General features: G+C 70.4%; 53 protein-coding genes (2 of these 53 cut by a window edge). 27 read left to right on the plus strand and 26 right to left on the minus strand.

The window, feature by feature from the left end; genetic code table 11:
• Together ACZ7IB_RS05275 and ACZ7IB_RS05280 are read right to left on the minus strand one after the other, a co-directional pair.
• Positions 1-190 carry the 5' end (the start) of an ABC transporter permease gene (locus ACZ7IB_RS05275; RefSeq protein WP_470909294.1) on the minus strand. 560 nt of this gene lie to the left of the window's left edge, so the window shows 190 of its 750 coding nt (coding positions 1-190); it begins with the start codon at positions 188-190; the stop codon falls past the left edge of the window.
• A 13-nt stretch (positions 191-203) separates the two neighbouring features.
• Positions 204-986 carry an ABC transporter ATP-binding protein gene (locus ACZ7IB_RS05280; protein WP_470909295.1) on the minus strand — a complete coding sequence of 261 codons (783 nt, stop codon included), beginning with the start codon at positions 984-986 and terminating at the stop codon, positions 204-206.
• A gap of 90 nt (positions 987-1076) precedes the next feature.
• Here ACZ7IB_RS05280 and ACZ7IB_RS05285 point away from each other — a divergent pair, with 90 nt between their 5' ends.
• From ACZ7IB_RS05285 to ACZ7IB_RS05300, 4 genes are all read left to right on the plus strand, one after another.
• Positions 1077-1718, plus strand: a complete 642-nt coding sequence (locus ACZ7IB_RS05285; protein WP_470909297.1) for a TetR/AcrR family transcriptional regulator — start codon at positions 1077-1079, stop codon at positions 1716-1718.
• Positions 1719-1903: 185 nt separating this feature from the next.
• Positions 1904-2752: a 3-hydroxyacyl-CoA dehydrogenase family protein gene (locus ACZ7IB_RS05290; protein WP_470909298.1), complete on the plus strand. Its 849-nt coding sequence runs from the start codon at positions 1904-1906 to the stop codon at positions 2750-2752.
• Positions 2753-2987: 235 nt separating this feature from the next.
• A complete protein-coding gene (locus ACZ7IB_RS05295) occupies positions 2988-3311 on the plus strand; it encodes an STAS domain-containing protein (RefSeq protein WP_266357903.1) in 324 nt (107 codons plus the stop codon).
• 249 nt (positions 3312-3560) lie between these two features.
• On the plus strand, positions 3561-6068 hold the full coding sequence (locus ACZ7IB_RS05300; protein WP_470909299.1) for an ATP-binding protein: 2508 nt from the start codon (positions 3561-3563) through the stop codon (positions 6066-6068).
• A gap of 54 nt (positions 6069-6122) precedes the next feature.
• Here ACZ7IB_RS05300 and nucS read toward each other — a convergent pair whose 3' ends face one another.
• The gene (gene nucS, locus ACZ7IB_RS05305) at positions 6123-6794 is read right to left on the minus strand and encodes an endonuclease NucS (protein ID WP_093898543.1); all 672 of its coding nucleotides are present in this window, start codon (positions 6792-6794) and stop codon (positions 6123-6125) included.
• 262 nt (positions 6795-7056) lie between these two features.
• Here nucS and ACZ7IB_RS05310 point away from each other — a divergent pair, with 262 nt between their 5' ends.
• The gene (locus ACZ7IB_RS05310) at positions 7057-7449 is read left to right on the plus strand and encodes an SCO5389 family protein (RefSeq protein WP_030971516.1); all 393 of its coding nucleotides are present in this window, start codon (positions 7057-7059) and stop codon (positions 7447-7449) included.
• Positions 7450-7526: 77 nt separating this feature from the next.
• Here ACZ7IB_RS05310 and ACZ7IB_RS05315 read toward each other — a convergent pair whose 3' ends face one another.
• The gene (locus ACZ7IB_RS05315; protein ID WP_470909300.1) at positions 7527-8570 is read right to left on the minus strand and encodes an LLM class flavin-dependent oxidoreductase; all 1044 of its coding nucleotides are present in this window, start codon (positions 8568-8570) and stop codon (positions 7527-7529) included.
• Positions 8571-8780: 210 nt separating this feature from the next.
• On the opposite strand from ACZ7IB_RS05315, the gene ACZ7IB_RS05320 reads away from it, so the two are divergent.
• Positions 8781-9110 carry an ATP/GTP-binding protein gene (locus ACZ7IB_RS05320; RefSeq protein ID WP_470909301.1) on the plus strand — a complete coding sequence of 110 codons (330 nt, stop codon included), beginning with the start codon at positions 8781-8783 and terminating at the stop codon, positions 9108-9110.
• Positions 9111-9152: 42 nt separating this feature from the next.
• Here ACZ7IB_RS05320 and ACZ7IB_RS05325 read toward each other — a convergent pair whose 3' ends face one another.
• From ACZ7IB_RS05325 to mce, 7 genes are all read right to left on the minus strand, one after another.
• The gene (locus ACZ7IB_RS05325) at positions 9153-10025 is read right to left on the minus strand and encodes an ABC transporter permease (protein ID WP_470909303.1); all 873 of its coding nucleotides are present in this window, start codon (positions 10023-10025) and stop codon (positions 9153-9155) included.
• Positions 10022-11194 carry an ABC transporter ATP-binding protein gene (locus ACZ7IB_RS05330; protein ID WP_470909305.1) on the minus strand — a complete coding sequence of 391 codons (1173 nt, stop codon included), beginning with the start codon at positions 11192-11194 and terminating at the stop codon, positions 10022-10024. The genes ACZ7IB_RS05325 and ACZ7IB_RS05330 overlap by 4 nt, the downstream gene beginning before the upstream one ends.
• Before the next feature lie 203 nt (positions 11195-11397).
• Complete coding sequence (locus ACZ7IB_RS05335; RefSeq protein ID WP_470909307.1) at positions 11398-12177, minus strand: ABC transporter permease; 780 nt, start codon at positions 12175-12177, stop codon at positions 11398-11400.
• A gap of 5 nt (positions 12178-12182) precedes the next feature.
• Entirely contained in the window at positions 12183-13217 is a 1035-nt protein-coding gene (locus ACZ7IB_RS05340; RefSeq protein ID WP_470909309.1) for an ATP-binding cassette domain-containing protein, read from the minus strand.
• Positions 13218-13314: 97 nt separating this feature from the next.
• Complete coding sequence (locus tag ACZ7IB_RS05345) at positions 13315-14253, minus strand: cellulose-binding protein (RefSeq protein ID WP_470909311.1); 939 nt, start codon at positions 14251-14253, stop codon at positions 13315-13317.
• 184 nt (positions 14254-14437) lie between these two features.
• Positions 14438-18301: a polarized growth protein Scy gene (gene scy, locus ACZ7IB_RS05350; protein WP_470909313.1), complete on the minus strand. Its 3864-nt coding sequence runs from the start codon at positions 18299-18301 to the stop codon at positions 14438-14440.
• A gap of 163 nt (positions 18302-18464) precedes the next feature.
• Positions 18465-18893, minus strand: a complete 429-nt coding sequence (gene mce, locus ACZ7IB_RS05355) for a methylmalonyl-CoA epimerase (RefSeq protein WP_470909314.1) — start codon at positions 18891-18893, stop codon at positions 18465-18467.
• A gap of 135 nt (positions 18894-19028) precedes the next feature.
• On the opposite strand from mce, the gene ACZ7IB_RS05360 reads away from it, so the two are divergent.
• From ACZ7IB_RS05360 to ACZ7IB_RS05375, 4 genes are all read left to right on the plus strand, one after another.
• On the plus strand, positions 19029-20228 hold the full coding sequence (locus tag ACZ7IB_RS05360) for an acetyl-CoA C-acetyltransferase (protein ID WP_470909315.1): 1200 nt from the start codon (positions 19029-19031) through the stop codon (positions 20226-20228).
• A 62-nt stretch (positions 20229-20290) separates the two neighbouring features.
• Positions 20291-21247, plus strand: a complete 957-nt coding sequence (gene meaB / locus ACZ7IB_RS05365) for a methylmalonyl Co-A mutase-associated GTPase MeaB (protein ID WP_470909317.1) — start codon at positions 20291-20293, stop codon at positions 21245-21247.
• Between the two features lie 230 nt (positions 21248-21477).
• Positions 21478-21957 carry a serine/threonine-protein kinase gene (locus ACZ7IB_RS05370; protein ID WP_470909319.1) on the plus strand — a complete coding sequence of 160 codons (480 nt, stop codon included), beginning with the start codon at positions 21478-21480 and terminating at the stop codon, positions 21955-21957.
• Positions 21945-22409: a hypothetical protein gene (locus ACZ7IB_RS05375; RefSeq protein ID WP_470909321.1), complete on the plus strand. Its 465-nt coding sequence runs from the start codon at positions 21945-21947 to the stop codon at positions 22407-22409. The genes ACZ7IB_RS05370 and ACZ7IB_RS05375 overlap by 13 nt, the downstream gene beginning before the upstream one ends.
• Positions 22410-22429: 20 nt before the next feature.
• On the opposite strand, the gene ACZ7IB_RS05380 is transcribed toward ACZ7IB_RS05375, so the two are convergent.
• A complete protein-coding gene (locus tag ACZ7IB_RS05380; protein WP_470909322.1) occupies positions 22430-23053 on the minus strand; it encodes a PepSY domain-containing protein in 624 nt (207 codons plus the stop codon).
• 119 nt (positions 23054-23172) lie between these two features.
• Here ACZ7IB_RS05380 and ACZ7IB_RS05385 point away from each other — a divergent pair, with 119 nt between their 5' ends.
• Together ACZ7IB_RS05385 and ACZ7IB_RS05390 are read left to right on the plus strand one after the other, a co-directional pair.
• On the plus strand, positions 23173-23835 hold the full coding sequence (locus ACZ7IB_RS05385; protein ID WP_470909324.1) for a response regulator transcription factor: 663 nt from the start codon (positions 23173-23175) through the stop codon (positions 23833-23835).
• Complete coding sequence (locus ACZ7IB_RS05390; protein ID WP_470909326.1) at positions 23832-25298, plus strand: sensor histidine kinase; 1467 nt, start codon at positions 23832-23834, stop codon at positions 25296-25298. Before ACZ7IB_RS05385 ends, ACZ7IB_RS05390 begins: the two co-directional genes overlap by 4 nt.
• Positions 25299-25320: 22 nt before the next feature.
• Here ACZ7IB_RS05390 and ACZ7IB_RS05395 read toward each other — a convergent pair whose 3' ends face one another.
• From ACZ7IB_RS05395 to ACZ7IB_RS05410, 4 genes are all read right to left on the minus strand, one after another.
• Positions 25321-25797: a MarR family winged helix-turn-helix transcriptional regulator gene (locus tag ACZ7IB_RS05395; protein ID WP_329836699.1), complete on the minus strand. Its 477-nt coding sequence runs from the start codon at positions 25795-25797 to the stop codon at positions 25321-25323.
• Between the two features lie 125 nt (positions 25798-25922).
• Entirely contained in the window at positions 25923-26687 is a 765-nt protein-coding gene (locus ACZ7IB_RS05400) for an AIM24 family protein (protein WP_470909328.1), read from the minus strand.
• Positions 26684-27334: an AIM24 family protein gene (locus tag ACZ7IB_RS05405; RefSeq protein ID WP_030916049.1), complete on the minus strand. Its 651-nt coding sequence runs from the start codon at positions 27332-27334 to the stop codon at positions 26684-26686. Before ACZ7IB_RS05405 ends, ACZ7IB_RS05400 begins: the two co-directional genes overlap by 4 nt.
• On the minus strand, positions 27334-27966 hold the full coding sequence (locus ACZ7IB_RS05410; protein ID WP_470909533.1) for an AIM24 family protein: 633 nt from the start codon (positions 27964-27966) through the stop codon (positions 27334-27336). Before ACZ7IB_RS05410 ends, ACZ7IB_RS05405 begins: the two co-directional genes overlap by 1 nt.
• A gap of 279 nt (positions 27967-28245) precedes the next feature.
• Between ACZ7IB_RS05410 and ACZ7IB_RS05415 the strand changes: the two genes are divergently transcribed.
• Both ACZ7IB_RS05415 and ACZ7IB_RS05420 read left to right on the plus strand, forming a co-directional pair.
• Positions 28246-28596 (plus strand): DUF3817 domain-containing protein, encoded by a 351-nt coding sequence (locus ACZ7IB_RS05415; RefSeq protein WP_470909330.1) that lies wholly within the window; start codon positions 28246-28248, stop codon positions 28594-28596.
• Complete coding sequence (locus ACZ7IB_RS05420; RefSeq protein ID WP_030916057.1) at positions 28593-28886, plus strand: MTH1187 family thiamine-binding protein; 294 nt, start codon at positions 28593-28595, stop codon at positions 28884-28886. The genes ACZ7IB_RS05415 and ACZ7IB_RS05420 overlap by 4 nt, the downstream gene beginning before the upstream one ends.
• A 53-nt stretch (positions 28887-28939) precedes the next feature.
• Here the strand turns inward: ACZ7IB_RS05420 and ACZ7IB_RS05425 are convergent, their stop codons facing one another.
• Positions 28940-29938 carry an ArsR/SmtB family transcription factor gene (locus ACZ7IB_RS05425; RefSeq protein WP_470909332.1) on the minus strand — a complete coding sequence of 333 codons (999 nt, stop codon included), beginning with the start codon at positions 29936-29938 and terminating at the stop codon, positions 28940-28942.
• 74 nt (positions 29939-30012) lie between these two features.
• Between ACZ7IB_RS05425 and ACZ7IB_RS05430 the strand changes: the two genes are divergently transcribed.
• The 4 genes from ACZ7IB_RS05430 to ACZ7IB_RS05445 all read left to right on the plus strand — a co-directional run bounded on the left by ACZ7IB_RS05430 (position 30013) and on the right by ACZ7IB_RS05445 (position 34196).
• The gene (locus tag ACZ7IB_RS05430) at positions 30013-31470 is read left to right on the plus strand and encodes an MFS transporter (RefSeq protein WP_470909334.1); all 1458 of its coding nucleotides are present in this window, start codon (positions 30013-30015) and stop codon (positions 31468-31470) included.
• A gap of 10 nt (positions 31471-31480) precedes the next feature.
• Positions 31481-31990, plus strand: a complete 510-nt coding sequence (locus ACZ7IB_RS05435) for a MarR family winged helix-turn-helix transcriptional regulator (RefSeq protein WP_470909336.1) — start codon at positions 31481-31483, stop codon at positions 31988-31990.
• A 64-nt stretch (positions 31991-32054) separates the two neighbouring features.
• Positions 32055-32387 (plus strand): DUF3817 domain-containing protein, encoded by a 333-nt coding sequence (locus ACZ7IB_RS05440; protein ID WP_470909338.1) that lies wholly within the window; start codon positions 32055-32057, stop codon positions 32385-32387.
• A gap of 108 nt (positions 32388-32495) precedes the next feature.
• Positions 32496-34196, plus strand: coding sequence for an acyl-CoA mutase large subunit family protein (locus ACZ7IB_RS05445; protein ID WP_470909340.1), 1701 nt, complete (start codon positions 32496-32498; stop codon positions 34194-34196).
• Here the strand turns inward: ACZ7IB_RS05445 and ACZ7IB_RS05450 are convergent.
• Together ACZ7IB_RS05450 and ACZ7IB_RS05455 are read right to left on the minus strand one after the other, a co-directional pair.
• On the minus strand, positions 34172-35626 hold the full coding sequence (locus ACZ7IB_RS05450) for a sensor histidine kinase (protein ID WP_470909341.1): 1455 nt from the start codon (positions 35624-35626) through the stop codon (positions 34172-34174). The genes ACZ7IB_RS05445 and ACZ7IB_RS05450 overlap by 25 nt on opposite strands.
• The gene (locus ACZ7IB_RS05455) at positions 35623-36303 is read right to left on the minus strand and encodes a response regulator transcription factor (protein ID WP_470909343.1); all 681 of its coding nucleotides are present in this window, start codon (positions 36301-36303) and stop codon (positions 35623-35625) included. The genes ACZ7IB_RS05450 and ACZ7IB_RS05455 overlap by 4 nt, the downstream gene beginning before the upstream one ends.
• A gap of 64 nt (positions 36304-36367) precedes the next feature.
• Between ACZ7IB_RS05455 and ACZ7IB_RS05460 the strand changes: the two genes are divergently transcribed.
• Positions 36368-37495: a UDP-N-acetylglucosamine--N-acetylmuramyl-(pentapeptide) pyrophosphoryl-undecaprenol N-acetylglucosamine transferase gene (locus ACZ7IB_RS05460; RefSeq protein WP_266426637.1), complete on the plus strand. Its 1128-nt coding sequence runs from the start codon at positions 36368-36370 to the stop codon at positions 37493-37495.
• A 28-nt stretch (positions 37496-37523) separates the two neighbouring features.
• Positions 37524-38543: a GDP-mannose 4,6-dehydratase gene (locus tag ACZ7IB_RS05465; protein ID WP_470909345.1), complete on the plus strand. Its 1020-nt coding sequence runs from the start codon at positions 37524-37526 to the stop codon at positions 38541-38543.
• Here the strand turns inward: ACZ7IB_RS05465 and ACZ7IB_RS05470 are convergent.
• A complete protein-coding gene (locus tag ACZ7IB_RS05470) occupies positions 38534-39160 on the minus strand; it encodes a TetR/AcrR family transcriptional regulator (RefSeq protein WP_470909347.1) in 627 nt (208 codons plus the stop codon). The genes ACZ7IB_RS05465 and ACZ7IB_RS05470 overlap by 10 nt on opposite strands.
• A gap of 394 nt (positions 39161-39554) precedes the next feature.
• Here ACZ7IB_RS05470 and ACZ7IB_RS05475 point away from each other — a divergent pair, with 394 nt between their 5' ends.
• From ACZ7IB_RS05475 to ACZ7IB_RS05490, 4 genes are all read left to right on the plus strand, one after another.
• Positions 39555-40535, plus strand: coding sequence for a tetratricopeptide repeat protein (locus ACZ7IB_RS05475; RefSeq protein WP_470909349.1), 981 nt, complete (start codon positions 39555-39557; stop codon positions 40533-40535).
• 600 nt (positions 40536-41135) lie between these two features.
• Positions 41136-41795: a DUF6230 family protein gene (locus tag ACZ7IB_RS05480; RefSeq protein WP_470909351.1), complete on the plus strand. Its 660-nt coding sequence runs from the start codon at positions 41136-41138 to the stop codon at positions 41793-41795.
• 94 nt (positions 41796-41889) lie between these two features.
• On the plus strand, positions 41890-42465 hold the full coding sequence (locus ACZ7IB_RS05485; RefSeq protein ID WP_470909352.1) for a DUF6114 domain-containing protein: 576 nt from the start codon (positions 41890-41892) through the stop codon (positions 42463-42465).
• Positions 42455-43714 (plus strand): hypothetical protein, encoded by a 1260-nt coding sequence (locus ACZ7IB_RS05490; protein WP_470909354.1) that lies wholly within the window; start codon positions 42455-42457, stop codon positions 43712-43714. Before ACZ7IB_RS05485 ends, ACZ7IB_RS05490 begins: the two co-directional genes overlap by 11 nt.
• Before the next feature lie 95 nt (positions 43715-43809).
• On the opposite strand, the gene pyk is transcribed toward ACZ7IB_RS05490, so the two are convergent.
• From pyk to pta, 3 genes are all read right to left on the minus strand, one after another.
• Entirely contained in the window at positions 43810-45240 is a 1431-nt protein-coding gene (pyk, locus tag ACZ7IB_RS05495) for a pyruvate kinase (RefSeq protein WP_470909356.1), read from the minus strand.
• A 74-nt stretch (positions 45241-45314) separates the two neighbouring features.
• The gene (locus tag ACZ7IB_RS05500; RefSeq protein WP_470909358.1) at positions 45315-46565 is read right to left on the minus strand and encodes an acetate kinase; all 1251 of its coding nucleotides are present in this window, start codon (positions 46563-46565) and stop codon (positions 45315-45317) included.
• A complete protein-coding gene (gene pta / locus ACZ7IB_RS05505) occupies positions 46562-48643 on the minus strand; it encodes a phosphate acetyltransferase (RefSeq protein ID WP_470909360.1) in 2082 nt (693 codons plus the stop codon). Before pta ends, ACZ7IB_RS05500 begins: the two co-directional genes overlap by 4 nt.
• A gap of 306 nt (positions 48644-48949) precedes the next feature.
• Between pta and ACZ7IB_RS05510 the strand changes: the two genes are divergently transcribed.
• Positions 48950-49975, plus strand: coding sequence for an ATP-dependent 6-phosphofructokinase (locus tag ACZ7IB_RS05510; protein WP_093897439.1), 1026 nt, complete (start codon positions 48950-48952; stop codon positions 49973-49975).
• A gap of 183 nt (positions 49976-50158) precedes the next feature.
• Here ACZ7IB_RS05510 and ACZ7IB_RS05515 read toward each other — a convergent pair whose 3' ends face one another.
• Entirely contained in the window at positions 50159-50797 is a 639-nt protein-coding gene (locus ACZ7IB_RS05515; RefSeq protein WP_470909535.1) for an XRE family transcriptional regulator, read from the minus strand.
• Positions 50798-51044: 247 nt separating this feature from the next.
• On the opposite strand from ACZ7IB_RS05515, the gene ACZ7IB_RS05520 reads away from it, so the two are divergent.
• On the plus strand, positions 51045-51389 hold the full coding sequence (locus ACZ7IB_RS05520; protein WP_470909362.1) for a hypothetical protein: 345 nt from the start codon (positions 51045-51047) through the stop codon (positions 51387-51389).
• Positions 51390-52103: 714 nt separating this feature from the next.
• Here the strand turns inward: ACZ7IB_RS05520 and ACZ7IB_RS05525 are convergent.
• Positions 52104-52778, minus strand: a complete 675-nt coding sequence (locus tag ACZ7IB_RS05525; RefSeq protein ID WP_470909364.1) for a response regulator — start codon at positions 52776-52778, stop codon at positions 52104-52106.
• A complete protein-coding gene (locus ACZ7IB_RS05530; protein WP_470909366.1) occupies positions 52775-54466 on the minus strand; it encodes a sensor histidine kinase in 1692 nt (563 codons plus the stop codon). Before ACZ7IB_RS05530 ends, ACZ7IB_RS05525 begins: the two co-directional genes overlap by 4 nt.
• Positions 54467-54598: 132 nt before the next feature.
• Between ACZ7IB_RS05530 and ACZ7IB_RS05535 the strand changes: the two genes are divergently transcribed.
• A protein-coding gene (locus ACZ7IB_RS05535) for a cation:dicarboxylate symporter family transporter (RefSeq protein ID WP_470909367.1) crosses the window boundary here: on the plus strand, positions 54599-55294 show its 5' portion. 672 nt of this gene lie beyond the right edge of the window; only the first 696 of its 1368 coding nucleotides appear in the window; its start codon is at positions 54599-54601; the stop codon falls past the right edge of the window.

The following is a 55294-nucleotide window of genomic DNA, read 5'->3' on the forward strand; positions in this document are numbered from 1 at the left end:
GAAGCAACAGTCCAGGCACGAGTACCTGCCAGGAACTGCCGCGCGACCCCAGGGGCAGGTTGGTCAGGAGCGGTCCGAACAGCAGGAGGTAGAGCAGCGGCATCAGCATGCCGAAGAGGATCTGGAATTTGGAGCGCAGGGTCTGGCGGGCGTAGCGCCCGAAGATCAGCGCGGTGTCCTGCAAGAGCATGTCTCTCAACGTCCTATACGGCTACGGGGGTGGAGTCGGCCGGCGCCGGGCCGCGGCCGGTGATGGCGAGGAACGTGTCCTGGAGGGTCGCGTCGATCGAGCCGCCGTGCGCCAGCTTCAGCGCGCTCGGCGTGCCCTCGGCCACCACGACGCCCTTGTCGACGATCACGAGCCGGTCGGAGAGCGCGTCCGCCTCGTCGAGGTAGTGCGTGGTCAGGAAGACCGTGGTGCCGTGCTCGTCGCGCAGTCGGCGGACCAGGTCCCAGAGGTCCGCGCGGCTCGCCGGGTCCAGACCCGTCGTCGGCTCGTCGAGGAACAGGACCCGGGGGCGGTGCGTGAGCCCCATGGCGATGTCGAGGCGGCGCCGCTGCCCGCCGGAGAGCGCCGCGGTCCTGCGGTCCAGCAGGTCCACCAGATCCAGGTCGCGTGCCAACTCCTCGGCACGCTCGATTGCTTGGGGCTTCGGCAGGCGGTAGAGCCGCCCTTGGGTGACCAGTTCCTCCCGCACGGTCACATTCGGATCGACGCCGCCGGACTGTGCCACGTAGCCGACGGCTCGACGCACTCCGACGGGGTCGGCGGCCAGATCGCAGCCGGCCACGGTGGCCGCGCCGCCGGTGGGCGGCAGCAGGGTCGTGAGCATGCGCAGGGTCGTGGTCTTTCCGGCCCCGTTCGGGCCGAGGAAGCCGAGGATCTCGCCCGGCGTGACGGTCAGGTCGATGCCGCGCACCGCCTCGACCGGGCCGCGTTTCGTCTGGAAGGTACGGGCCAGACCGGCCGTACTGATGATGGTCATGAGCCCAGAAAAACAGAGTAACTGAAATTTTGCAATGACACCAAAAATTCAGTGAGCCCAAAACAAGCCTGTGCCGCCTACGATGTGGCCATGGCAGAGGGGCTCAGGGAGCGAAAGAAGCGGCAGGCCAGACAGCACATCTCGGATGTGGCCACGGGGCTGTTCCTGGAGCGCGGGTTCGACGCGGTGACGATCGCCGAGGTCGCCGAGGCGGCCGATGTCTCCGTCAACACGGTCTACAACTACTTCCAGGCCAAGGAGGACCTCTTCCTCGACCGGGCCAAGGGCAGCGTCGCCCGCCTCTCGCGCTTCGTGCGCGCCCGCGACAAGCGCGAATCCGCGGCCGTCGCGGTGCTGCGCGAGCTGCGGGGCGAGGTGGAGGCGGTGTCGCCCCAGGTGGGCCTCATCGACGGCTACGACCGCTTCATGAAGGTCGTGGAGGGGGCGTCCGGGCTCCGGGCCCGCCTGGGGCACATGCAGCAGGAGAGCCTGGTGCTCCTTGAGGAGGCCCTGCGCGAGGAGACCGGCGCGCGGCCGGACGACCCGCTGCCGTCGCTGATGGCCGGGCAGATCAACTGGGTGCACACCACCCTTCTGGCGTTCATCGGGCGCGAGATGGTGGCCGGTCGTCCCCTCGGCGAGGTCTCCCGCGAAGCCCTCGGTCTACTCGACGACATGGAGGACCTCTTGAGTGAGAAGGTCCTCAACTACGCCGTGCGCGGCGACGGGTGAGTTGTACGGGTACGCGAGTGCTGCCGGCGGTGTGATGTCCGTCATGTGAGACGTGACGCGCATCTCTTCACGGTCACAGGGCCCCTCACGGGTACTAATCTCCGCCGGAGAGCATGTGAACAACCGTTAGGACCGGCCGTGCAGGGACCAGCTGCAGAGGCGAACAGAAACCAAGGGGTGCAGACGTGGCCAGGAAGCTCGCCGTCATCGGAGCCGGACTCATGGGATCCGGCATTGCGCAGGTCTCCGCCCAGGCGGGCTGGGACGTCGTGCTGCGTGATGTCACCGACGAGGCCCTGACCCGTGGTCGTGACGGCATCAAGGCCTCGTACGACAAGTTCGTCTCCAAGGGGAAGCTGGAGGCGGCCGAGGCCGATGCCGCGCTGGCCCGCATCACCACCACCACCGACCTCGACGCGGTCGCCGACGCGGATGTCGTCGTCGAGGCCGTCTTCGAGAAGCTCGAGGTCAAGCACGACATCTTCCGGGCCCTCGACAAGATCGTCCGGGCTGACGCCGTCCTCGCCTCCAACACCTCCGCGATCCCGATCACCAAGATCGCGGCCGTGACGGAGCGCCCCGAGCGCGTCGTCGGTGTGCACTTCTTCTCGCCGGTTCCGATGATGCAGCTCTGCGAACTCGTACGCGGCTACAAGACCAGCGACGAAACCCTCGCCACCGCGCGGGAGTTCGCCGAGTCCGTCGGCAAGACCTGCATCGTCGTCAACCGTGACGTGGCCGGCTTCGTCACCACCCGGCTGATCTCGGCGCTCGTCGTCGAGGCCGCCAAGCTGTACGAGTCGGGCGTCGCCACGGCCGAGGACATCGACATCGCCTGCAAGCTGGGCTTCGGCCACGCCATGGGCCCCCTGGCCACGGCGGACCTGACCGGCGTCGACATCCTGCTGCACGCCACGAGCAACATCTACACCGAGTCCCAGGACGAGAAGTTCGCCGCGCCGGAGCTGATGCGCCGGATGGTGGATGCAGGTGACATCGGCCGCAAGAGCGGGCAGGGCTTCTACACGTACTGATCGTTTTCGGTTCTCCGATTGCCTGATCTGCCGTCGGTCAGGCCCGGAGGTCCGGGGGCGTCTCCCGGAATCGGTGGATCCGCGTGGGGCCTTGCCGGGCCTTGGTCACTCCGCGGGGTGAATTCGGTATCGGTTCGCTTACAGACGGCAACTTCCCTGTCGCTGGCGCAGTCAGTTGTGACAGAGACAGAACAGACAGACGAACCTTGCTACGGGGCAATTCCGGGGAGCGCATATGCACATCAGGGGCGACCACGCCGAGCTGGTCGTCGGGGGCCGCCTCGACGTCCGAAGCGCGGCGGACGCCCGTACGGCCCTGCACTCGGCCCTCGACAACGGAGTCGGCGACCTGGTGCTCGACCTGACCGAGCTGGATTCCTGGGACGCCACCGGGCTCGGCGTCATCATGGGCGCACACCGCCGGGCCGGTCGGGCCGGACGACGGCTGGTGCTCCGTGGCGTGCCGCCGCAGATGCAGCGCCTGCTGGTGGCGACCCGGCTGCACCGCATTCTGGCCATCGAGGGCGGAATCGCCGCAGACTCACTGCCGCGCGTGTAGGGCCTGTCCGGCCCCGACCCGGTGGACGGGCCCTGACCGTGCGGCGCGGCCGAAGGTGCACAATCCGCACGAGAAAGTGCGCTTCGGACGGCGTGGCCCCCCGACTGTGCGCGGACACTGTGCGACGGTCTAGGGTTCGGCCGTCCGCCGATTGACGAACCCACCAGGCGGACACCGGACCAGAAGCGACAGCGGGGCGTGCGAGGCCGGGAGGGGCAATCGTGCGCGACGCGTCTGGGGGCTTTGGCGATGGACCCGACACACCGAGGGCCGCAAGAGTACGGCCGGGACAACGACAGTTTCGGTGAGGGAACCGGCCGGCGACGGCCGTCCAGCGATCCATCCCCGAGCTCTCAGCTCCGTTCGAGCAGAGGAGGCCCCATTGCTCCGGAGTTCGGTCAGCAAACGCCACAACAGGCGCGCGTCGTCCGGCTCATATCGGGTGACTACCTCCTCACCGTCAACCCGGTCGACGGCAGCGAGGTCGAGCTGTGCCCGCCGGGAGAACAGCCCGATCCGCCGGTCCGGCGCACCGCGGTCGAGCGCGCCGACCGCGAACGCGCCACCGCACCGCCCGTGCCGCCGGGGCCGCCCGCCCCCCGGCTGCCCCTCCTGGAGCGTGCGGAAGAGCGCGAACGGCTGGCACGCCTGCTGGCCCGCGGCCGCTCGGTGCGGCTCACCGGACCGGCCGGATCCGGCCGTACGGCACTGCTGAACGCCGTCGCCGCCGACTGCGCGGACCTCGCACCGGACGGAGTCGTACGGCTCTCCGGCTACAAGCGGACCGTCACCGACCTGCTGTACGGGCTCTTCGAGGCCGTCCATGACGCGCAGCTGCACCGGCCCGACCGCGCCGGTCTCCTCGAAAAGGTCCGGAGCATCGGCGCCGTCGTCGTACTCGACGACCTGGAATTCGGCGGGGCCGCCCTGGAGGAGCTGCTCGACGCCACTCCGGAGTGCGCCTTCCTGTTCGCGACGACTCCGGATGTCGCCGCGCCCACCCCGGACTCGCACCTCGAAGAGGTCTTCCTCGCGGGCCTCGGCCGCAGCTCCTCGGTCGACTTGCTGGAGCGGGTCGTCGAGCGTCCGCTGACCGAGGAGGAGGCGAACTGGGCGGGAGATCTCTGGTTCGAGTCCGAAGGGCTGCCGCTGCGCTTCGTCCAGGCGGGCGCCCTGCTGCGCCAGCGCGACATGCTGCGCACCGACCCCGACGCGTACGGCGGCCTCGACGGCAGGTCCCTCGACGCACCCTTCGGGCACGACGAGGAAGTCGACGGCGTCCACATACCGCTGCCCAGTCTCGGCGAGGGCGCGGCGCCCGCCGCACTGCTCGCCTCACGGCTGAGCGGGCCCGCCCGCGACACGCTGCGCTTCGCGGTCGCACTCGGCGGCGAGGTGCCGCACCAGGCGCATCTGCCGGCGCTCGTCGGGGACACCCACGCCGACGCCGCGCTCGGTGAACTGGCCGGTTGCGGACTGCTCTCCCCGGCCGGTCCCCGCTACCGGCTGGCCGCCGGAGTCCTCGCCCAGCTGGAGGCCGCCGGATACGGCGAGGACAGCGTCGACCGGGCCCGGACAGCGGCCCAGCACTACGCATGGTGGGCCGGGCACCCCTCGGTCACCCCCACACGGGTGACCGCCGAGGCCGACGCGGTCGTCGCGGCGATGGCACAGCTCGTCCCCGGCGACGGGGCGGGGCAGACCAGCGTGGCCGTGCTGCTGGCCCGCAGCGCCTCCCCGGCCTTCGCGGCAGGACTGCACTGGGGCGTCTGGGAGAAGACCCTGCGGATCGGCCAGGAGGCGGCCAGGATCGCCGGAGAGGTCGCCGAAGAGGCTTACTTCCACCATGAGTTGGGCGTCCTCGCACTCTGCACCGGCAATCCGGACCGGGCCAGGGCTGAGCTGGAGACCTCGATCAGCATGCGCGGGGCGCTCGCCGACAAGTCGGGCGCGGTGGCCGGACGACGCGCGCTCGCCCTGGTCGAGGACCGATCCGGCGGGCCGCTGCCCGGCGGACCCGTCCCGGTGGGCGATGACGTGCCGGCCCCGCGGTACGAGGAGCCGGTGCCGCTGCCCGTCGGTCCGACGGCAGCCGTGACGCAGACGCTGTCACGGCCGTACGAGGACGCCACCGCGGTGATATCCCGGCAGAGCGCCCCCGCAGCCGCCTCAGGCGCGCGGGGAGGCCGTTTCGGAGCGCTGGGCGGGGCCCGGCGCAATCTGGTCGCGGCGGGCGCGGGCGTCCTCCTGGCCGGTGTGCTCGGCACGATGGTGGTGCTGGGGATGCCGTCCGGGGACGGCGATACCCAGGGGAATCCGGGTGTCACGACCGAGGAGTCGGCGGGCCGGGACGACAGCGGGGACGGTGTCCCGGCCGACGGGCCGACGGACGGCTCGCCCCCCGGAGACACCGCATCCAGCGGCAGCGCGGTTACGCCGGGTCCGTCGGGCAGCCAGGCCACGCCTGGCGTGAGCGGTTCGCCGTCCACGGACTCGACGGGGCCGAGCGGCACCCCGTCGTCGGACACACCGTCCAGCGGCAAGCCGACCAAGTCGTCCAGCCCGACGAAGTCGTCCACGCCGACGAAGTCGAGCAGCCCGAGCCCGACTCCGACGGAGACCGATTCCCCGGACCCGACGGACTCGGCAACCGAGACCCCGCCGACGTCGCCGAACACCTCCGACTCGGCGAGCGGGCCTTCCCCTTCTTCGTCGTCAGCTGCGGCCAGTGCGGACAACGGTCCGACCGTGGCCTGAGCCGAGCTCGGCGGACGCCGGACGTGGCATGGCCCGTCCGGCGTCCGCCGAACGTCAGAACAGGCGCAGCTTGTCGTCCTCGATGCCGCGCAGCGCGTCATAGTCGAGCACCACACAGCCGATGCCGCGGTCCGTCGCCAGCACCCGCGCCTGCGGCTTGATCTCCTGCGCCGCGAAAATGCCCTTCACCGGGGCGAGGTGGGGATCGCGGTTGAGCAGCTCCAGATAGCGGGTCAGCTGCTCCACGCCGTCGATGTCGCCGCGCCGCTTCAGCTCCACGGCCACGGTCTGGCCGTCGGCGTCCCGGCACAGGATGTCGACCGGTCCGATGGCGGTGAAGTACTCACGGCGGATCAGGGTGTAGCCCTCGCCGAGTGTCTCGATCCGGTCAGCGAGGAGTTCCTGCAGATGTGCTTCGACGCCGTCCTTGATGAGGCCCGGGTCGACACCCAGCTCATGGGAGGAGTCATGGAGGATTTCCTCCATCGTGATGATCAGTTTCTCGCCCGCTTTGTTGACCACGGTCCAGACGCCCGCGGTGTCGTCGGCGCCCTCCTTGAGGGTGCAGGGCGGTGACATCCAGTTGAGGGGTTTGTACGCCCTGTCGTCGGCGTGGATCGAGACGCTCCCGTCCGCCTTCACCAGGATCAGACGGGGAGCGGAGGGCAGGTGGGCAGTGAGCCGGCCGGCGTAGTCCACGGAGCAGCGGGCGATGACGAGACGCATGGTCGGCAACGCTACTCGACGACGGGTGCTCCACGCGATTCTCCCTCCGCCGCCCCTCTGCGCCCCGGACCGGGGCCCCAGGGGCTTGCCCCTCTTTGCTCCCCTTCGTTATTGGCCGGTTGTGTTCCCAATCTCCTGGTGCGGCCAGGACTGCACCCTTACCGTGGAAGCAGGAGGTCGCCGTCTGTGCACGCTGCGTCGCCGTCCTCCTTCCCTGCCCGTAAGGCCCCGGCCCGGCGTCGGGGTCGCGAGAGGAGAACCCATGTCGCTCGACGTCTCACCGGCGCTGTTGGAACAGGCCGAGCGAGGCGAGGTCGACGAAGCCGACTTCGTCGACTGCGTCCGGACCTCCCTGCCCTACGCATGGGAGATGATCAGCTCTCTGGTGGCTCAGCTGAAGGTCGACGGCGGAGAGTTCGCCGACAACCAGACGCCCCCGCCGGACGAGCAGGCACGTGGTCAACTGCTGCGCGCGCTCGCGAGTGATGCGATACGTGGCGCTCTGCAGCGGCACTTCGGGGTGCGTCTGGCATTCCAGAACTGCCACCGCGTCGCGGTGTTCCCGCTGGACGCCTCGGTCGACGAGCGCCTGGCCCGCTTCACCTCGGTGAGGGGCCAGTTGCTCAATCAGTCGCCCGAACTACGGGACTGCTAAACGCTTCTGCTGCCGTTCCGGGCCGCGGGAGGTGCAACTGGCTCCGGGGCGGCAGCCCCCGTACCTCTTACGACTGCTTATGAGAGCAGCGGCAGTACTTCAGTGCCCAGCCGCGCTACGTTCTCCTCCGTGGCCGCCAGATCTCCCGAACCCTCCACCAGGAGCGCGAAGCGGGTGATGCCTGTCCGCTCGGCGGTGGCGGCGAGCCGGTCGGCCGCCAGCCGGGGCGGGCCCACCGGATGAAGGCCGCACAGCAGCTCCGTATAGGCGACCGGGTCGCGCATCACCCGGTGCCGGCCGTCGACCGTCACATGGGCGTCCAGGCCCTGCCGCAGCCAGCCCGGCATCGCCTTCACGAGCGTCTCCACGGCGTCCTCGGCACGGTCGGCGATCTGGGCCACCCCTGCGGACACATGTCCGGCCTCCCGGACGCTCTCGGGCGAGCGGCCCGCGGCGAGGGCGGCGGAGCGCCACAGGGCGACCATCTCGGCCTTCTCCTCATCCCCGCAGTGCATGCCGAGCAGCATCGGCAGACCGTTCTCCGCGGCGAGCTTCACCGTCTTCGGCGAGGTGCACGCGACGATCACCTCGGGACCGACGGGGCTTTCGCCGCCGTCCACGCCGAGCAGCTCGTCGGCCCGGGGGACCACCGCCACCTCGCGGAAGCCGTACCGCTCCCCGCTCCCCGCCACGCGAGGTTTGCCCAGCCAGTCGAGCAGCAGTTCCAGGGACTCCGGGAAGCCCTTCTCGTACGCCTCCAGGCCCCCTCCGAACACCTCCAGATCCACCCAGGGGCCGCCCCGGCCGACACCGAGCGTGAACCTGCCACCGCTGGTGAGATGGAGCAGCGCGGCCTGTTCGCCCAGCGCGACCGGGTGCTGGGTCGGCAGCACGCTCACAGCCGTACCCACCCGGATTCTCCGGGTGCGGCCGAGCAGCAGCGCGGCCAGGGTGACGGCGGACGGGCAGACCCCGTACGGCACGAAATGATGTTCTGCCAGCCAGACCGAGTCGAGCCCGGATTCCTCCGCGACCTCGGTGGACCGGATCGCGCGATGCAGCGCTTCCCCCGGCCCCTGTCCCGGAAACTGGGCTGCCAGTACGAACGTTCCCACACGCATCGCCAATTACCTCCTTGCGGCCGACGCGGCTCTCCCCTATTGGCAACAACGTCTGACACGTGCCAAAGGCACGGTCCGGAGGCATGTTGTTGCGATTTTCCGGTAACTCACCCCGTCCCGGGCGCCGTCCTGTGCGGTGCGGGACGCCTCGCTCGGCCAAATGGCCCTACGCTTGACGGGAACTGCCCAGCCTGCCCCGTGAGGTGTCACGTGTCCCCGCGCCGCAACCGCCCCCGAGGCGGCGAGATTCCCCACGACAGCACAGCGGAGCCGGGGGCCCGGTACGGCGGCGGCGGACGCACCGAACAGTGGCATGGCGAGGAGTGGTCGGTCCGCCCGGTGAGCGGCGCGAGCGCGGCCGGCAAGCGGTACCGCTGCCCCGGCTGCGACCAGGAGATCCCGTCCGGCGTTCCGCACCTGGTGACCTGGTCCGAGTACGGCGGCATCGACGACCGCAGGCACTGGCACAAGGCCTGCTGGAACGCGAAGGACCGCCGCACCACGCAGGTGCAGCGGTCCAGGAACGCGCCTCGCTACTGATCTCCGACGGCCGGTGAACGGTGGCCGACGGCCGATGGCTGGTCAGACGTCGCGCTTCTCCAGCGACGCATAGGCACCGGCCAGGGCCACGGCCGCGACGCCGAGCATGATCCACAGCGGATCCCAGCCGGACGGCCCGGACCCGGTGACCGAGGTGTCGTAGAACGCGCTGAGCTGGCTGGGGATCGAGTACTCGAACAGTGTCTGCCGCAGGTCGCCGAGCGACTCCGCGAACATGAACATGGCCAGCACGAGCGGCAGCAGCACCACCCCGATCATGATCGTGATCGCACCCGCGGAGTGCCGGATGAGAGCGCCGATCGCGAGCGAGAGCAGGCCCAGCGTCGCGATGTAGAGGCCGACGCCGACAGTGGCGCGCAACCAGGCGTCACCGGTGGGTGCCTCGCCGTCGAGCATGGCCGTCTGCAACGCGCCGACCAGCGCGGTCGTCACGGTCGTGATGACGAAGGTGAGCAGGAAGAAGACGATCGCCTTCGCGGTCAGCACCCGCGCACGGTCGGGGCAGGCCGTCAGCGTCGTACGGATCATGCCGGTGCCGTACTCGGAGGAGATGGTCATCACGCCGAGCGTGATCACACAGATCGAACCGAGCAGTACCCCGAAGAAGCCGAAGCTGAGCACCGGGGTGTCGCCGATGTTGGCGTCGGCGGTACTGACCGCGATCGCGGCGAGCAGCCCGAGGCCGAGGAGCAACACGATCATGACGCCGAGCGTCCACATGGTGGAGCGCACCGAACGGATCTTGGTCCACTCGGAGGCGAGCGCGTCGCGCAGGGTGGCGCGGCGCACCGGGATCGGTGAGGCGTAGAGCCCGGCCGGTGCGTCCTGCCGGTTCTGCTGCGGGACCGGGGCCTGCTGCTGGTACGGCGCCTGCGGGGTCGGCGGTGTGGTCATCGGGCGTCCTCGCTGGTCTCGCGCTTGGTCAGGTCTGCAGGGGCCGCGGCGGGCGCAGCCGGGGCTGCAGGGGCTGCAGGGGCCGCGGCGGCGGGTGTCGCCGGAGCTCCCGCGTACGGGTTCTGTCCGGGCGGCGGCGGGGCGTACCAGCCCTGCTGCGGCATCTCCGGCACCGGCGGCTGCGGTGCCCCGTAACCGGGCTGCTGTCCGTACCCGCCGTGCACCGGCTGCTGCAGCCCGGCCTTCTGGTCCACCGTCGAGCGGTAGTCCACGGCGCCCTGCGTCATCCGCATGTATGCCTCCTCGAGCGAGGCCTGGTGCGGCGAGAGCTCCCACAGCCGGACGTCCGACTCGTGTGCCAGATCGCTGATCCGCGGCAGCCGCAGACCGGTGATCCGCAGGGCCCCGTCCGGCTCCGACATGACCTGGCCGCCCGCCTCGGTGAGCGAGGCGGTCAGCTTCTCCCGCTGCTCCTGCGCCCCGTCCGCGACCCGCACCCGGGCGAAGTCGGCCGAATTGGCGGAGATGAAGTCCTTGACGCTCATGTCGGAGAGCAGCTGCCCGCGGCCGATCACGATCAGATGGTCCGCGGTGAGTGCCATTTCGCTCATCAGATGGCTGGACACGAAGACCGTACGGCCCTCCGACGCCAGCATCTTCATCAGATTGCGGACCCAGAGGATGCCCTCGGGGTCGAGACCGTTGACCGGCTCGTCGAAGAGCAGCACCTGCGGGTCGCCGAGCAGCGCCGCCGCGATGCCGAGCCGCTGGCCCATACCGAGCGAGAAGCCCTTGGACCGCTTCCGTGCGACGTCGTGGAGACCGACGACACCGAGCACCTCGTCGACCCGGGCGGCCGGGATGCCGGCGAGCTGGGCGAGCGAGAGGAGGTGGTTACGGGCGCTGCGCCCGCCGTGCACCGCCTTCGCGTCGAGCAGTGCACCCACTTGCCGCGGAGCGTTCGGCAGACTGCGGAAGGGGTGGCCGCCGATGGTGACATGGCCGGAAGTCGGTCGGTCCAGGCCCAGCATCATGCGCATGGTGGTGGACTTGCCCGACCCATTGGGACCGAGGAATCCGGTGACGGCCCCCGGCCGCACCTGGAAGGAAAGGTTGTACACGGCCGTCTTCGCGCCATAGCGCTTGGTCAGGCCGACTGCCTCGATCATGCTCCAGCCCCATCGACTTCGTCTGTCGTCGGGGCCCAGGCTGTCAGGCCGCACGCCCCCGTAAGAGTTAAGAGGATATCCAGGCCTTGACGGTTCCGACCAAGTCGTTACGCGAGCGCGTCGCCTCCCGGCAGAGCGGACGGAGTGCTTCCGGGCCGGTCAGGTCTTGCGTCCGCCCACCGGCCACGGGTCCCGCCCACCGGTCATGCGTCCCGCTTCTTCAGCACGAGATAGCCGCCTGCCAGCGCGGCCGCCACCCAGGCGACCAGAATGCCGAGCCCGCCCCACGGCCCGTACGGAGCAGGGTTGCTGTGCATGGCGTCCGGAACAACCTGCATGATCTTGGATCCGGCCTGGTCGGGGAAGTAGCGGGCGACCTTCTTCGCGCCCGGGACCGCCGACAGGATCTGGGAGACCAGGAAGAAGAACGGCATCAGGATGCCGAGCGACAGCATGGAGCTGCGCAGCATCGCCGCCACGCCCATGGAGAAGATCCCGATCAGGCCCATGTAGATGCCGCCGCCGACCACCGCGCGCAGGACATTGTCCGCACCGATGTCCGTGTGATGGTCGCCGAGGAGGGCCTGCCCGAGGAAGAACGAGACGAAGCTGGTGGCGATGCCGACCACCAGGGCCAGTACACCGGCCACCGCGACCTTGCTGAAGAGGAACGAACCGCGCTGGGGCACGGCCGCCAGCGAGGTGCGGATCATGCCCGAGCTGTACTCCGTACCGACCACCAGCACACCGAAGACGACCATGGCCAGCTGACCGAGGACCATGCCGGAGAAGCTGATGAGGGTCGGGTCGAAGGTGGCCCTCTCGGCCACGGGGAGTTCGTCGAACTGGGCGTTCATCAGGGCACAGAGCGCCGCGCTCATCGCGACGGTGACGACGAACGCGGAGATCAGGGTCCAGACGGTCGACGAAACCGTACGGATCTTGGTCCACTCGGAGGTCAGGACCGCGGGTACCGATGCCATCGTCGTCACGCCCCCTTGCCGGTGCCGGAGGTGCCGGGTACGCCCGGCGTGCCGTTCCCGGCCGTGCCGACGGCGGTCTGCCGGTTCCACTCGTCACCCCAGTGCGGGCCCACGGGCGGCGGTGCCTCAGCGAGCTCCGAGTGTGCGTGGTACTCCACGGAGTCCGCCGTCATCTGCATGAACGCTTCCTCCAGGGAGGCCCGCTGGGAGCTCAGTTCGTGCAGCACGATCTGGTGCCGGGCGGCGAGCTCTCCCAGTGCCTCGGTGGTGGCACCGTCGATCTCCAGCGTGCCGCTGCCCGTTTCGACCACGATCAGGCCCTCCTCGTGCAGCACATCGCGCAGCCGCTCCTGTTGCGGGGAGCGCAGACGTACATAACTGCGGGAGTTCTGGTGGATGAAGTCGGCCATCGAGGTGTCGGCGAGCAGCCGGCCCTGGCCGATCACGATCAGATGGTCCGCGGTGAGGGCCATCTCGCTCATCAGATGCGAGGAGACGAAGATCGTCCGGCCTTCCGCGGCGAGCGCCTTCATCAGATTGCGGATCCAGTGAATTCCCTCGGGGTCGAGACCGTTGACGGGCTCGTCGAAGAGCAGCACCTGCGGGTCGCCGAGCAGCGCCGCCGCGATGCCGAGCCGCTGGCCCATACCGAGGGAGAAGCCCTTCGACTTCTTCCTCGCCACCGCGCTCAGACCGACGGTGTCCAGCACCTCCGCGACCCGGCTCTCCGGGATGCGATTGCTCTGCGCGAGACAGAGCAGATTGTTGTACGCGCTGCGCCCGCCGTGCATCGACTTCGCGTCGAGCAGCGCCCCGATGTACTTGAGGGGTTCTTCCAGGTCGCGGTAGTGCTTGCCGTCGATGCGCACCGAACCGCTGGTCGGGTTGTCGAGATCCAGCATCATCCGCATCGTCGTGGATTTGCCCGCACCGTTGGGGCCCAGAAAGCCCGTCACCATTCCAGGTCTGACGCGGCACGAAAGCCGGTCGACGGCAACCTTGTGGCCGAAGCGCTTGGTGAGACCATCGAGCTCGATCATGCGTTCACGCTAGAACGGCCGCGCGCCCGGCGCCACCACAAGGGCGGAACCGGGCGCGCAAGGAGGGTGCTGAAGGTACGACTGCGGTACTGCGGGGTCAGCGGGTCTGCTGAGCCGGGACGCCGCGGGTGACCGGCTCGTCGTCGGCGGGGGAGCCGGCGGCGGCCACCGCGGCACCGGTCAGCGTCGCCAGCATCTCGCGGACGTTGGTCAGCTGAGCGTTGATCGAGTCGCGGCGGTTGGTGAGCGCCGCCAGCTCGCGCTCCGACTCGCTGCGGATCCGGTCGGCCTTCGCGTTCGCGTCGGCCACGATGTCCTCGGACTGGCGCTGCGCGGTCTCCACCGTCTGACGGGCCCGGCGCTCGGCGTCCGTACGGAGCTTCTCGGCCTCCAGGCGGAGCTGCTCGGCGCGGTGCTCGATCTCGGCGAGGCGCTTCTCGGCCTTGGCCTGACGGGACGCGAGGTCGCGCTCCGACTGGTCGCGGCGCTTGGCCAGGTTGGTCTCGAAGTCCGCGGCGGCCTGGGCGGCCTTGGCGCGGGTCTCCTCGAAGAGGGCGTCCGCCTCCTCGCGCTTCTGCGCCGCGTCCTTCTGGGCCTCGGTGCGCAGCGAGGTGGCCTCACCCTTGGCCTTCTCGACGATACGAACGCCCTCGTCCTCGGCCTTCGCCTTGCGCTCGGCGGCGAACGACTCGGCGTCGTTGCGCACCTGCTGGGCGGCCGACTCGGCGAGCTCACGGTGCTGCTCGGCGGCGCGACGGGCCTCCTCGCGCAGGTCCTTCGCCTCCTCCTCGGCCAGGCGGAGAATCTTCTCCACACGAGCGCCGAGACCGGCGTACGACGGCTCCGCGTCGTTCACCTGGGCCTGGGCGTTCTGCGTCTCGAGGTGGAGCTCCTCGATGCGCTTTTCCAGAGACGTGATGCGGGCGAGAGCACTATCACGGTCGGCGACGAGCTTGGTAATGCGGTCATCCACCTGACCGCGGTCGTATCCACGTCGCACGAGCTCGAAGCCGAAGGGGGAGGAAGGGTCGCTCATGAGGTTCCTGTCGAATGAGACCGGTGAGGTGTTAGAGGGAATCCTAGGGGCCCGGGCGGCGTGTCATCGAGTGGATGCCCGTTTGATCTGGAGAATGACACCCCTTTTGAGTGGCTGACCCCCGCAACTCTTGCCACTCGGAGGGTTGAACGTCCTTGACGAAGCACGGGAGATGACAGTGCGACTACCCCTCGGACGACTTGCCACTCGATCGAGTGCCCGCTGAGGCACCGGCTTTGACGCCGGCGGCGGAGCCGCCACCCGCGCCCTTGCCGCCGCCCGTCGGCGTCTCGAACGACTCCAGTGCCTCCAGCACGTCCTGGACACGGGAGATTTCGGTGTTGATGTCCTCGCGCCGACGCACCAGCAGATCGAGTTCGCGCTTGCCCTCGTCCACCGTACGCTTCGCCTCGACCTCGGCGTCGGCCCGCAGCTTCTCGGCCTCACGGACCAGTGTGGCCTTCTTCTGCTCGGCCTCCTTCAGCAGCGCCTCGGCCCGCTTCACCGCCGCGATCCGGACCTTGCTCGCCTCCGAATTGGCGTCCGCCAGCAGCTCCTTGGCCTTGGCCGCCGCGTCGTCGCGCTGCTCGGTCGCCGCCTTCATCAGGTTGTCGACGCGCTCGCCCGCCGTCTTCATCTGCTCGGAGGTCTCCCGCCGGGCCCGGTCGTGCAGCTCCTCGATCTCGCTCTCGATCCGGGTCCTGAGCTCCTCGGCACGCTCCCGGATGGCCGTGGCGTCCCGGCGCGCGCCGACCAGCAGCTCGTCCGCGTCCGTACGGGCGCGTTCCACCAGGGAGTTGCCCTCGACGGTCGCCTCCGAGGTGATCCGCACTGCCTCCTTGCGGGCCACGCCGACCATCGTGTCGGCCTGCTCCTCGGCCTCGGTGGCGGCGCGCAGCGCCTCCTCCTGGGCCTTGTTGATGAGCTGGTCCGCCTGCTCGGCGGCATCGGCACGGCGCTTCGCCGCGGCCTCCCGCGCCTCGTCGAGCAGCCGGTCGGCCTCCTGACGGGCCTCGGCACGCATCTGCTCGGCCGCCGCCTCCGCGTCGGCGCGTACCCGCTCGGACTCCTCGCGGGTGCGGGCCGCGTGCTCCTGTGCGGAGCCGACGGTGGCCGCCGCCTCCGCACGCAGCCGCTCGGCCTCGTCCGTGGCCTCGTCCGCCACCCGGGCCGCCTGCTGCGTCGCCTCGTCGACCAGCCGGGTTGCCTGCTGTGTCGCCTCCTCGACGAGCTGGGTGGCCTGTTGCGCCGACTCCGTGCGGATCCGCTCGGCCTCGCTCGTCGCCTCGCCCACCAGCCGGTCGGCCTGGGTCGCGGCATCGGAACGCATCCGGTTGGCGTCCTCGCGGGCCTCGGCCCGGCTGCGGGCCGCGTCCTGCTCGGCCGAGGCCAGCGCGTCGGAGGCCTCGGTACGCATCCGCTGGCTGTACTCCGCGGTGTCCGCGCGCAGCCGCTCCGACTCGGTGATCGCATCGGAGACGGTCCGCTCGGCCATCGCCTTCGCGGCCTCGGACTCCTCCTGCGCCTCCCGGCGGATCCGGGTCGCGTCCTCGCCGGCCCGCTCCCGCTCCGCGTGCGCATCGGAGCGGACCCGGTCCGCCTCCTCCTGCGCCTCGGACTTCGTCCGTTCCGCGACGTGCTCGGCGGCGGAGCGCAGCCCGGCGATCTCCGCCTCGGCCTGCTCCTGCAGCCCGTTGACCGAATCCCGTACCTGCTGGGCTGTCTGCTCGGCCGCGGAGACCAGCTCGGTCGCCCGGCTGTCCGCCTCCTCGACCAGACGCTGCGCCTCGGCCTGCGCCTGCTCGACCCGCTTGCGGGCGGATGCGAGAAGCTCCTCGCTCTGCTCGCGGGCCCGCTCGCGCTCCTGGTTCGCCTCGGTGCGCGCCGCGTCGAGGGTCTCCTCGGCCTCCCGGCGGCGCCGGTTCGCCTCTTCCTGCGCCGCGGCCAGCGCCTCGGCGGCCTCCGTGCCCACCCGCTCCGCGGCGGCAGCGGCCTCGGAACGCACCCGGTCGGCGCTCTCCTGCGCCTCGGACTTGAGCCGCTCCGCCTCGGCGGCCGCCTCGCTGCGCAGCCGTACGGCTGCGGACTCGCCCTCCGCACGCGAGCGCGACGCATCCGCCGCGGCCTCGTCGCGCAGCCGCTCCGCCTCGGTCTCCGCCTGCTCCTGCAGCGTCCGCAGCCGCTCGGCGGCCTCCGCGCGCAGCCGCTCGGACTCCTCGTTCGTCTCACGCCGGATGCGCTCCGCCTCGGCGCGCGCGTCCGTGAGCGCCTGCTCGGCGGTGGTGACCCTGGTCTCGGCCTCGGTGTGCAGCCGGGTCAGCTCGTCGCCCGCCTCCGCCTGCCGGGCCGCGACCGCACGCTCGGTCCCCTCGCGCAGCTCCGCCGCCGCCTGCTCGGCCGCGGTGGTGGTGGACCGGGCCTGCTCCTCGGACTCGGTACGCAGCTGCTCGGCCTCGGCGCGGGCGCGCTCCAGGGCCTCCTCGGCCTGCTTGCGCAGCGCGGTGGCGCGCTCGGCCGCTTCGGTACGGACCCGCTCGCTCTCCGTGCCCGCGGTGGTGCGCAGCTCCTCCGCGTCCGACTTCGCCTTGGACAGCAGCTCCTCGGCGGTCTTCGCGCCTTCCTCGATCTGCTGGACGGCCTCGCGGCGGGCCTCGCCACGGATCCGCTCGCCCTCGGCGACGGCCTCGGAGCGCAGCTGCTCGGCCTCGCCGCGCAGCCTGCGTGCCTCCTCCTGCAGCTCGACCGTCTTGGCCCGGTACTCCTTGGTGTCGTCCTTGGCCGCGCCCTTGAGCTGATCGGCCTGCTCGGCGGCCTCGCCGCGCAGCCGGTCCGCCTCGGCCTCCGCCTCGCGGCGGATCCGGTCGGCCTCCTCGCCCGCCGCCCTGGTGGTGGACTTCGCGTCCTCGGATGCCTTGGTCAGCACCTCCTCGGCGGCCCTGGCGGCCTTGGCGAGCTGGGCAGCGGCGTCCTCGGCGGCCGCCGTGCGGGCCTTCTCTGCCGCCTCGGACCTCAGCCGGTCCGCCTCGGCGCGGGCATCGGCGAGCGCCTGCTCGGCCTCCGCCTTGAGCGACTCGGCGTCCTTGGTGGCCTCGCCGACCAGCCGGGCGATCTCCGACTTGGCCGTACGGGTGCGCTGCTCGTTCTGCGACTCGGCGGCGGCCAGCCGCTTGACGGCGGCCTCCTTCGCCTCGCTGGTGACCTTCTCGGCCGCCAGGCGGGCCTCGCGCAGCTGGGTCTCGGCCTCCTGAATGCGCTGCTCGGCGGCCCGGTTCAGCTCGGCGGTCTGCTGCCGGGTCTGCTCGGTCTCGGCCGTCGTCGACGTACGCAGCCGCTCGGCGTGGCTGGTGGCCTCCTGCGCCTGGCTGGAGGCGGCGTTCAGCAGCCGCTCGGCGTCCTTGCGGGCGCGCAGCAGGATCGCCTCGGCCTCGGTACGGGCAGACTCCGCCTCGGAGCCGAGCCGCTGCCGGGTCTCGTCCGCCAGCCGGCCCGCCTCGGCGCGCGCGGCCGCCAGGGACTGCTCGGCCTCGGCCCTGGACTCCTCCAGCAGCCGGCGCGCCTGGGACTCGGTCCTGGCCCGGAGCTGCTCGGCCCAGGCGACGTTCTCGTTGACATGGGACTCGACGGTCTGACGGCGCTCGGCCAGCTCCTGGTCGAGCTGCTGACGCCGCTGCACGGCCTCGTTGTGCAGCTCGGCCTGGAGCCGCGCCTGGTGCTCGGCATGCTCCTGCAGGATCCGCTGCGTCTGCGCACGGGCGTCACGGAGCTCCCGCTCGGCGTCGGTCCGCAGCTGCTCTGCCTGGATCTGGGCATTACGGAGCATCTGCTCGGCCTGGTAGCCGATGTCCGCGCTGTCGTATGCGGGACGGGTCGCGAGATTGCGCCGAGCCTCGTGCAGCTTGGCGCGCAAGACCTCGACCTGGTAACCGAGGTCCTCGGCGTGCTGAACGGCCTTCTCCCGGTCGGTCTTCAGCCGGTCCATCTCGGCTTCGAACCGCGAGAGATGGTCGTCTTCAGCTCGGTGGCTCTCCTGGCGTTCGTAGCCCCGCACTGCGCGGTCCCATCCGTCCCCTGGTCGCAACTCTCCAACGAGTACCGTTCGCCGGCGAACGGTCCCCCGGGGAATGGTGACAGATCACGGCTGGGGACGCGGCGCGGCCCCGACCCGGCCCCGGCCCGGAACGGCCCACTCTACCGGGCCAGGTATCCGGAGGTCAGTGCTCCGCTGCGGACGTGACCAGTTCGGTGAGGACTCCGTGGCAGTCCTTGGGGTGCAGGAACGTGATCCGGGACCCCATCGAACCGGTCCTGGGCTCGTCGTACAGCACCCTGATCCCCTTCTCCCGGATGTCCGCCGCGTCGGCGTCGACGTCCGCGGTGCCGAAGGCGATGTGGTGGACACCCTCCCCGTTCTTTGCCAGCCACTTGCCCACGGCCGAGTCCTCCCGGGTCGGCTCCAGCAGCTGGAGGTAGGAAGCACCGCCGTCGGACGTATCGTTGATCTTGAGCATGGCCTCCCGGACGCCCTGCTCCTCGTTGATCTCGGAATGGAACACCTCGAACCCGTAGGTCGAGCGGTAGAACTCGACGGTCCTGTCGAGGTCGAAACAGGCGATCCCGATGTGGTCGATTCGCGTCAGCATGCAACCAGTGCAGCGCGGCACAGATGGTTACGCAACGTGCGCGCGATCACACCCGCTGCCGGATGACGGGCGAGGTACCGCTCAGTACATTCATGTAAACCCTCGTTCACTCCTAATCCCAAGGGGCTGCGCCTCATGTCAGGAACGACCGGTACCACCTCAGTGATCGTCGCGGGCGCGCGTACGCCCATGGGCCGGCTTCTCGGCTCGCTGAAGAGCTTCTCCGGGGCCGATCTCGGCGGCATCGCCATCAAGGCCGCGCTGGACCGGGCCGGTATCGGCGGCGACCAGGTCGAGTACGTGATCATGGGTCAGGTGCTCCAGGCCGGGGCAGGGCAGATCCCGGCACGCCAGGCCGCGGTCAAGGCCGGCATCCCGATGAACGTCCCCGCGCTCACCGTCAACAAGGTGTGTCTGTCCGGGCTCGACGCGATCGCGCTCGCCGACCAGTTGATCCGCGCCGGTGAGTTCGACGTCGTCGTCGCCGGTGGCCAGGAGTCCATGACGAACGCCCCGCACCTGCTCCCGAAGTCTCGCGAGGGCTACAAGTACGGCGCGATCGAGATGCTCGACTCGATGGCGTACGACGGTCTGACCGACGCCTACGAGAACATCCCGATGGGTGAATCCACCGAGAAGCACAACACCCGTCTGGGCCTGAACCGCGCCGACCAGGACGAGATCGGCGCCCTCTCCCACCAGCGCGCCGCCGCTGCCCAGAAGAACGGCATCTTCGAGGCCGAGATCACCCCGATCGAGATCCCGCAGCGCAAGGGCGACCCGGTCCTCTTCTCCAAGGACGAGGGCATCCGCCCGGAGACGACCGCGGAGTCCCTCGGCAAGCTGCGCCCGGCCTTCACCAAGGACGGCACGATCACCGCGGGCACCTCCTCGCAGATCTCCGACGGCGCCGCCGCGGTCGTCGTCATGAGCAAGGCCAAGGCCGAGGAGCTGGGCCTGGACTGGATCGCCGAGATCGGCGCCCACGGCAATGTGGCGGGCCCGGACAACTCGCTCCAGTCGCAGCCGTCCAACGCCATCAAGCACGCCCTGAAGAAGGACGGCCTGGAGGTCACCGACCTCGACCTCATCGAGATCAACGAGGCGTTCGCCGCGGTCGCCGTCCAGTCGATGAAGGACCTCGGCGTCACCCCGGAAAAGGTGAACGTCAACGGCGGCGCCATCGCGCTGGGTCACCCGATCGGCATGTCCGGCGCCCGTGTGGTGCTGCACCTGGCGCTGGAACTGAAGCGGCGCGGCGGCGGCACCGGTGCGGCGGCGCTGTGCGGCGGCGGCGGCCAGGGCGACGCGCTGATCATCCGCGTCCCCAAGTAGGAACGGCCCGGGCAGGCAGTACGTAATACACGTAGAGCACTCAGCGAGTGAACGGAGCGGTGATGGTGGACGTCCCCACCCTGGTCGAGCAGGCCCGTGCGGGCCGGCCGCGGGCCGTGGCCCGGCTCATCTCCCTGGTGGAGGGGGCGTCGCCGCAGCTGCGCGAGGTGATGGCGGCCCTGGCGCCGCTTACGGGCAACGCGTACGTCGTCGGCCTGACCGGCTCACCCGGTGTCGGTAAATCGACATCGACGTCGGCGCTGGTCTCGGCGTACCGGCGGGCGGGCAAGCGGGTCGGCGTCCTGGCCGTCGACCCGTCCTCGCCGTTCTCCGGCGGGGCGCTCCTCGGCGACCGGGTCCGGATGTCGGAGCACGCCTCCGACCCGGGCGTCTACATCCGCTCCATGGCCACCCGCGGACATCTGGGCGGTCTCGCCTGGTCGGCACCGCAGGCGATCCGGGTGCTGGACGCTGCGGGCTGCGAAGTGATCCTGGTGGAGACGGTCGGCGTCGGCCAGTCGGAGGTGGAGATCGCCTCCCAGGCCGACACCTCCGTCGTCCTGCTGGCGCCCGGCATGGGCGACGGCATCCAGGCGGCGAAGGCCGGAATCCTGGAGATCGGCGATGTGTACGTCGTCAACAAGGCCGACCGGGACGGCGCGGACGCCACCGCGCGCGAGCTCAACCACATGCTGGGCCTCGGCGAGTCCCGCGGTCCGGGCGACTGGCGGCCGCCGATCGTGAAGACGATCGCCGCCCGGGGCGAGGGCATCGACGAGGTCGTCGAGGCGCTGGAGAAGCACCGGGCGTGGATGGAGGAGCACGGAGTGCTCGCCGAGCGGCGCATGGCCCGTGCGGCCCGCGAGGTCGAGACGATCGCCGTCACGCGGCTGCGTGAGCGCATCGGCGATCTGCACGGCGACCGCCACATCGGCGCGCTCGCCGAACGCATCGTGGCGGGGAGCCTCGACCCCTACGCGGCGGCGGACGAGCTCGTGGCAGGACTCACCGAGGCCTGATCCCGTCCGGACGGGTCCGGCAGTGGCGTGCGGGCCGCTCCCGGGACCGTCCGGAGACGTCTGTACGTCGCCACTGCGGAACCGTCGCGCGCGCCGCGCACCCCCGCCCCTGACTGCTGAAGATGCGTCAGTTGTGGTCAGGGGGTGTGCTTTCCGTGCTGACCGGCCCTGCGGCCGGTGACGTGTCCGTGGCAGGATTACGGCCGGATACGTGAACTGAGTGTCCGGCCGTGCGCCCGGATCTCGACCTCGACGACGGCTTCCGCATCCGCTTCCGCCGCGAGATCGACGCGGCGGGTGCCGTACGCAGTCCGTACACGGCGGCCCTCGTCGGCGGCGACGCGAGCGGCCGGCTGCCCTGGCTGGCGACCGAGTACGTCCCCGGCCCCTCGCTCGCCGAGGCGGTGACCCGAGGCGGGCCGATGCCCGAGCAGGTCGTACGGGAGATGGGCGTCGACCTCGCCCGCGCGCTCGCCGACATGCACGCCGTACGCGTACTCCACCGCGACCTCAAGCCCGGCAACGTGCTGCTCGGCACCGACGGGCCGAAGGTGATCGACTTCGGGATCGCGCAGGCCTTCGACGCCACCCAGCTGACCCGGACCGGTGTCGTGGTGGGCAGCCCTGGCTACATCTCGCCCGAGCACGTCAACGGCTCGCGCTCGCTCGTACCGGCGTCGGTGACGTCTCCTGCCGTATGCCGGTCCTGAAGGGAAAGGAACTCCTCTGCACCGGCTCGAACGGCCTGACGGTCGTCGACGTGACGGCCCCGCAGAACCGCCGGTCGATCGCCGCGGGCGTGGACATCGCCTACCGGCCCGCACTCTCACATGACGGCAAGGTCGTGGTGAGCAGCCGGACGAGGACGTACGCGTTCGGCCTGTCCGACGGGCGGCAGCACTGGGCGACGTACGAAGGCGGCCAGGGCATGGAAACCGTCGGCAGGCCGTCCGTGGCCGGCGACAGGGCCCTCGTCGTGGGCGGGGGCAAGGTGGCGGTCATCGACATGGCCGCCGAAGGGGATCCGGGCCGGACCGGCAACCCGTCGACCGGCTGGCCCGAGGGCAAGTCGGTCGATCCGGCGTACGTCTCGCTCGTCGCGCGGGGGAACGTCGCCTTTCTGGCCTTCAAGGACGGGACGGTCCTGTCCTTCGCGCCCTGACGGTCCGGCGGACCCGGGCGTCAGTCGTCGTCGTGGTCGTCCCGGTCGTCCCCGTGGTCGTCGTCATGACGGTCATGGCCGTCGTCCGACCGGTCCGCCGTGACCTTGGCCGTCCTGGCGTCGACGTTCAGCTCGTGCCGCTTGCCGTCCTTGCCCCGGACGTCGACCTCCCAGTGCAGCGCCCCGCCGCTCCGGTCGTCGCTGTCGTCCAGTTCGATCGACGTCACGGTCCCGGGCGTCGCCTTGAGCGCGGCGTCGACCGCCGCGTCCAGCGAGACGGGGGCCGACCTGGGCGCATGCCGGTCGCGATCGCCGTCGTCGGAGACGTGCTTGCCGAGCACCTTGCCGTTGCCCGCGTCCACCGTCACGTCGTGCCAGACCTTGTCGGAGCCGTACACATCGAGGTCCCAGACCGGCCCGCCGTCCTCGTCGTCCAGCTCGGCCTCGGTGACCGTGCCCGGGACGGCCCCGACGGCGGCCGCGGTCGCGTCCCCGACGTCGACGCGGGCGGTGCTGCCGCCCGCCGCGCTGCTCCTGGTGTCACGGTCGTGGCTGTCGTCGTCCGCGAAGGCTACGGCCGTGGCGGCTCCGCCGCCGACGAGCACGGCCGCGGTGACGGCGGCGATGGCGATCTTGCGCTTCATGAGGATTCCTCCCTGATCGGGTGGCCGGTTTCGACATGGTCCACACTGCCGGGGTGATGCTGAACGCAGCCTGAAGCCACCTGAAGCCGTCTTCAGGTTCCGTTTGCGACCCTGTGCGTATGCGCCTGTTGATCGTGGAGGACGAGAAGCGGCTGGCGATGTCCCTGGCCGGGGGACTTACAGCCGAGGGCTTCGCCGTGGACGTTGTGCACGACGGTCTCGAAGGGCTGCACCGGGCGGCCGAGGGGGCGTACGACCTCGTCGTCCTCGACATCATGCTGCCCGGAATGAACGGCTACCGGGTCTGTGCCGCCCTGCGCGCCGCCGGCCATGAGATGCCGATCCTGATGCTGACGGCGAAGGACGGGGAGTACGACGAGGCGGAGGGCCTCGACACCGGGGCCGACGACTACCTGACCAAGCCCTTCTCGTACGTCGTGCTGGTGGCCAGGATCCGGGCGCTGCTGCGGCGCCGGGGCGGCGGCTCCGGCTCGCCGGTGGTCACCGTCGGCTCCCTGCGCATGGACACCGCCGCTCGTCGGGTGCACCTCGGTCCGGCCGAAATCACCCTCACCACCAAGGAGTTCGCGGTGCTGGAACAACTGGCGCTGCGGCCCGGGCAGGTGGTGAGCAAGGCGGACATCCTGGAACACGTCTGGGACTTCGCCTACGACGGCGACCCGAACATCGTCGAGGTGTACGTCAGCGCGCTGCGGCGCAAGCTCGGCGCGGCCGCCATCCGTACGGTGCGTGGCGCCGGATACCGGCTGGAGGCGCTGTGAGATCGGTACGGGCCAGGGCCGCACTCGGTGCCACGGTCGTGGTCGCGGTCGCACTGGTCGGCGCCGGGCTCGCCGTGCTCCTCGTCCTGCGCGCCAACCTCACCGATCAGGCGGGGCTGCAGGCCGAGGTGGTGGCCCGTGAGGTGGCCGGGCAGTTGGCCCTCGATGTGCCGTACGACCGGCTGGAGATGCGCGAGGAGGAGGACCATCCGGTCCAGGTGACCGACGAGGACGGGCGCGTGGTGGCCGTCTCCAAGGACCTGGAGGCGATCTCCGGCACCGGTACGGACCAGGTCGAGCCGGCCCCGTCACCGGCCGCGGGAAGCTCCACCGGTTCCGACGACGACGGACGCGATGACGACGGACGCGATGACGGCGGCGACGACAACGGCGGTCACAGCATCCCCGGCCGCGGTGAAGTCGACTCCGGCAACCCGGACTTCAGCAACGGCACCGCCACCGTCGACGGAGACACGGCCGACTATCGCTTCGCGTCAGTCCGGGCGACCACATCAGCCGGGGTGACCCTGACCGTCCACGCGGGCGCCCCGCTGGCCGCCGAGCAGGAGGCCGTGGGCACTGTGCGCGGGGCGATGCTGATCGGGCTGCCGGTGCTGCTGCTCGTCGTCGCCGGGGTCACCTGGCTGGTGACCCGGCGGGCGCTGCGCCCGGTCGAGGGAATCCGGCGCGAGATGGCCGCGATCACCGCGTCCGAGGATCTGAGCCGGAGGGTGCCGGAGCCCGGTTCGCGCGACGAGATCGCCCGGCTGGCCCGTACCACCAACGAGACCCTGACGGCCCTCGAGGCATCGGTGGACCGGCAGCGACACTTCGTGGCGGACGCCTCGCACGAACTGCGAAGCCCGATCGCCTCCCTGCGCACCCAGCTGGAGGTGGGCGCCGCGCATCCGGAGTTGCTGGACGTGCCGGGCGCCGTCGCCGACACCGTACGGCTGCAGGCGCTGGCGGCCGATCTGCTGCTGCTGGCCCGGCTGGACGCGGGGGAGCGGCCGGGCCGTACGACGCTGGACCTGGGCGCGCTGCTCCACGAGGAGGTCTCGCAGCGCACCGGCGACCGGATTCCGGTGGCGGTGTCCGTGCCGGACTCCGGTGCGTTCGAAGCGGAGGGCTCGCGTGGGCAGTTGGCGCGGGTGATCGGCAATCTGCTGGACAACGCCGAGCGTCATGCGGAGCGCACGGTGGCGGTCTCGCTGCGTGCGGAGCGGGGCGGCGTGGTCGTCGCGGTCACCGACGACGGGGCGGGAGTGCCACCGGACGAGCGCGAGCGGATCTTCGAACGTTTCGTACGCCTCGACGACGCCCGTACGCGGGACGAGGGCGGTGCCGGTCTGGGCCTCGCCATCGCCCGCGACGTCGCGGCCCGGCACGGCGGCCGGCTGACGGTGGACGGTGCGCCGGAGGGCGGCGCGCGGTTCGAGTTGTGGCTGCCGAGCGCCGGTTGAACACCGCGCCCCGCCGCGCAGGTCACACCTTGCCGCGACGCCCCCGCAGATGATCCGCGACCGGTGCCAGTGCCGCGTGCAGGTCCGCCAGTGCCTCCGGCGTCAACAGGTCCATGAAGTGCTTGCGCACCGACGCCACGTGGTGGGGCGCCACCTTCCGCATCGTCTCCGCACCCTCATCGGTGAGGACCGCGAACAGTCCGCGCCGGTCCGACTCGCAGTTCTCCCTGCGGACCAGTCCCGCGCTCTCCATACGGGTGATCTGGTGCGAGAGCCTGCTCTTGGACTGCAGCGTCGCGGCGGCGAGGTCGCTCATCCGCATGCGCTGGTCGTCCGACTCCGAGAGGTTGACCAGGATCTCGTAGTCGTTGTTGGTCAGGCCGAACGGCTGGAGGTCCTTCTCCAGCTGGTGCATCAGCAGCCTGCTGACGTCCAGGTGGGTGCGCCAGGCGCACTGCTCCGCGTCGTTCAGCCAGCGAGTGGCCGTCTCGGTCTCCATGTATGGATTCTACCTAAGAAGTTGAAAGCCGGACGAAGGTGGGAGAGTGTGACGTCCGGCACTCGCCCGGAGACGGGCTCGGTGCGGGGTGCAGACGTTCGACGTCACACTCCGCAGACTACCGGTCACAAACCGAAGCGACGTTGGAGGTCCCCGAGCTGACCGGGCAGACGGGGTGCGGAGCCAGGTTGACCCGCGCCACCCGGCACCCCGGCCTGCGCCGGCGTCGCCCCCGTCGGCTGCTCGGGCATCAGGATCTCGGTCGACTGGAGCAGCACCGTACCCGCCCCGACGAACTCGAACTGGTGCTCCTCGCCCGACGTCCCGCCGATCCCGGTAAGCGACCTGAGCCCGCCCATCACGCCCGTCATATAGCCGTGGTCGTAGTGGTGGCACGGCGAGGGGCAGTCCGCCCAGCCCACCAGCGCCTGCGGATCGACCCGCAGCGGCGGCTCCATGAAGACCACCGGACCGTTGGACGCGGCCACGAACTTTCCCGTACCGATCAGTGTCAGAAAGCCCGGCACGATGGACTGCTTGAGTGCCAGGGTCGGCTGGTACGCGAGAAGGTTGCCGGACCGGATCGTCAGGTTCCCCTCCTCCAGGTCGTACGAGTTCACGTCGAAGGCGCGGTCGGCGAGGAGCATCTTGCCGCTGCCTTCGGCCACCACCCAGTCGCTCGCGTGCAGCGGTGAGTGGAAGCTCGTACGGATCAGCCGCTCGAAGCGGCCGTGGCCGATGCCGTTGAACTCGATCCGTCCGTAATAGGCGATCATCTTGCCCTTCTGCAGGAACCACTGGCTCCCCTTGAGCTCCACGCAGAAGGTGTACGAGTTGACGTTGTCGTCCGACGGCAGCGTCATCGGGTCGAAGACCACGGGCGTGCTCACAGCTTCTCCTCCGAGGCCTGGACGTACACCGCGCCACTGCCGCTCAGCTCCAGCTGGAACGCCTCGCCGGAGCCGCGCCCCACCATGTCGCGCCAGCCGAGCGCGGTGGAGAGCTTGTTGCGTACGTCGCCGTGGTGGGCGACATACGCCTGCGGGTCCACATGCACCTCGCGGCCCGGGGTGATCGGCAGCTCGATCACCCCGCCGTGCGCCATCACCGCGACCGCGCCATGGCCCTTCAGTGTCGTGGTGAACAGGCCCTGCCCGGTCACCTGGCCGCGCACCATGCCCATGACGCCGCCCTGCGCACCCATGAACATCGTGCCCTGCTGCAACGTCCCGTCGAAGGCGAGCAGCCGGTCGGCCTCCACATAGAGGGTGTCGCCGGCCAGGTTGATCACCTGGATGTGGTGGCCGCCGTGGCCGAACATCACCGTGCCGCTGCCCTCGACCGTCATCAGCGGGGTCGCTTCGTTCGCCACCCGTCGGCCGATCATCGACATCAGGCCGCCCTGGCCGCCCTGGATGTTCGGGGTGAACGACACCTCGCCGCGGTACGCGAGCATCGCGCCGCGCTGGCTGAACATCTTCTGGCCGGGGACCACCGTCGCCTCGACCATCTTCGAGTTGATCTCACGGAACGGCATCAGACATCGCCCCCGATGGTGTTCCGCTCGCTCGGCTGCACGTAGACGAGGCCCTCGCCCTCGAACCGGATCTGGAACGACTCGCCCGAGCCCTCGCCCATCAGCGTCCGGAAGTTCACCCCGGACTGGAAGTGCTGCTGGAGGTTGCCCTGGTGGGCGATGTAGGCGCCGGGATCGACGAACAGCGGGTACTGGGCCGTCACCCGCAGCACCACGGCCGAGCCGTCCGACATGATCGCCGCCTGACCGGTGCCCTCGACGGTGGTGGTGAACAGGCCGTTGCCGGTCGCCCCGCCGCGCAGCCCGGTGAAGGTGGTGCCGGTGCGCAGCCCGGCGTCGGTGCAGAGCAGATTGCTCGCCTCCACATAGAGCTTCTCGCCGCGCAGCGACACGAGGCTGATCTCGCTCGCGCGGTCGGCGAAGTAGCAGGTGCCCTGGCCTGTCACTTCCATCACGGTCATCTGCTCGCCGGTCAGCCGGCGGGTCACCATGCCGCGCAGGCCGTCGCCGCCGCCGGTCATCTTCTTGAACGTCATCCGGCCGTCGTACGCGACCATCGAGCCGTTCTTCGCCTTGACGGCGTCGCCGGCCAGGTCGACGGCGAGCGTTCTGCTGCCTTGGAGTCGGAACATTGCCACGGAGCGACGGTATCGGCCCGGCCCCGGCCGGGACAGGGCCCTGGGGAGGAACCGGCACCCTGAACCGCCCCTGATACGCATCCGGTACGGGACCCGTACGCAATCCGGACGTATCCCGTACAGGGCGACGACGGAACGGATCGGGGCCCGGCGGCGGCACGTGACCGGACACATACGGCCCCGGCGCCGAGCGCCGCCCGTGCCGATGCCACAATGGGTGCGCTTGTGCCTGTATTCACAAGCTGTCACGATCCTCCCACCGAAGGTGCCCTTGTGGACATCAAGACCGCTACCGCCCTGCACCGGCTGCGCCTCATCTCGATTCCCGAGGCGCTCTCCTTCCCTGCGCTGATCATCTTTGGCTCGATTCTCAGCCGGGTCTCCGACATCGACTTCCTGATGATGCCGCTCGGCATCATCCACGGTGTGCTCTTCGTGATCTACGCCGTCCTGCTGCTCGACGTCTGGTCCAAGACCAAGTGGCCGCTGAAGCGCATCGCGTTCTTCTTCCTGCTCGCGCTGCTGCCGTTCGGCGGGCTGTACGGCGACAAGGTGCTCAAGCGCTACGAGGCCGATGGCGTCATCGCCGCCCGTGCCCGCCGGGAAGGCGTGGTCAGCGCGTGATCGTCGCGTTCTCGGTCAGTCCGCTGGGCGTCGGCGAGGACGTCGGCGAGTACGTCGCCGACGCCGTCCGGGTCGTCCGCGAGTCCGGGCTGCCCAACCGCACGGACGCCATGTTCACCTCCATCGAGGGTGAGTGGGACGAGGTCATGGACGTCGTCAAGCGGGCCGTCGCCGCCGTCGAGGCCCGCGCCGGACGCGTCTCGCTCGTACTGAAGGCCGACATCCGCCCCGGTGTCACCGACGGCCTGACCTCCAAGGTCGAGACGGTCGAGCGGTACCTCGCCGGCTGACGCCTCTCCGCACCATCCTGAGACCCCCTCGCCGTCCGGCGAGGGGGTCTCCGTCACCCGGGGTGCGTTTCGGGCTCCACCGCCAGCGCGATCCCGAGCGGCGTCCGCTCGTACAGCACCTGGTGCCCGTACCGCCGCGAGGTCAGCAGCCCCGCCGCCCGCAGCACCGACAGATGTTCCGACACGGAGGACGGCGCGAGGCCGAGCCGGTGGGCGAGGGCGCTCGTCCCTGCCGGTTCGTCGAGCATGCACAGGACATCGGCCCGCGCCCGCCCGAGCAGCCGCGCGAGCGCCTGCGGCGTACGGTCCGCGGGCTCCGTCCACAGGCCACCGATCCCACGCGCCGGATAGATCACCGCGGGCTGGTAGGGCGGCTCGTACCCGCTCACCACATCCGGCCAGGCGAAGACGCTCGGCATCAGGACAAGACCCTGCCCCCCGAGCACCCGGGAGTGCCGGCCCCGCATCCCGACGAGCGTGAGCGTCGAGCCCGCCCAGCTCAGCTGGGGACTCAACTCGCCGAGCAGCCGCGCGAGGCCGACCGCGGCGAGCCGCCGCGAGTGGTACGCGATGTCCGCCTCCAGCAATGCGCGCAGCCGCGGCCAGTCCGGCTCGACCAGGACGCGCCACGCCTGTTCCAGAAGCGCGGACAGCTCCCGCTGCGCACGGGCGGGGTCGTCGAGCATCGTCCGTCCGGAGGGGGAGTCCAGCGCCCCCGGCACACACGCGAGCGTCAGTGCCAGGTCCGCACGGACGAGCTCGGGGTCGATGGCGCGCACCCCGGCGATCTCCTCCTCGAAGGATGCATAGGGCCCGAGCGGCGGCGGGCAGAGAAAGTCAGGATTGTGTCCGCCTGCCGGCATCAGCGACCAGAGCGGCCCGAGTTCGAGCCCCGCGGCCGCGCTCCGGATACGCCGCAGCCACGGCTCGTGGTAGCCGTGGTTCCCGGGGCGCAGGAGGGTGCGTACTGCCTGTTGCGTCTCCCAGAGCGGGGAGAGGGCGAACCTGCAGCACAGCAGATCGCTCTCGTCGAAATGCAGATGGAACGGCATCGGCCCACCTCACAAAGATTCGGTGTCAGCCGAAAGTTTATGGAGCGCGGGCCATGCTCCTTCACGCTGCGTCCATGCCGAGCAACAGCCCCGCCCCGGCGGGCGGCCCACGCGACGCGGTGGACCCCCCGAGCGGCCCGACGGGCCCATCACCCCACCACCCGTCCGCAGCGAACGCCCACCCCACAGGAGCGGCGCCGTCCCCGGAGCGCGCCGACCCCATTGACCCGAACCCGTCGCCCGCGCTCCGGGCTCCGGCTTCCGTCCCGGACCCCGGTACACCCCGCGGCTACCGCGCCGTCTTTGCCGTACGGGAGTTCCGTGCCGTCTTCGCCGCACACCTGCTCTCCCTGCTCGGCGTCGTTGTCAGCGAGCTCGCGCTCACCGTCCTCGTCTACGACCTCACCGGCTCGCCCCTGCTCAGCGCCCTCACCTTCGCGCTCGGCTTCCTCCCCTACCTCGTCGGCGGCACGCTCTTCGCCGGGGTCGCCGACCGCTACCCCGCACGCCGGGTCCTGGTCACCTGCGATCTGATCTGCGCGGGCTGTGTCGCCGTCATGGTGCTGCCCGGCACCCCCGTCGGCGGGCTCCTCGCGCTGCGCTGTCTCGTCGCCTCCGTGTCGCCCGTCTTCACCGGGACGCGCATGGCCGCGCTCACCGACATCCTCGGCGAGGGCGACCTCTATGTACTGGGCCGCTCACTGCTGCGGATCGTCTCGCAGAGCGCTCTGCTGATCGGCTTCGGCGTGGGCGGTGCGCTGCTCGCCGCGGTGTCCGCGCGCGGGGCGATCACGATCACCGTCGGGACCTTCCTCTGCTCGGCGGTGCTGCTCCGCTTCGGGACCCGCGACCGGCCCGCGCGGAGCGGCGGCGACGGAGGCGGTGCCCTGCTCAAGGAGTCGCTCGCCGGAGCCCGGACCGTCCTCGCCGACCGCAGGATCCGCGCGCTGATGCTGCTCTTCTGGCTGCCGGCGATGTTCGTCGTGGCACCGGAGGCGCTCGCCGCACCGTACGCGGACGAGATCGGTGTCGGTCCGGCCGCGCTCGGACTCCTCATGTGCGCGATGCCGGTCGGTCACATCGGCGCCGAGCTGTACGTGGGCGCCGTGCTGGCCCCGCGCATCCGCTCCCGGATCGTGCTGCCGGTCGCCGCCGCCGGGCTGCTGCCGTTCCTGCTGTACGGGATCCGCCCCGGCATGGTCCCGACCCTGGTGGCGCTTGCGCTGGCCGGGGTGGGGGCGGCGTACATCATCGGCCTCGACCAGTGGTTCGTCGATGCCGTCCCGGAGGAGCTGCGGGGCCGGGCCATGACCCTGCTCACCGCTGGGCTGATGACGGTCCAGGGCATCGGCATGGCGCTGGCCGGGCTGGCCGCCGAATTCGTCCCCGTGCATCTGGTGGTCGCGGGGGCCGGGGCGATCGGTACGGTGTGCACGCTCCTGCTGGTCCGCGAGGTCAGGGCGACAGCGACCGCGCACGGTCCTCGGACCGAAGTTCGAGACGGGGCTGACCAGCATATGACCAGTGGGTAAGGTCGGTGCCGTGCCGAAGCCGCTCAGTCTCCCCTTCGATCCCATCGCCCGCGCCGACGAACTCTGGCAGCAGCGCTGGGGCCCGGTGCCCTCGATGGGGGCGATCACCTCGATCATGCGCGCGCAGCAGATCCTGCTCGCCGAGGTCGACGCGGTCGTCAAACCGTACGGCCTGACCTTCGCGCGGTACGAGGCGCTGGTGCTGCTCACCTTCTCCAGGGCCGGTGAGCTGCCGATGTCCAAGATCGGTGAGCGGCTCATGGTCCACCCCACCTCCGTCACGAACACGGTGGACCGGCTGGTGCGCTCCGGCCTGGTCGCCAAGCGCCCCAACCCGAACGACGGCCGCGGAACCCTCGCCTCCATCACCGACAGGGGCCGCGAGGTCGTCGAGGCCGCGACCAAGGACCTGGTCGACATGGAGTTCGGGCTAGGGGTGTACGACGCCGAGGAGTGCGCGGAGATCTTCGCCATGCTGCGGCCGTTGCGGATCGCGGCCAAGGATTTCGAAGAGGCATAGGACGACATTTCGAGGGCCCGGCCCGCTGCAAGATCGCCCCGGGCGTCCGGTTACGCTCGATGCCATGAAACGCAGTGTGCTGACCCGGTACCGGGTGATGGCCTACGTCACCGCAGTCATGTTGCTGGTGCTCTGCACCTGCATGGTCTTCAAGTACGGCTTCGAGATGGGCAAGGATCTGACGCTCGTCGTCTCCCAGATCCATGGCGTGCTCTACATCATCTACCTCATCTTCGCCTTCGACCTGGGCTCCAAGGCGAAGTGGCCGGTGGGCAAGCTGCTCTGGGTGCTGATCTCCGGCACCATCCCGACGGCCGCTTTCTTCGTCGAGCGCAAGGTCGTCCGCGAGGTCGAGCCGCTGGTCGCCGACGGTTCTCCGGCCGCCGTCAAGGTCTGAACCGCCAGGGCGAGCCCGGCCCGCCCCGCACCACCCGAACCGCCCCGTGCGAAGCACCGGGCGGTTTGCCATCGACATTTACTAGGACGTCCTAGTAAATTCGATGGTATGGACGCTGACGCGATCGAGGAAGGCCGCCGCCGCTGGCAGGCCCGTTACGACAAGGCCCGCAAGCGTGACGCGGACTTCACCACACTCTCCGGGGATCCTGTGGAACCCGCGTACGGCCCCCGCCCCGGGGACACGTACGAGGGATTCGAGCGGATCGGCTGGCCCGGCGAGTACCCCTTCACCCGGGGGCTGTACCCGACCGGCTACCGCGGCCGGACCTGGACCATCCGCCAGTTCGCCGGCTTCGGCAACGCCGAGCAGACCAACGAGCGCTACAAGATGATCCTCGCCGCGGGCGGCGGCGGGCTCAGCGTCGCCTTCGACATGCCGACACTGATGGGCCGCGATTCCGACGACCCCCGCTCGCTCGGCGAGGTCGGGCACTGCGGCGTGGCCATCGACTCCGCCGCCGACATGGAGATCCTCTTCAAGGACATCCCGCTCGGCGACGTCACGACATCCATGACGATCAGCGGACCCGCCGTCCCCGTCTTCTGCATGTATCTGGTCGCCGCCGAGCGTCAGGGCGTCGACCCGGGCGTGCTCAACGGCACGCTCCAGACCGACATCTTCAAGGAGTACATCGCGCAGAAGGAGTGGCTCTTCCAGCCCGAGCCCCATCTGCGCCTCATCGGCGACCTGATGGAGCACTGCGCCCGCGACATCCCCGCCTACAAGCCGCTCTCCGTCTCCGGCTACCACATCCGCGAGGCCGGGGCGACGGCCGCGCAGGAGCTCGCGTACACCCTCGCCGACGGCTTCGGTTACGTGGAGCTCGGCCTCTCCCGCGGGCTGGACGTCGACACCTTCGCGCCCGGTCTTTCCTTTTTCTTCGACGCGCACCTCGACTTCTTCGAAGAGATCGCCAAGTTCCGCGCGGCCCGCCGCATCTGGGCCCGCTGGATGAAGGAGACGTACGGCGCCAGGACCGACAAGGCGCAGTGGCTCCGCTTCCACACCCAGACCGCCGGTGTCTCGCTCACCGCCCAGCAGCCGTACAACAACGTCGTACGGACGGCGGTCGAGGCGCTCTCCGCGGTCCTCGGCGGCACCAACTCGCTGCACACCAACGCCCTCGACGAGACCCTCGCACTTCCCTCCGCGCAGGCCGCCGAGATCGCGCTGCGCACCCAACAGGTGCTGATGGAGGAGACCGGCGTCGCCAATGTGGCCGACCCGCTGGGCGGTTCCTGGTACGTCGAGCAGCTCACCGACCGGATCGAGGCCGAAGCCGAGAAGATCTTCGACCAGATCAAGGAACGCGGCACCCGGGCCCACCCGGACGGGCAGCACCCCATCGGGCCCATCACCTCCGGCATCCTGCGCGGCATCGAGGACGGCTGGTTCACCGGCGAGATCGCCGAGTCCGCCTTCCGGTACCAGCAGTCGCTGGAGAAGGGCGACAAGCGCGTCGTCGGCGTCAACGTCCACCACGGCTCGGTCACCGGCGACCTGGAGATCCTGCGGGTCAGCCACGAGGTCGAGCGCGAGCAGGTCCGGGTGCTCGGCAGCCGCAAGGACGCCCGCGACGATGCGCGGGTCAAGTCGGCGCTGGACGCGATGCTGGCCGCCGCCCGCGACGGCTCCAACATGATCGGGCCGATGCTCGACGCGGTACGGGCCGAGGCGACGCTCGGCGAGATCTGCGGGGTTCTGCGCGACGAGTGGGGTACCTACACGGAGCCGCCCGGCTTCTGACGGGCGCGGGGGAGGGCCCCGCCGCCCGGCGGGTCCCCGCCCTCGAACGTCAGCGTGAACAGCGCTCCGCCGCCCGGCGCCGCCCGTGCCGTCAGGTCCGCGCCATGAGCCCGGGCGATCTGCCGGGCCATGGCCAGCCCCAGTCCCGAGCCCGGCAGCGCACGGGCCGCGTCAGCGCGGTAGAAGCGGTCGAAGACGTACGGGAGGTCCGCCGCCGCGATCCCGGGACCGTGGTCGCGGACCGTCACCTCCAGCCCGTCCCCGAACGCGGTCAGACCGATCTCCACCGGGGCGCCCGGCGGGCTGAACTTGGCCGCGTTGTCCAGCAGATTGGTCAGCAGCCGACTCAGGCGGGCGGGCACGCCGGGCCGGGTCACCTCCGCCGCCGGGGGCGCGATCTCCAGCAGGAAGCGGGTCTCCGGCCAGTGTGCCCGGGCCGTGGTCACCGCATGCCCGGCCAGGTCCGCGATGCGTACCTCCTCCAGCAGCGGCAGCGGCTCCTCGTCCCTGGCCAGCTCGATCAGGTCGTTCACCAGGCCGGCCACCTCGCGGATCTGCCGGCCCAGCGCCCTTGCCGCCCGGTCGCGCTGTGCCGGCGTCAGCCGGTCGGCCCGGGCCAGCAGCTCCGCGTTGGTGCGCAGCGCGGTCAGCGGGGTCCGCAGCTCGTGCGAGGCGTCCGCGACCAGCCGGCGCTGGGCGGTCACCGACTGCTCCAGCTCACCGAGCATCGTATTGAAGCTGGCCGCCAGCCGGGTCACTTCGTCCTGGCGTCCCGGCGGCCCCGGCGGCAGCTCGATGCGGTGGCGCGGGTCCCGGGTGGCCGCGATCCGCTCGGCGGTCGAGGTGAGCCGGGCCACGGGCGCCAGGCCGGTGCGGGAGACCCCGTAGCCGAGCGCCGCCGCCAGCAGGACGCCCGCCCCGCCGACCGCCGCCAGCAGTACGGCAGCCTGCTGGACGCCCTTCTCCACCGGGTCCGAGCGCAGTGCCACCTGGAGCGCCCGCCCGTCACCGAAACGAGTCGTGAGCATCCGCAGGGGCTGCCCGAAGCGGGTGATATTGCTGAAGTACGGGGCCCGGTCGCCCGCCGCCACCTCTCGTACCGGAGCGGAGACCGGCAGCGGATACGCCTCGGCCGGGTCCGCCGCCGGGGCGGCCGGGACCACCTGCGCGCAAGCGGGCGCGGAGAGGTACCGGCACTGGCCGGCCAGTACCTGCGGGCCGCCGCCCCGGTTCTCCTGGATCAGCCTCGTCGCGGACTGCGTCAGATTCAGGTCCAGCTGGTGCAGCAACTCGTAGCGGATCACGAAGAAGGCGGCCGTGCACACCCCGACCGCGACCAGTGCCACCGCCGCCGAGGCCGCCAGCGCCAGCCGTGTACGCACCGGGCGCCGCCGTCGCCAGCGGGCGCCCAGCCGGCGCACCCCGCTCATGTCACGTCCAGCCGGTAGCCGAGACCGTGCACCGTGTGGACGAGCCGCGGTTCACCGCCCAGTTCCAGTTTGCGGCGCAGGTAACCCACGTACACCGCGAGCGAGTTGGAGTCCGGCCCGAAGTCCTGCCCCCAGACGCGCTCCAGGATCATCGCGCGGGGGAGCACCTGGCCCGGGTGGCGCAGGAGCAGTTCCAGCAGGGCGGCCTCGGTGCGGCTGAACTCCAGCGGGCGGCCCGCTCGTCGTCCCGTGCGGGCCACCGGATCCAGTGTCAGGTCCGCGAAGGACAGTTCCGCCCCGTCCGCCGCGGGCGGGGCGGCCCGCCGCAGCAGGGCCCTGACCCGGGCCACCAGTTCGTCCAGCGCGAACGGCTTCACCAGATAGTCGTCGGCGCCCGCGTCCAGGCCGTCGACGCGCTCGCTGACGGAGGCCAGGGCGGTGAGGACCAGGACCGGGGTCCTGTCCTCCATCGCGCGCAGCCGGCGGCACACCGCGAGCCCGTCCAGGACCGGCATCATCACGTCCAGGACCAGCGCGTCGGGCTGCCAGGACGCCACCGCCGAGAGCGCGGCCAGGCCGTCGCCGACCCCTCGTACCTCGTACCCCTCTACGCTCAGCCCGTCCTCGACGGCGGCCCGCACTTCCGGCTCGTCGTCGGCCACCAGAATCCTGTTCATACCCCGAAGAATGCCAAAGCGGACTCTTAGAACCTTCTTAAGCCGCTTTCCGAGAGTGGTGGCCATGCGCACACCACTCTCCGTCGTGATCGGTGCGGGCGGCACCGGCGGCCACATCTACCCAGGGCTCGCTCTCGCCGAGGCCCTGCGCCGCGCCGACCCGGACGCGGTCATCTCCTTCGTCGGGACCGAGCGGGGCCTGGAGACGACCCTGATCCCGGCGGCCGGATACCGGCTGCACACCGTCGACATGATCCCCTTCGACCCCGCGCTGGGAGCCAAGCGCTTCCTGCTCCCGGCCGCCCTCCTGCGCTCCGGCGCGCAGTGCCGGTCCATCCTGCGCACCCAGCGGGCCCAGGTCGTCGTCGGCATGGGCGGCTACCCGAGCGCCCCCGCCGTCCTCGGGGCCCGGATGGCCGGGCTGCCCAGCGTCATCCACGAGTCCAACGCCGTCCCCGGCCGCGCCAACCAGTTCGCTGCCCGGCTCACCGAACACCTCACGGTCGCCTTCGACGGCAGCCGCCCGCACCTGGCGGGCGGAGAGCGGGCCCGGACCGTCGGCATGCCGATCGCCGCCTCGCTGGCCGCCCTGGACCGCCCCGCGCTCCGCGACGAGGCCCGGGGCGCCTTCGGTATACCCGCCGGAGCCCGCGTCGTCCTCTTCAACGGCGGCAGCCTCGGCGCGGCCCGGCTCACCGCGGCCGCGGTCGGCCTCGCCGCCCGCTGGCGCGACCGCCGGGACGTCCACCTCCTGATCAAGACGGGTCCGGCGGCGCTCGCGGAGACCCGGCAGCGGCTCGCCGACGCGGGCGCGGGCCCGGTCGCGCAGGCCGTCCCTTACCTGGACCGGATGGACCTCGCCTACGCCGTGGCCGATCTGGTGGTCTGCCGGGCCGGGTCCGCCACGATCGCCGAACTCGCGACCACCGGGGTGCCCGCCGTCCTCGTGCCGTACCCGCACGCCCCCGGCGACCACCAGACCCACAACGCCCGGGTGCTGTCCGAGGTGGGTGCCGCATACCTCGTGCCGGACGCCGAAACCACCGCCGACCGGCTCGCCGCCGTCGTCGAGCCGCTGCTCACCGACCCGGGCAGGCTCGCCGCGATGGGCCGCGCCGCCGACTCCGGCAACCATGCGCGGGCTGCCGACCTGCTCGCTGCCACCGTCATCCGCCTCGCCACCGCCCAGTAACCCCGCCCACCGCAAAGGAATTCACCGCATGAGCACCGACCGCAACGGCCGCAGCATCGACTGGAAGGGCCGCACGGTCCTCGTCACCGGCGCCGAGGGCTTCATCGGCTCCACCCTCGTGGACCTGCTCGTCGAACGCGGCGCGCACGTCCGCGCGTTCGTCCACTACAAGCCGTACGCCGAGAAGGGGCACCTCGCCCGCTACCTCGACGACCCGCACAGCCCCGTCGAGATGATCGCCGGGGACATCGGTGACGCGGGCCGTGTGATGGACGCGGTCGCGGGCTGCGACACGGTCTTCCACCTCGCCGCGCTCATCGGCATCCCGTACAGCTACGACGCGCCGGCCGCGTACGTCCGCACGAACGTCGTCGGCACCGAGAACATCGCCGAGGCGTGCCGCCGCCACTCGGTGCGCCGCCTGCTGCACACCTCCACCAGCGAGGTGTACGGGAGCGCGCTGACCGCCCCGATCAGCGAGAATCACCCGCTCCAGCCGCAGTCCCCATACTCCGCCTCGAAGATCGGCGCCGACATGATGGCGCTCTCGCACTGGCACGCCTTCGAGCTTCCGGTGACCGTCGTCCGCCCGTTCAACACCTACGGCCCGCGCCAGTCCGCCCGAGCGGTGATCCCCACGATCCTGGCCCAACTGCACGCGGGCGCACGGGAGATCCGCCTCGGCTCACTGACCCCCACCCGGGACTTCACGTACGTCACCGACACCGCGGCCGGATTCCTGGCGCTGGCCGACTGCGACCGGGCCCTGGGCGAGAGCGTCAACCTCGGCACCGGCCGGGAGATTTCGGTCGGCGACCTGGCGAAAGCCCTGATCACCGCGTCCGGTCGGGACGCGGAGGTGGTGGTGGACCCGGCGCGGCTGCGGCCCTCCGGCAGCGAGGTCCAGCGGCTGCTGTCCGACAACACCCGGGCCCGTGAGTGGGCGGGCTGGCGGCCCGAAGTCTCCCTGGAGGAGGGCCTGGAGCGGACCTCCGCCTGGGTGGAGAAGCACCTCCACCTCTTCGCGCCGGGGCGCTATCAGGTCTGAGCCCCGGCCAGCCCGAGCAACAGCAGAGAGGTGAAGCTGCGCGCCCACTCGCCGTCCACCGGCTCGGCGCTGACCAGCGTCCGGTGCACCACGGCACCGGCGATCACATCGAAGATCAGGTCCGCGTTGTGGGCCGCCGTCTCGGCATCGTCCTCGTACGGCAGCTCGCCGCGGGCCTGGGCGCGTTCCCGGCCGAGGACGACCAGGCGCTTCTGCCGGTCCACGATGGCCGACCGGATCCGCAGCCGAAGCGAATCGTCCCGGGTGGACTCCGCGACCACCGCCATCAGTGCGGTCCGGGTCTCCGGCCGCTCCAGCAGCGCGGCGAACTGGAGCACGACGCCCTGCACATCGGCCGCCAGGCTGCCCCGGTCGTGGAGCTCCAGCTCGTCGAAGAGGACCGCGACCGCGTCGACGACCAGCTCGTTCTTGCCCGCCCAGCGCCGATAGAGGGTCGTCTTCGCGACCCCCGCCCGGGTCGCCACATCACCCATGGTCAGCTTCGACCAGCCCAGATCGACCAGGGACGCCCGGGTCGCTTCGAGGATCGCGGCATCGGCCGCGGTACTGCGCGGACGTCCTGTCCGGGAGGGGGTTTGGTCGCTGTGGCTCAGCATGCGGTGACCATACCGGTCAGTAGCAAGAACGGGACGGCCCCGGTGTCCGTGAGACAGATCACCGGGATCATCTGTTCGAGAGAGCCCATCGGCAGTTACGCTACGGGTCGTAGCGTAAGGAAGGCGGCCAGGGCGCCGCGTCTCGCGCCACGAACGAGCGACAGCCACAGGCGCCGGGTGGGGACCCGGAGCCGCAGCAGGCACTGGGCGGGGGTCCGGCTGCCGAACCGGGTCTTTCAGGGACCCACCGGGGTTTTTTCGACCCCTTCCGGGATCCTTCGCGGGGCCCGGGACCGTGTCTGTCCGCCCGCCCCGCACACCGGCCGGGGCCGCGGACCGATCCGGTTCCCGTCTCGCTTTCCGTATCGGCGCGCCAAGGGGGGAGGATGTACGTATGCAGCCTAGGAACATGTCCATGAGCGGCGTCGTCGACCTCGCCGCGGTGAAGGCGGCCGGCGAGGCCAAAGAGAAGGCGGAGCAGGCCCGTGCCGAGGCCGCCCGGCAGGGTGGTGGCGGTGCCGTGCCGCCGTCCGCCCTGGTGATCGATGTCGATGAGGCGGGCTTCGAGAACGACGTCCTCCAGCGCTCCGCCGAGGTCCCGGTCGTCATCGACTTCTGGGCCGAGTGGTGCGAGCCGTGCAAGCAGTTGGGGCCGCTCCTCGAGCGCCTGGCCCATGAGTACAACGGCCGCTTCGTGCTCGCCAAGGTCGATGTCGACGCCAACCAGATGCTGATGCAGCAGTTCGGCATCCAGGGCATCCCGGCGGTCTTCGCCGTCGTCGCCGGGCAGGCCCTCCCGCTCTTCCAGGGCGCGGCCCCAGAGGCCCAGATCCGGCAGACGCTCGACCAGTTGATCCAGGTCGGCGAGGAGCGGTTCGGGCTCACCGGAATCGTGGTCGACCAGGACGCGGCCGTCGCCGAGGGAGCCGGCGAGGCTCCTGCCGAGGAGCCTGCCGGTCCGTACGACGCCCTGCTCGAAGCGGCCGTACAGGCCCTGGATGCCAGCGACTTCGCCGGTGCCGTCCGGGCATACAAGAACGTCCTGTCCGACGACCCGGCCAACACGGAGGCCAAGCTCGGTCTCGCTCAGGCCGAACTGCTCGCCCGGGTAAAGGACATGGACCCGCAGCAGGTCCGCAAGGACGCGGCGGAGAACCCGGCCGATGTCACGACGCAGCTCGCGGCCGCCGATCTGGATCTGGTCGGTGGTCATGTCGAGGACGCCTTCGGGCGACTCGTCGAGACGGTGCGCCGTACTTTCGGCGACGACCGGGACACGGCGCGGCTGCGGCTGCTGGAGCTGTTCGAGGTGATCGGCCCCGACGATCCGCGGGTCGGCGCCGCGCGTACGGCGCTGGCGCGGGTCTTGTTCTGATGTGACAACGCGGCCGTGGCACCCCCGGGGTGCCACGGCCGTTTTCGCGAGCAGGCGATAAGAGACGGCCCCGCTTTACCAAATCTTGATAAAGGTACGGCCTGTTACTCGCAGTAAATCGCCCCCCGGGATCTGTCCGTATAAAGACCCCGATTTTCCCTTTCGTCCTTCCAGTCGATGCCACCCTGTGTGGCTGGGTGGTATCACCGGGTCGCGCATCGGTTATCGGGCCGTTACTAGCGAGTAACGAACCCCCTTGTGCCGCGGGCGGGAATGCACCACGATCGGCCAGGCTCGGTCCAATAACGCCAGCCCGGCTGCCAGTCGGCGCGGTGGCCCTGTTGGGTCCCCACCGAGTGGGTCGGCGGCAGTGGCGCCGACTCCGGACAGGGGGGTTCCTGCCGTCCGGCGGGGCCTGTCCGAACAGGTTGCGCGAATGCGTGGCCAGTGGTTGTCGCTCGGGGGTGATCGCCGGTGATTCGGACGCGGTTCCTGCCTCCGTACGCGGGCGCTCTCCTTTCCGAGGACGTAGCACTTCTCCCATCCCAGGACGGGCCCTCGCCCGTACCGGAGATGTACGTCCGAGAAGGAGGAAAATTTATGAGTTCCCAGGTTCGTGGTGGCACCAGATGGAAGCGTTTCGCTCTGGTCATGGTGCCGAGCGTGGCGGCGACAGCAGCGGTGGGCGTCGGCCTGGCGCAGGGTGCGCTCGCGGCTTCGTTCAGCGTGTCCGGCCAGGAGTTCAAGGTCAGTGCCGCCGAGCTCGAAGGCTACGACTTCGTTCAGTACGGCAGCGTGGCCACGGGCAAGACTCTCGACGGTAAGGACATGGCGGCCCCGGTGGCCGTGTCCGGCTTCCGTAAGGCCTACATCACCAAGATGTGCCAGTCGGTCGTCACGCCCAACCTGCCGTTGGGTCTCGGTAGTGTCACCTTGACCCTCACTGCGGGTGACCCGAGCAAGGGCGACAAGAAGGTCTACGCCAAGGACCTTTACCTCGATGTCTCCGAACTCGACGCCGACGCCGAGTTCAAGAACATCGACATCGGCGTCGCGGCCGGTTCTCTGCATAAGAAGGAGAGGCCGGGCTCCCCGGGCATCCAGCCCGGCACTCAGGCCAACGCGAACGGCTTCGCGCAGCGGGCCGAGAAAGCCGTGCTGAAGGGCGTGGAGCAGAAGGCGTGGGCCACGACGGCAGGCACCTTCAACCTCAGCGGACTGTCGCTCAAGCTCCACAAGGGCGTCCAGGAGTGCTACTAGGCGCTCGCCCGGGTGGCTGGGCATGTTCGGCGTGTGCCCGGCCACCCACCCTTCTTCTTCTCACAGCGGTACCGGTTCCAGGGAGCTGTTTTCCATGAGCCCCGAATCCACAGGGCAGAACGATCACTACCTCCGCGTCTTTCGGCGGCGCTTCCGCACCTGGCGGGGTAACCGGCCCTTCTGGGCGGGTCTGTTCACCATGGTGGGCGGAGTGCCCATCGCCTATTTCCCGTACGCCAACATGCACCTCGGCAATTTGACGCTGGCGATGTCGACCACGGCGGGCGCGGGGTCTCTCATCATCGGAGTCCTGCTGATCACGTTGGGTCTGACGATGTGGTTCCACCACATCGTCAGGGTGTTCGCCGGTGTCGCGGCCATTCTTCTTGCGCTGATCTCCATACCCGTCGCGAACATCGGCGGCTTCGTGATGGGCTTCCTGTTCGCCCTGCTCGGTGGGGCGCTCTCCGTCTCCTGGGCGCCGGGGGTACCGGCGACGGATGCCACTCCGCTCGGCGAGGAAAGGCCCGCGGACGCAGCGTTCGCGAAGAATGAGCCGGCGGATGAACTCCCGGAGGGCGCGCACTACGAGGCAGTCGCCCCGCAGCGGCAGCCCACTGAGCACGGCACGACAGCTGAGGCCGACGGCGGGAGGCATCGTGCGGGGTGATGACAGGCAGGCAACCAGCCTCGAAAACGAGGACCTCCGGACGAGAAGCGGACCGCGCCACGCGGCCCCCAGGAAGTCGTTGCTGACGAAGCTGCACATACCCGCCGGCAAGGCCTTCGCGCTCGCCGCGATGCCGACGGCCGTCTTCGTGGGCATGGGGCTCACCCCCAAGCTCGCATTGGCCGACGACAGCACGGACATACCCTTCGCGCCCGGCCCCTGCGTGACCCGTTCCGACGAGCCGAGCGAGTCGCCGTCCCCGTCCGCATCGGAGACGAAGTCGCCGTCCCCGTCCGCCACCGATTCCGGTGACAAGGACGACGCGGTCACACCGGAGCCCTCGGAGACCCCGTCCGCGAGCGACGCCACGAAGCCGGAGGCGAAGGCCGCCGACGCACCCGCCGCCGCTGCGCCGAGCGCCTCGCCCACACCCACGAAGTCGAGGAACCCGCTCGACCCGCTGGGCGTCGGTGACGCGCTGAAGGACCTCTTCGACGGACCGGACAAGGCGACGGCGAGCCCGTCCCCGAGCGCGAGCACCGCGTCCCCGAAGCCGTCGCAGAGCGACACCGCCGAGCCTGCGGAGAAGCCCGCGGAGAAGGCCACGGACGCCGCGAAGGAGACGGCCGACAAGACCGCCGCCGCCATCCGCGAGGCCGCTGACAAGGCCGGCAAGTCGGTCGAGGAGCTCGACGACAGTGCCAAGGGGCTCGACGCCAAGAAGGACGACGACATCCCGGACGGCGCCAAGCCGCGCTTCCCGTGTCCGACCGCCGACCCCGAGGCACTGGCCGCGGCCGACCTGGAAACGGGCGTCCCGCTGCTCCCCACCGACCCGTGGATCCTGCAGAGCTCGATGCTCACCCTCAACGGGCTCGACTACAAGGGCATTGTCGAGGTGAAGACGCAGGACGGCACCATCAAGAAGGTGCTGAAGTTCACCGCGAGCTCCATCGACATCAATGACCTCCACCAGCTGACGGTCGGCCCGGCCGGCACCACGGCCCACGTCCAGGCGCGGAAGGGCTCCAAGTCCACCATCCGCGACGGCACGGTGACGATGTACACGGAGGAGCTGAAGGGCAATCTCTTCGGCCTCTTCCCGGTCACGTTCAGCCCGCAGACACCGCCGCCGCTGAACGTCCCCTTCGCCGTCTTCACCAAGGTCAAGGTGACCCAGGCCGGCCAGTTCGGCGGCACGCTCACGGTGCCGGGGTTGCACAACTACTTCACCGGCGGCAACAGCTAGCCGACACCGGCCCGTTCGGGAGCCGCACAGAAGACTGTGGGCCGCACTCCGGAAGGAGTGCGGCCCACAGTCTTGCCGTACGGGTATCGGCCGCGTCAGTCGCGCGCCCCGCCACCCACATGGTGCACCCGCACCATGTTCGTCGTGCCCGGGATGCCGGGAGGCGAGCCGGCCGTGATGACCATCGTGTCGCCCTCGTTGTAGCGGTCCAGCTTCAGGAGTTCCCCGTCGACCAGGTCCACCATGGCGTCGGTGTTGTCCACATGCGGTACGACGTGGGCCTCGACGCCCCAGCTCAGGGCGAGCTGGTTGCGGGTGGACTCGTCCGTGGTGAAGGCCAGGATGGGCTGCGCCGCACGGTAGCGGGAGAGGCGACGGGCCGTGTCACCGGACTTGGTGAAGGCGACCAGTGCCTTGCCGTTCAGGAAGTCCGCGATCTCGCAGGCGGCACGGGCCACCGAACCGCCCTGGGTGCGGGGCTTCTTGCCCGGTACCAGCGGCTGCAGGCCCTTGGAGAGCAGCTCCTGCTCGGCGGCGACGACGATCTTCGACATCGTCTTGACCGTCTCGATCGGATACGCGCCCACGCTGGACTCGGCCGACAGCATGACCGCGTCCGCACCGTCCAGGATCGCGTTGGCGACGTCGGACGCCTCGGCGCGGGTCGGCCGCGAGTTGGTGATCATCGACTCCATCATCTGGGTCGCCACGATCACCGGTTTGGCGTTCCGCCGGCAGAGCTCCACCAGGCGCTTCTGCACCATCGGGACCTTCTCCAGGGGGTACTCGACGGCCAGGTCGCCGCGGGCGACCATCACACCGTCGAACGCCATGACGACGCCCTCCATGTGCTCGACGGCCTGCGGCTTCTCGACCTTGGCGATGACGGGGACCCGGCGGCCCTCCTCGTCCATCACCTTGTGGACGTCCTTGACGTCATTGGCGTCCCGTACGAAGGAGAGCGCCACCAGGTCGCAGCCCATCCGCAGGGCGAACCGCAGGTCCTCGACGTCCTTCTCGGACAGGGCCGGGACGTTGACCGCCGCGCCGGGCAGGTTGATGCCCTTGTGGTCGGAGATGACACCGCCCTCGATGACGATGGTCTTGACCCGGGGGCCCTCGACCGCGACGACCTTCAGCTCGACGTTGCCGTCGTTGATCAGGATCGGGTCGCCCTTGGCGACGTCGCCGGGCAGGCCCTTGTAGGTCGTGCCGCAGATCGACTTGTCGCCCGGGACATCCTCCGCGGTGATCGTGAACTCGTCCCCGCGGACCAGCTCGACGGGGCCCTCGGCGAACTTCGCCAGGCGGATCTTCGGGCCCTGGAGGTCGGCGAGCACGCCGACCGCACGGCCGGTCTCGGCGGCGGCCTTGCGGACCCGGTCGTAACGACCCTGGTGCTCCTCGTGGCTGCCGTGACTGAAGTTGAAGCGGGCCACGCTCATGCCGGCCTCGATCAGAGCGACGAGCTGCTCATGGGAGTCGACGGCGGGACCGAGTGTGCAGACGATTTTGGAACGGCGCATGAGGCGGATCCTATCGGTTTGTTTCGCTGCGGAATATTCCGTCTGGTGGAAGGTACAAAGGGGCGCGGGGGTGCTCAGTTGTGGGCCTGCCCGACGAGTGCGAAGGTCTGGACGGCGATCTCCAGTTCCTCGTCCGTCGGCACCACGGCGACCGCGACCCGTGCGTGGTCCGGCGAGATCAGCCGCGGTGCGCCGGACCGTACGGCGTTCAGATCCGCGTCCACCGCCAGGCCGAACCCCTCAAGACCGGCGATCGCAGCCTCCCGTACGGGTGCCGAGTTCTCCCCGACCCCCGCCGTGAACACCACGGCATCCACCCGCCCGAGGACCGCCGAATAGGCGCCGATGTACTTCTTCAGCCGGTGCACATAGATGTCGAACGCCAGCGCCGCACGCTCGTCGCCCTCGTCGATCCGGCGCCGGATCTCCCGCATGTCGTTGTCGCCGCAGAGCCCGACCAGACCGCTCTTCTTGTTGAGCAGTACGTCGATCTCGTCCGTGGACATCCCCGCCACCCGCTTCAGGTGGAAGGTGACGGCCGGATCGATGTCGCCGGAACGTGTGCCCATCACCAGCCCCTCCAGCGGGGTCAGCCCCATCGAGGTCTCCACGCACCGGCCGCCCGCCACCGCCGACGCCGAGGCGCCGTTGCCCAGGTGCAGCACGATGACATTGACCTCCTCGGGGGTGCGTCCCAGCAGTTCGGCGGCCTTGCGGGAGACGTACGCGTGCGAGGTGCCGTGGAAGCCGTAGCGCCGGATGCGGTGCGCGTCGGCGGTCTCCGTATCGATCGCGTACCGCGCCGCGTACTCCGGCATCGTCGTGTGGAACGCCGTGTCGAAGACCGCCACCTGCGGAAGGTCCGGGCGCAGGGCCTGGGCGGTACGGATGCCGACGATGTTCGCCGGATTGTGCAGCGGGGCCACCGGGACCAGGCGCTCGATCTCCTTCAGCACCTCGTCGTCGATCACCACGGGCTCGGTGAACCGCAGCCCTCCGTGCACCACCCGGTGGCCGACCGCCGCCAGCGCGGGGGAGTCCAGACCGAGACCGTCGGCCGCCAGTTCCTCGGCCGCCGCCTTGAGGGCGGCCTCGTGGTCGGCGATCGGGCCGATGCGCTCACGCGGCTCGGCGCCTCTGCCGGCCAGCGGGGTGTGCACCAGCCGGGAGGTCTCCTCGCCGATCCGCTCGACCAGTCCGGCCGCCAGCCGGGAGCGGTCGCTCATGTCCAGGAGCTGGTACTTCACCGACGAGGAGCCGGAGTTGAGAACGAGTACGCGATTCGCGGCCACGGTGGAAGAGCCCTCTGCGGTCGGGGTGGTCATGCGGTTCGCTCCTCGCCCTGTGCCTGGATCGCCGTGATGGCCACGGTAGTGACGATGTCCTGGACGAGTGCGCCCCGGGACAGGTCGTTGACGGGCTTCCGCAGCCCCTGGAGCACCGGTCCGACGGCCACGGCGCCCGCCGAGCGCTGCACGGCCTTGTAGGTGTTGTTGCCGGTGTTCAGGTCCGGGAAGATCAGCACCGTCGCCTGACCCGCCACCTCGGAGCCGGGCAGCTTCATCGCGGCGACGCTCGGCTCCACCGCGGCGTCGTACTGGATCGGACCCTCGATCCTCAAGTCCGGCCGGCTCTCGCGCACCCGGTCCGTCGCCTCGCGCACCTTGTCGACATCGGCGCCCGAACCCGAGGTGCCCGTCGAGTACGACAGCATCGCGATCCGCGGCTCCACGCCGAAGCGGGCGGCGGTCGCGGCCGACTGCACCGCGATGTCCGCGAGCTGCTCCGCGTCCGGGTCCGGATTGACCGCGCAGTCGCCGTACACCAGGACCTTGTCGGCGAGGCACATGAAGAAGACGGAGGACACGATCGAGGCGTCCGGCTTCGTCTTGATGATCTCGAACGCGGGGCGGATCGTCGCCGCGGTGGAGTGCACGGCCCCGGAGACCATGCCGTCCGCGAGCCCCTCCTGGACCATCAGGGTGCCGAAGTAGTTGACGTCCGCGACGACGTCGTACGCCAGCTCCACCGTGACCCCGCGGTGCGCGCGCACCTGTGCGTACCGCTCGGCGAACGCCTGGCGCAGCTGTGAGCTCTGCGGGTCGATGAGCTGCGTACCGGCGAGATCGATGCCGAGGTCGGCGGCCTTCTTGCGGATGACGTCGACGTCGCCGAGGAGCGTGAGGTCGCAGACATCGCGGCGCAGCAGTACGTCCGCGGCGCGCAGCACCCGTTCCTCGGTGCCCTCCGGCAGGACGACCCGCCGCCGGTCGGCGCGGGCCTGCTCCAGCAGCTCGTGCTCGAACATCATCGGGGTGACGCGGCTGCTGCGGGCCACCGAGATCCGTTCCAGCAGGGCGCCGGTGTCCACATGGCGCTCGAAGAGGCCCAGTGCGGTCTCCGCCTTGCGGGGCGTCGCCGCGTTCAACTTGCCTTCCAGTGCGAAGAGTTCACCAGCGGTGGGGAAGGAGCCGCCGGCCACGGAGACGACCGGGGTACCCGGTGCGAGTCTCGCGGCCAGCCTGAGTATCTCCTCGCCGGGGCGTTCGTTCAGGGTCAGCAGCACACCCGCGATGGGCGGCGTCCCGGCGCTGTGCGCGGCCAGCGAGCCGACCACCAGATCCGCCCGGTCCCCGGGCGTGACCACCAGGCAGCCCGGCGTCAGCGCCTTCAGCATGTTCGGCAGCATCGCACCGCCGAAGACGAAGTCCAGCGCGTCCCTGGCCAGCCCGGAGTCGTCGCCGAGCAGCACCGTGCCGCCGAGCGCCGCGGTGATCTGGGCGACGGTCGGCGCGGAGAGCGCCGCATCGTCCGGCAGGACCGAACAGGGGACGGGCAGCCGGGCCGCCAGCCGTTCCGCGATGACATCGCGGTCCTCGGCCGCCACCCGGTTCACGATCATCGCGAGGACATCGCAGCCCAGGCCGGCGTACGCCCGGTAGGCGTTGTGGGTCTCGGCCCGTACGGAATCCGCCGGCTGGCCCTTCCCGCCGACCACCGCGATGACCGAGGCGCCGAACTCATTGGCGAGGCGGGCGTTGAGCGCCAGCTCGTCGGGGAGCTGGGTGGCGGCGAAGTCGGTGCCGAGGACCAGCACCACCTCGTACTTCCGGGCCACCTGATGGAAGCGTTCTACGAGCCGGGAGACAAGTTCGTCCGTACCCTGCTCCGCCTGGAGCGCGGACGCCTCGTGATAGTCCAGGCCGTAGACCGACGCGGGGTCCTGGGAGAGCCGGTAGCGGGCACGCAGCAGCTCGAACAGCCGGTCGGGTCCGTCGTGGACGAGCGGCCGGAACACCCCGACCCGGTCCACCTGACGCGTCAGGAGCTCCATGACACCCAGATCGACGACCTGGCGGCCGTCTCCCCGGTCGATCCCGGTCACGTACACGCTGCGCGTCACGCGTGCTCTCCCGTCCATTTTTGCGGTTTGGGATGGTATTGCCATGTTGACGATACCTGTGGGGGCCAAGGCGCCGCCCGCGGGGCGAATGCTCCTCCGCGAAGGCCCGTAGGACCCCCGCCCGTCCGGCCGGACCGCCGCCCGAGTCACTGCCGCATCCGGCGGAACACCCGTGCGGGAATCCCCGGAGCGGCCGAGAGCGCGAGGTCCAGACCTGACGTGGGACAATCGTTGTGGCTCACGGTACGGGGGATTCTGTAGTCGCCCCCGAAATGCACGGCACTAGCGAGCAGGAGATACAGCACGATGCGCATCGGAGTTCTCACCGCAGGCGGCGATTGTCCAGGCCTGAACGCAGTGATCCGCTCGGTCGTGCACCGTGCCGTGGTGGGTCACGGCGATGAAGTCATCGGCTTCGAGGACGGGTTCAAGGGACTCCTCGACGGTCACTTCCGCCCCCTCGATCTCAACGCGGTCAGCGGCATCCTCGCCCATGGCGGCACCATTCTCGGCTCGGCCCGGCTGGAGCGCGACCGGCTGCGCGAGGCCGCCGAGAACTGCGCCGAACTGAGCCGCCGTTACGGCATGGACGCCCTCATCCCGATCGGCGGCGAAGGCACCCTCACGGCCGCGCGGATGCTGTCGGACGCCGGAATGCCCGTCGTCGGCGTCCCCAAGACCATCGACAACGACATCTCCGCCACCGACCGCACCTTCGGCTTCGACACCGCGGTGGGCGTCGCCACCGAGGCCATAGACCGCCTCAAGACCACCGCCGAATCGCACCAGCGGGTCATGGTCGTCGAGGTGATGGGCCGCCACGCCGGCTGGATCGCGCTGGAGTCCGGAATGGCGGGCGGCGCGCACGGCATCTGTCTTCCCGAGCGCCGCTTCCAGGTCGAGGACCTGGTCAAGATGGTCGAAGAACGCTTCGCACGGGGCAAGAAGTTCGCGGTCATCTGCGTCGCCGAGGGTGCGCACCCGGCCGAGGGCTCCATGCCGTACGCCAAGGGCGAGATCGACCAGTACGGCCACGAGCGGTTCCAGGGCATCGGCAACCGGCTGGCCATCGAGCTGGAGACCCGGCTCGGCAAGGAGGCGCGGCCGGTCATTCTCGGCCACGTGCAGCGCGGTGGCACGCCGACCGCGTACGACCGGGTGCTCGCCACCCGCTTCGGCTGGCACGCGGTGGAGGCCGCGCACCGGGGCGACTTCGGCCGGATGACGGCGCTGCGTGGCAATGACATCAAGATGGTTCCGCTCGCCGACGCCATCACCCAGCTCAAGACGGTGCCGGCGGACCGGATGGACGAGGCCGAGTCGGTCTTCTGACCCCGGACGCGCGCGGCAGCGTCGCAAGCAGTGGCCGGCGGCCCTGACTGTCCCCCCGTGGACGGTCAGGGCCGCTTGCCGTTCCCCCGGCCCTCGGGGCCGTTCCGGAAGGTCAGGGCCGGACGGGCCGTGGTGCCGGAATCCACTCCTGAGCCGGCGGCCCGGATCAAGGGGGTGGCCGGCTCAGATGCTCGTCCCCTGCACCCCCGCCGTCCGCCAGAACCGTTCCACGATCTTCGCCAGGAACTCCCGCCCCGCATCGCCCGTCGACCCGGCCCGCTCCGCACCCGTGCTGCTCCAGCTCAGCGTCGACACCATCAGCGCCTGGTAGTCGGCGTGCAGCTGTTCCAGTACGTCCTGCAGGAACCCGCGCTCCAGCAACGCCAGCTTCGCCACCGGCCGGACATGGGCCTGCCAGCGCGTCGTCACCGCACTGCGCAACAGCTCCGCCAGCTCCTCGTCCCGGCCCGACACCGTCACGACCCCGGCGGCCGTCAGCCCCAGTACCTCGCTGAGCACCGCGGACTGGCGTTCGTTGCCGCGCCAGCGCCCCGCCTCCTCCATCCGCAGATACGCGGAGGCGGTCAGCCCCAGCAGACGCGCCAGCTCATCGACGGCCAGCTCCCGGGCCACCCGGTGCTCCCGCAGGGTGCGCGCGGCGGTCAGCAGCTCGCCCGGCGAGCACCACAACACCCCGGCCAGCGCCGTGAGTTCGTACTCGCTCGGGACAGCGAGCCCGCGCTCCCAGGCGGCCACCGTCTCGGCGCTGATACGGAGCCCGTACTGGGCTCCGAGACCATAGGCGACATGGCCTGGAAGCATCCCCAGGGCCTCGCGGAGTCGACGTGCGGCGGGGGCGTTGAAGGGCGGGGAGGGGTGCACGGCCCCACCGTAGGAGTCGATACGCCCTCTGACTACGGTGTGTTCCACCGATATCACGGCTCGTAGGAACGTCCTAGCGTGGTGGAAATGTTCGGGGTTGACCAGACCGGACGCCTTCCTCCCTCGCGACGAAGAATCGTGCGGTTCTCCGGGAACTCCCACGAAGTAGCCAGCGTCTCCAGTGATCATGAGGGAACACGTTGAAGCACTGAGTGGTACCGGGGTGGCCCTGGCCGGTGGATTCGTCGGACTGCTGGGATGGGCCGCGGATGCCGAACTCCGGGCGCGCGCCGGATTCGAAGCAGGACCGGACTGGAGCGTGCTGTATGCGGAGCTTCCGCTGACCGTTCTCATCGGAGTGGTAGCCGCTTTGTCAGCGTGGTTGCTGCCCCGGCGATGGATGATCGGGCCGTCCGTTGCCGTGTACGCAGGCCGCGTCGCGCTCGTCGCCATAGTGCTGGCCGGATTCTGGCTGGCCGTCCAGGGCTGGTACGCAGGACTGCCCGAGTCAGTGCCGGACCACAAGCCCTAGAACGGTGGAACGCCATCACCCGAGATCGGCACAGGCGTGCACTCACTCTCGTGCAGATGGCTCTTTGGCCGCTGGTACACCCGCCGCGCACCAAGCGGTCCCCCGTGCGCTCCCCGCCGTAGACTTATCAAGGAGCTTGAGCCTTGCCAGACGTCCAGGTCGGGCGGGCCCCGCGAGATTGACGCCGCCAAGGGCGGCGGGATTGGACTCGCCCACGGCTCCAGCCATCGCGTGCTCTCTCCAATGAGCGGAACCCTCTGCTTCGCTTTGTGAGCGGTGGAATCCCCTCAGGAAGGACGTGGGCCAGATGAGCCACCTTGTGAGCCAGGTGCCCATCAGTGACATCACACTGGCCGCTTCGGATGTGCGCTGGATTTTCCCCGTCGGTATAGCAGTGGTCGTAGTCGCTGTTCTGCTCGGCCTCCTCTGGTGGGACGCGCGCCGTCGGTCTCGGGCACGACAGCAGGCACCACGGGCCGAGCCTTCCTCCCGAAGCAGTGAAAACTTGAGGGCTGCAGATGATTTCGGGGAAGGTCTCAGCCCGTATGAGATCAACCGGCCCTCTTCGCCCAGGGACGTACCCAAGGATGACAACGGTGGGGCTTTTGGCAGCGGAGGACCCGGCGGCTGACGGATCGGTGACATCGGCGGCGCTTGCCGAGATCACCGCGCGGCCGAGATCTACTTTCGATACACGCCCCAGGCCGTGCGGGGTCAGCGCCTCTGGGCCACCCACCGGTAGTGCAGCTCCGGGCGCCCGATCTGACCGTACTGCGGGCTGCGCACCGCGCGCCCCACGGTCACCAGATGTTCCAGATAGCGGCGCGCGGTGATCCGCGAGATGCCCAGCTCCACCCCGGCCGCGCCCGCCGTCACTCCGTCCGGGGCGGCCCGCAGGACACGGGTGACCGCCTCCAGCGTCGGACCGCTCAGCCCCTTCGGCAGCCGGGTCGGCTGTGGCGCGCGCAGTGCGCCGAGCGCCCGGTCCACCTCGTCCTGACCGCTCGCCTCACCGGCTGCCGCGCGGAACTCGGCGTAGCGGACGAGCCGGTCGCGCAGGGTGGCGAAGGTGAACGGCTTCAGCACGTACTGGACGACACCGAGCGACACCCCTTCCCGGACCACCGTCAGATCACGTGCCGACGTCACCGCGATGACATCCGCCGAATGCCCGGCCGCGCGCAGCGAGCGCAGCAGCTGCAGACCGTGCCCGTCGGGCAGATACAGATCCAGGAGCAGCAGATCGACCGGCGTACGGTCCAGCGCCCGCACCGCCTCCGCACGCGAGTGCGCGACCGCGGCCACCGTGAATCCGGGGACGCGGTCCACGTACAGCTGATGGGCGTCCGCGGCGACGGGATCGTCCTCGACGACCAGCACCTGGATCATGCGGTGGCCTCCTTCGTGGTGTGCGTCGTGCGGTTGCCGACGGCCAGCGGCAGCCGCACCGTGAACTGCGCACCGCCCTCCGGGCCGCGGTCCAGCGCCACCGTGCCGGCGTTGCGATGCACCGCCTGCTGTACGAGGGCCAGCCCGATCCCCCGGCCCGCGCCGTGCGTCGACCAGCCCCGGTCGAACACCTCGTCGGCGTCGTCCGGATCGATCCCGGCCCCGGTGTCGGCGACCCGCAGCAGCAGCTCACCCTCCCCGGCGAGCGCGGTGACGGTGACCCGGGCACGGGCGGCCCTCCCCGGCACCGCTTGCCGCCGGCCGGGCACGGCTCCGGGACCGGGCGTACCGGTCACCGCCTCCGACGCCGCGTCCACCGCGTTGTCGATCAGATTGCCGAGGATCGTCACCAGATCCCGTGGCGGCAGGGTCGCGGGCAGGGCGCCGTCGTCGATCAGGCTGTCGTCCGCGAGCACCAGCTCCACCCCCCGTTCGTTCGCCTGCGCCGCCTTGCCGAGCAGCAGTGCCGCCAGCACCGGTTCGGCGACGGCGCCCACCACCCGGTCGGTGAGGGCCTGGGCCAGCTCCAGTTCGGCGGTCGCGAAACCCACCGCCTCCTCGGCCCGGCCCAGTTCGATCAGCGAGACGACCGTGTGCAGCCGGTTCGCCGCCTCGTGCGCCTGCGAACGCAACGCCTGGGTGAACCCCCGCTCCGAGTCCAACTCGCCGGACAGCGACTGAAGTTCCGTGTGGTCGCGCAGCGTCACGACCGTGCCGCGCTGCTCGCCGCCCACCACGGGGCGGGTGTTGACCACGATCACCCGGTCCGCCGTCAGATGCAGCTCGTCGACCCGCTCCTCGGAGGCGAGCAGCGCACCGGTCAGCGGCGCCGGCAGATCGAGGTCGGCGACCCTGCGTCCGACCGCACCCGGTTCCAGCCCGAGGAGCTCCCGGCCCGCGTCGTTGATCAGCGCGATCCTGCGCTGCCCGTCGAGCATCAGCAGCCCCTCGCGCACCGCGTGCAGCGTGGCCTGGTGGTAGTCGTGCATCCGGCTCAGCTCGGCGGCGTTCATGCCGTGCGTGTGCCGCCTCAGCCGGGCGTTGATCACATACGTGCCGATGCCGCCGAGCGCCAGCGCCCCGCCCGCCGCCAGCCCCAGCGCCCCGAGCTGCGCCCGCACCTGCGAGGAGACGCGCTCGACCGTGATACCCGCGCTGACCAGACCGGTGATCCTGCCGCCGTCCCGGATCGGGGTGACGACCCGGATCGACGGGCCGAGCGTGCCGGTGTACGTCTCCGCGAACGTCTCGCCGCGCAGCGCCCGCGCGGTGTGGCCGAGGAAGGGCTCCCCGATCTGGTCCGCGTCGGGGTGCGTCCAGCGGATCCGGTCCGGGCTCATGATCGTGACGAAGGCGATCCCGGTGTCCTTGCGGACCTTCTCCGCGTACGGCTGGAGCACGGCGGACGGGTCCGGGGTACGGATCGCCGCCCGTACGGACGGCGAGTCGGCGATCGCCAGCGCCGCCGTCCTGACCTGCCGGGTCGCGGTCTCCTTCGCCTGTGCGCTGCCGGAGACGTAGGCGAAGAACGCACACCCCGCCACCACGGCCGCCACCAGCACGACCTGCATGGCGAAGAGCTGGCCGGCCAGGCTGCGAGGGCGGGTACGGGGGCGGGGGAGACGCATGACCCCAGTCTGCCTGGCCGAAAACATATGAACGAAATGCACGTAACGGTGACCACCGTCACAGGGGAGCGGGATAGTCACCAAGCCCCCCAGGGACGGGGGAGCGACCAGGACGAGCCGAGGAGAAGCCCCGTGGAAGTGGCAGCCGCCAAGCGGGACCGTACGCATTATCTGTATCTCGCCGTGATCGCGGCTGTGGGTCTCGGCATCCTCGTGGGCTTCGCGGCCCCGGACGTTGCCGTCGAGCTCAAGCCGATCGGTACCGGCTTCGTGAACCTCATCAAGATGATGATCTCGCCCATCATCTTCTGCACGATCGTGCTGGGCGTCGGCTCGGTCCGCAAGGCCGCCAAGGTCGGCGCGGTCGGCGGTCTCGCCCTCGGCTATTTCCTGGTGATGTCGACCGTGGCACTCGCCATCGGTCTGCTCGTCGGCAACATCCTGGAGCCCGGCCAGGGCCTCCACCTCACCGAAGCGGTGCGCGCCGCCGGTGAGAAGCAGGCGGCGGGCGCCAGCGAGTCCACGGTGGACTTCCTGCTCGGCATCATCCCGACGACGATGGTCTCCGCCTTCACCGAGGGCGAGGTGCTGCAGACCCTGCTCATCGCCCTGCTCGCGGGATTCGCACTCCAGGCCATGGGCTCGGCGGGCGAACCGGTCCTGCGCGGCATCGGCCACATCCAGCGCCTCGTCTTCCGCATCCTCGCCATGATCATGTGGGCGGCCCCGGTCGGCGCGTTCGGCGCGATGGCGGCGGTGGTCGGTGAGACCGGCGTAGACGCCCTGAAGTCCCTCGCGATCATCATGGTCGGCTTCTACGTCACCTGC

It is taken from the genome of Streptomyces sp. NPDC037301, assembly GCF_055602785.1.

What these genes read in the sequence shown, in the direction of transcription:
- ACZ7IB_RS05340 (WP_470909309.1), bottom strand. Translation starts at nt 13,217, where the DNA reads ATGATCGAGCTCGATGGTCTCACCAAGCGCTTCGGCCACAAGGTTGCC.
- ACZ7IB_RS05450 (WP_470909341.1), bottom strand. Translation starts at nt 35,626, where the DNA reads ATGAGCGGGGTGCGCCGGCTGGGCGCCCGCTGGCGACGGCGGCGCCCG.
- pyk (WP_470909356.1), bottom strand. Translation starts at nt 45,240, where the DNA reads ATGCGCCGTTCCAAAATCGTCTGCACACTCGGTCCCGCCGTCGACTCC.
- ACZ7IB_RS05310 (WP_030971516.1), top strand. Translation starts at nt 7,057, where the DNA reads ATGTCGCTCGACGTCTCACCGGCGCTGTTGGAACAGGCCGAGCGAGGC.
- ACZ7IB_RS05430 (WP_470909334.1), top strand. Translation starts at nt 30,013, where the DNA reads ATGCCGAGCAACAGCCCCGCCCCGGCGGGCGGCCCACGCGACGCGGTG.
- meaB (WP_470909317.1), top strand. Translation starts at nt 20,291, where the DNA reads ATGGTGGACGTCCCCACCCTGGTCGAGCAGGCCCGTGCGGGCCGGCCG.
- ACZ7IB_RS05510 (WP_093897439.1), top strand. Translation starts at nt 48,950, where the DNA reads ATGCGCATCGGAGTTCTCACCGCAGGCGGCGATTGTCCAGGCCTGAAC.
- ACZ7IB_RS05460 (WP_266426637.1), top strand. Translation starts at nt 36,368, where the DNA reads ATGCGCACACCACTCTCCGTCGTGATCGGTGCGGGCGGCACCGGCGGC.
- ACZ7IB_RS05375 (WP_470909321.1), top strand. Translation starts at nt 21,945, where the DNA reads ATGCCGGTCCTGAAGGGAAAGGAACTCCTCTGCACCGGCTCGAACGGC.
- ACZ7IB_RS05470 (WP_470909347.1), bottom strand. Translation starts at nt 39,160, where the DNA reads ATGCTGAGCCACAGCGACCAAACCCCCTCCCGGACAGGACGTCCGCGC.
- ACZ7IB_RS05325 (WP_470909303.1), bottom strand. Translation starts at nt 10,025, where the DNA reads ATGACCACACCGCCGACCCCGCAGGCGCCGTACCAGCAGCAGGCCCCG.
- ACZ7IB_RS05515 (WP_470909535.1), bottom strand. Translation starts at nt 50,797, where the DNA reads ATGCTTCCAGGCCATGTCGCCTATGGTCTCGGAGCCCAGTACGGGCTC.
- ACZ7IB_RS05480 (WP_470909351.1), top strand. Translation starts at nt 41,136, where the DNA reads ATGAGTTCCCAGGTTCGTGGTGGCACCAGATGGAAGCGTTTCGCTCTG.
- ACZ7IB_RS05525 (WP_470909364.1), bottom strand. Translation starts at nt 52,778, where the DNA reads ATGATCCAGGTGCTGGTCGTCGAGGACGATCCCGTCGCCGCGGACGCC.
- nucS (WP_093898543.1), bottom strand. Translation starts at nt 6,794, where the DNA reads ATGCGTCTCGTCATCGCCCGCTGCTCCGTGGACTACGCCGGCCGGCTC.
- ACZ7IB_RS05395 (WP_329836699.1), bottom strand. Translation starts at nt 25,797, where the DNA reads ATGGAGACCGAGACGGCCACTCGCTGGCTGAACGACGCGGAGCAGTGC.
- ACZ7IB_RS05330 (WP_470909305.1), bottom strand. Translation starts at nt 11,194, where the DNA reads ATGATCGAGGCAGTCGGCCTGACCAAGCGCTATGGCGCGAAGACGGCC.
- ACZ7IB_RS05465 (WP_470909345.1), top strand. Translation starts at nt 37,524, where the DNA reads ATGAGCACCGACCGCAACGGCCGCAGCATCGACTGGAAGGGCCGCACG.
- ACZ7IB_RS05410 (WP_470909533.1), bottom strand. Translation starts at nt 27,966, where the DNA reads ATGTTCCGACTCCAAGGCAGCAGAACGCTCGCCGTCGACCTGGCCGGC.
- ACZ7IB_RS05360 (WP_470909315.1), top strand. Translation starts at nt 19,029, where the DNA reads ATGTCAGGAACGACCGGTACCACCTCAGTGATCGTCGCGGGCGCGCGT.
- ACZ7IB_RS05280 (WP_470909295.1), bottom strand. Translation starts at nt 986, where the DNA reads ATGACCATCATCAGTACGGCCGGTCTGGCCCGTACCTTCCAGACGAAA.
- ACZ7IB_RS05335 (WP_470909307.1), bottom strand. Translation starts at nt 12,177, where the DNA reads ATGGCATCGGTACCCGCGGTCCTGACCTCCGAGTGGACCAAGATCCGT.
- ACZ7IB_RS05520 (WP_470909362.1), top strand. Translation starts at nt 51,045, where the DNA reads ATGAGGGAACACGTTGAAGCACTGAGTGGTACCGGGGTGGCCCTGGCC.
- ACZ7IB_RS05345 (WP_470909311.1), bottom strand. Translation starts at nt 14,253, where the DNA reads ATGAGCGACCCTTCCTCCCCCTTCGGCTTCGAGCTCGTGCGACGTGGA.
- ACZ7IB_RS05300 (WP_470909299.1), top strand. Translation starts at nt 3,561, where the DNA reads ATGGACCCGACACACCGAGGGCCGCAAGAGTACGGCCGGGACAACGAC.
- ACZ7IB_RS05440 (WP_470909338.1), top strand. Translation starts at nt 32,055, where the DNA reads ATGAAACGCAGTGTGCTGACCCGGTACCGGGTGATGGCCTACGTCACC.
- ACZ7IB_RS05285 (WP_470909297.1), top strand. Translation starts at nt 1,077, where the DNA reads ATGGCAGAGGGGCTCAGGGAGCGAAAGAAGCGGCAGGCCAGACAGCAC.
- mce (WP_470909314.1), bottom strand. Translation starts at nt 18,893, where the DNA reads ATGCTGACGCGAATCGACCACATCGGGATCGCCTGTTTCGACCTCGAC.
- ACZ7IB_RS05295 (WP_266357903.1), top strand. Translation starts at nt 2,988, where the DNA reads ATGCACATCAGGGGCGACCACGCCGAGCTGGTCGTCGGGGGCCGCCTC.
- ACZ7IB_RS05380 (WP_470909322.1), bottom strand. Translation starts at nt 23,053, where the DNA reads ATGAAGCGCAAGATCGCCATCGCCGCCGTCACCGCGGCCGTGCTCGTC.
- ACZ7IB_RS05485 (WP_470909352.1), top strand. Translation starts at nt 41,890, where the DNA reads ATGAGCCCCGAATCCACAGGGCAGAACGATCACTACCTCCGCGTCTTT.
- ACZ7IB_RS05405 (WP_030916049.1), bottom strand. Translation starts at nt 27,334, where the DNA reads ATGCCGTTCCGTGAGATCAACTCGAAGATGGTCGAGGCGACGGTGGTC.
- ACZ7IB_RS05315 (WP_470909300.1), bottom strand. Translation starts at nt 8,570, where the DNA reads ATGCGTGTGGGAACGTTCGTACTGGCAGCCCAGTTTCCGGGACAGGGG.
- ACZ7IB_RS05385 (WP_470909324.1), top strand. Translation starts at nt 23,173, where the DNA reads ATGCGCCTGTTGATCGTGGAGGACGAGAAGCGGCTGGCGATGTCCCTG.
- ACZ7IB_RS05455 (WP_470909343.1), bottom strand. Translation starts at nt 36,303, where the DNA reads ATGAACAGGATTCTGGTGGCCGACGACGAGCCGGAAGTGCGGGCCGCC.
- ACZ7IB_RS05445 (WP_470909340.1), top strand. Translation starts at nt 32,496, where the DNA reads ATGGACGCTGACGCGATCGAGGAAGGCCGCCGCCGCTGGCAGGCCCGT.
- ACZ7IB_RS05475 (WP_470909349.1), top strand. Translation starts at nt 39,555, where the DNA reads ATGCAGCCTAGGAACATGTCCATGAGCGGCGTCGTCGACCTCGCCGCG.
- ACZ7IB_RS05530 (WP_470909366.1), bottom strand. Translation starts at nt 54,466, where the DNA reads ATGCGTCTCCCCCGCCCCCGTACCCGCCCTCGCAGCCTGGCCGGCCAG.
- ACZ7IB_RS05500 (WP_470909358.1), bottom strand. Translation starts at nt 46,565, where the DNA reads ATGACCACCCCGACCGCAGAGGGCTCTTCCACCGTGGCCGCGAATCGC.
- ACZ7IB_RS05425 (WP_470909332.1), bottom strand. Translation starts at nt 29,938, where the DNA reads ATGCCGTTCCATCTGCATTTCGACGAGAGCGATCTGCTGTGCTGCAGG.